Genomic DNA, 50274 nt, shown 5'->3' with positions numbered 1-50274 from the left:
CACCCCGAACTCGCGGTAGAGCGCCCGGCCCGGGTCGGCGACTACGTCCAGGGGCAGATCGGCGGTGTACTTGCGCAATTCGGTGGCGGTGGAGTGGAAGACGATCACCTCCCGGATTCCGGCGGCCCGGATATCGGACAGCCGGGTCACGATCGAACGCAGGTGCAGATTGCAGACCGGGCAGCCGGCGAAACGCCGGAACTGTAGGTGGACCAGGTCATCGGAGTGGGGGACGGGGGCGTCCGCGCCGGTGACGGTGGTGAGTGTGCGGGCGGGTACCGGATCGGGCGGGTGCATGATCTCTCCTTTGGAGTACAACGTACGCTTATCTCCAGTATGCGCGTATCCAGTACGCTGTCAATCCGTGCCCAGGCCGCGTTCGCTCACCGACGACCAATTGGTCGGCGCCGCCCTGGCGGTGATCGACCGGGAGGGATTGGCCGCGCTGACCATGCGCGCGGTCGCCAAGGAACTCGGGATGGCCACCATGGGCCTGTACCGGTATGTCAGTGACCGCCGGGCCCTGGAGATACTCGTCGTCGACCACGTTTTCGAGTCCGTCGATCTCGTGCTTCCCGAGGCGCACTGGACCGACCGGGTTCGCGTGCTGATGAACCGGCTGCGCGTCGCGGTCGCGAAGCATCCTGCCGCGGTACCGCTGGTGCTGCGCCATCGTCAGGCGGCGACAGGGTCCTTGCGGTTGATCGATGCCATGCTCGCGGTACTCACCGACGGCGGATTCACCGGGGTGGACCGGGTCGTGGCGCAGCGTACGCTGATCGGCTTCCTGCTCGGGTTCCTGCAGAACGAGTACTACGCGGGGCTGGCGGGGCCGGGCACGCTCACCATGTCGGAACTCTCGCCCGCGGAGTTCCCGTTCCTCGTCGATACCGCGCGGGACGCCCGATCGGTGGCGCCCGACGAGGAATTCGGGCGCGGGCTCGATATCGTGCTGCGCGGCCTGGCCGCCGGCTGATCCGCGGCAGTGCGCCCCGGGGGGCCGGTCACTCCTCGGGTTCGTCCCAGTCGCCTCCGGGGTGCTCCCCGGCCAGGACCTTCCCCAGGCGGACTCGCGCGGGAGCACGCGTGAGGACCTCCTCCAGAATGGCGAGGGCCTCTGCCTCGACGCTGCGGCCGTGATTGTCCGCGCGGATCCGCAGGGCGCGATACACCGCGTCCGGTACATGTCGAACAGATAGCGTCACCATGGTGGGCGTCTTTCGTCGACAGTGGTCGTGACCCGATTATATTTCGCGTTCCGGCAAACTCCCGGTGTCGGCGGCGTCTCGTTCTGATATATGCCCGGTGGTGTACTCGGCGTGGGCCGGACCGGGCCCATTCGCTACCCCGACGTAAAGTATTCGGCCGAAAGCTGTTCCGGCACAGCGAATGTAGCGCAAAATCGGGAATCGTCTGTGCGAAGAAAAAAGTCCGGACCGGACGGTTCGGCACGGTGCGCGCTGTTTCGCGCGCATCCGGAAAGTGAGGCGGAAATGAACCACAAGCTCTGGTTGCTCGGCCGGCTCGCCGCGGTGGGCGGGCATATCCTCGGCGAGAAGATCACCCGGCACCGGGCCCGCGCCATCGATGATGTGCCCGCGTCCGGCGCCGCGCTCACCGCCGAATGGCTGACCGCGGTGCTCTGCCGGGACACCCCCGGCGCCGAAGTGGTGTCCTTCGACACCACGGGTGGCAGCAGTGGCACCTCCACGAGGGTGGCGATCCGGGTGGAGTACAACGAGGCGGGCCGGGCTGCCGGGCTACCGGAGGCGTTGTTCGCCAAGACCACGACCTCGCTCAGTCAGCGCATCCTGCTCGGCGGCGGCAAGATGATCGACGGCGAGACACGGTTCTTCCGCGATTTCCGGCCCAAGTTGGAGATCCAGGCCCCGCTGGGCTACTGGGGTGCCTCGGATCCGGCGTCGTGGCGGTCCATCGCGCTGATGGAGGACATCGCCGTGACCCGGGGTGCGGTGTTCAGTGAACCGACCGCCCCGATCGGGCGGACCGAAATGGAGGATCTGGTCCGCAATCTCGCGCGGTTGCACGGGACATTCTGGGAGGATCCGGCCATCGAGGTGCTCAAGACCACCAACGAGGCGCTCCAGGCCTATCTCGCGGCCATCGATATGAAGACCCGCTGCGCGGTGGGTCTGGAGCGGGCGGCCGAAGTGGTCCCGGAAAGTTTGCACGGGCAGGCGGACCGGCTGTGGGCGGGGGTCGAGCGTGCGGTGGATCTGGCCACGACCGAACTGCCGCACACCCTGCTGCACGGCGACCCGCATATCGGCCAGACCTACCGGACCGCCGAGGGCCGGATGGGTTATGTGGACTGGCAGGTCGTGATGCGCGGCGGCTGGGGGCACGATTTCGCCTATACGGTCAATTCCGGTTGCGAACCGGAGGATCGCCGGGCCTGGGCCGAGGATCTGCTGCGGGCGTATCTGGAGGAACTGGCCGAGGCCGGCGGTGTGGCCCCCGATTTCGAGACCGCGTGGCTGATCTACCGCCAGCAGTCGATGTTCGCCTACGCGGCGTGGGCGTTCACCATCGGCCGGGCCGCGTATCAGCCGGAGATGCAATCGAAGGAGACCTGCCTCACACTTTTGCGACGGATCACCTCGGCCATCGACGACAATCGATCCCTGGACGCGCTCGGCGTCTGAGAACTGTCGCGCCGGCCGGGCTTCGGATTCGCCGAGCCCGGCCGCGTCGCGGTGGCGGAAACGCCCGATGAATTCCTTCGGACCAGACCGGTCGAAAATATGCGGACTAGTCCAACGAATGATGAAAAGTACGGGCGTGCAACTTGTTTCACAATCGTTCGGAATTCGTGACCATGTCGTACCATCGCCTGGTTCCGGCTCGAGTCAGGAGATTTCCGCAGGAGGAGCCTCGAACCGGGATCGGCCGGTGGAAAACCATCGGCTCCGCAACCGGACGGTATGGAGTTCGTTCTTGACCACCTCGGATTACCGAAGACAAGCACAGGCCCACGTGCACGGTTCGCCGATCGATTCCGATGATCCGCGGATACCGCTGTACCTGCCGGAATTCGCCGCCGACCCGCACCGGTTCTACCGCGAGATGCGGGCCCGGTACGGCTCATTGGCGCCGGTGGAGCTCGCTCCCGGGGTACCCGCCACCCTGGTGATCGGTTACAACACCGCCCTGCGGGTGCTCAACGACCCCGATCGTTTCCCCGCCGACCCCCGGGTCTGGCAGAAGGATATTCCGGCCGAGTGCCCGATTCTGCCGCTGCTGGAATGGCGTCCGATGGCCAGCCGTTGCGCCGGGCAGGAATTCGTGCGCTATCGCCAGGCGATCACCGCGAGCATGGACGAAGTGGATATGTACGCGATCCACACGGTCGTCGAGAACATCGCGGGCCCGCTGATCAACTCGTTCTGCCAGGACGGCCGGGCCGAGCTGATCCAGCAGTACGTGTTCCCGCTGGCCTTCCAGGTGATCAACTATCTGCTCGGCTGCCCGCCGGAGATCGGGCAGCAGGTCGCGGCCGGGACGGCCGCGCTGCTGGAGGGGGTGGACGCCGAAGCGGGCAGCCGGATGCTGGGCGAGGCCCTGATGAACCTGGTGCTGCTCAAACGCGAGAATCCGGGCAGCGATATCACCTCCGTGCTGCTGCAGCATCCGGTCGAGCTGACCGAGGAGGAGGTCTCCCACCACGTCTCGCAGGTGTACGGCACCGGGATCGAATTCGAACTCAATCTCATCGTCAACACCCTGCTGCTGATCCTCACCGACGAACGTTTCGGCGGCAGCGTCCTCGGTGGCAATCTCACCTCCCGGGACGCCCTGGACGAGGTGCTGTTCAACGACCCGCCGCTGGCGAACCTGCTCATCACCTATCCGCGGATGCCGATCCTGCTCGACGATGTGTGGCTGCCCGCGCACCAGCCGGTGGTGATCAGCATGGCGGCCTGCAACAACGACCCCGCCATCCGCACCTCGGAGCTGACCGGTAACCGCGCCCATCTGGCGTGGGGGCTGGGCCCGCACGCCTGCCCCGCCCAATCGCTGGCCTATATGGTCGCCGAGGGCGCCATCGATCAGCTGCTGGACGCGGTACCGGAGATGCGCGCGGACTTCCCCGACGGCGAGCCGGTCTGGCGCCCGGGCCCGTTCCATCGATCGCTGGCGGGCCTGCCGGTGACCTTCCCGCCGCAGGCCCCGCTGCCGGGATACGAGGACACCTCCGTCCGTCCCGCGGTCCGCGCCTGAGCGCCGCGCCCGGCCATCTCACGACAGGGTCCGAACTCGACCGGAGTTCGGGCCCTGTTTCGTGCGCGTCGTCGAGGGGCCGGGCCGCGGGCGGCGAGGTACTTGAATCCGGATTCAAGTTTGGGCTACCGTCGGGTGGGCATCGAGCCGCGCCCCGACGATCGGAGTTCTCGTGGAACTGTTCACCTCGACCGAGCGTGCCCGGGAGTATCGGCGCACGCTGCTCGCGTTCATGGACGACAGCGTGTATCCGGCCGAGCCGGTCTATGCCGAGCAGATGGCCGCGGCGGGCGATCCGCATCACCACCCGCAGATCCTGGAGGACCTCAAGGCCGAGGCCAAGCGCCGGGGATTGTGGAATCTCTTCCATCCGCATCCGGAGTGGGGCCCGGGCCTGTCGAACCTGGAGTACGCGCCGCTGGCCGAGATCATGGGCCGCAGTCCGGCGCTGGCGCCCGAGGCGTGTAACTGTTCGGCGCCCGATACCGGCAATATGGAGGTCTTCACCCTCTTCGGTACCGAGGAGCACAAGCAGCGCTGGCTCGAACCGCTGCTCGCCGGCACCATCCGGTCGGCCTTCGCGATGACCGAGCCGGGGGTCGCCAGTTCCGATGCCACCAATGTGGAGATGCGGATGGAACGCGACGGCGACGAGTACGTGCTCAACGGCCGTAAATGGTTCGCCTCCAACGCCATGCACGCGAACTGCAAGGTGCTCATCGTGATGGGCAAAACCGACCCCGACGCGCCCAAGCACCGGCAGCAGTCGATGATGGTGGTACCGATCGACGCGCCGGGGGTCACCGTCGTCCGCAATCTGCCGGTATTCGGTTATGTCGATCGGGAGGGGCACGCCGAGATCGAATTCACCGATGTGCGGGTCCCGGTCACCGACGTGCTCAAGGGTGAGGGTGAGGGTTTCGCGATCAGCCAGGCGCGGCTGGGGCCCGGCCGCATCCACCACGCCATGCGCGCGATCGGGATGGCCGAACGCGCGCTGGAACTCATGTGCGCCCGGGCGGATTCCCGGACGACCTTCGGACGCAAGGTCAGCGAACGGGCCAATATCCGGGACTGGATCGCCGAGGCGCGTATCGATATCGAACAGGCGCGGCTGCTCACTCTGAAAACCGCCTGGATGATGGATACGGTCGGCAACAAGGAGGCCCGCACCGAGATCGCCGCGATCAAGATCGCCGCGCCGGTGATGGCATTGCGGATCGTCGACCGCGCCATCCAGGTGTACGGCGCGGCGGGCGTGACCGAGGATTTCCCGCTGGCGAGTATGTACGCCCATCTGCGCACGCTGCGGATCGCCGACGGCCCCGACGAGGTGCACAAGCTGACGATCGCCCGGGCCGAACTCGGCAAGGCCCGCGCCGCGGCCGAAGCCGCCGGCAGCTAGTGGTTCCGGCCCGGGCCCGGGAACGTAGCCCGGGCGTTCCGGCTCCTCGCCCGATACGTTGGAAATGTCCGGTCGGTGCCCGGCTGTTGCCCCGGCACGGCCCGGGCGGGCAGGAGGAGGCAACCCATGACGGTCGACACCGGAACCGCGCCGCGGCGGCGGCACATTCTGCTGGAGCTGGGCTTCGCGACCACGCGGGCCGGCGACGAACTGCACGGGGCGGCGACGATCACCCCGCAGATGTACGTCCCCGGTACCGAGCGGCTGCGTACCTCGGTGCTCGCCACCTGGACCGATACGGTGACCGGACTACTCGCCGCGCTCACCCTGGGACCGCGGGTACCCGTCACCCTCGAACTCGATGTGCACCTGTACCGGCCGGCGCCGGGGTCCGGCGAGGTCCGGGCGGTGGGACGCAAGATCAAAGCGGGGCGGTCGGTGTTCGTGGCGGAGGTCGAATGGACCGTCGACGGCGAACCGTTCGCCTTCGGCGGCGGCTCGTTCATGGTCTCGCCCGACGCGGATCTGCGGTTGCCCGCGGGGCTGAGCGTCGATATGCCGGTATCGGACCGGCTGCTCGAGGTGCCGCTCGCCGAACGGGCGGGGTGTGTGCGCCGCGCCCCCGGGACCGCGGTGCTGCCGCGCACCGACGACGGCCTGAATGCTTCCCGGACCGTGAACGGCGGTCTGATCGCGCTCGCGGCGGAGGAGGCCATCCTGTCGTTGGCGCCCGGGGCCACCCTGAGCACACTCGGGCTGCGGTACCTGCAACCCGCGCGGGTGGGGCCGGTGGTGGCCGACGCGACACTGCGGGCCGAGGTCGGCCGGGCGACGCTGCGCGATACCGGCAACTCCGACCGCATCACCACGCTGGCAACGGGCCGCCTGTTCCCGGCGTGAGTGCGATATCCGAGCCTGCCCGCGGCCGCCGCTTCGCCCGGCCCGCGATGCCCGAGTTCGTTCGTGCCCGCCGCCGGCGACTTCCGTATTCCAGCCGGCCCGCGATGTCGGAGTTCGTTCGTGTCCGCCGCCTTCTGCGTTCCAGCCGACCCGCTATGACGGTGAGCGACCGGTGAACGCCCGGCAGGAGAACACATCCGCGGACCGTAGGACCGACGGGCGAGCCGGGAACGTGTTCGCGGGTAGGGAGCCGGGTGGGGGTGACGGGGGTGTATCGGCGGAGGGGGAGCCCGGTAGGGGTGACGGGGGCGTATCTGCGGAGGGGCAGCCCGGTAGGGGCGACCGGGGTGTATCGGCGGGTGGGGAGCCCGGTGGGAGTGACCGGGGTGCATCGGTGGAGGGGGAGCCCGGTGGGGATGACAGGGGTGTATCGGCGAGTGGGGAGCCCGGTGGAGGTGCCGCCGGCGTATCCGGGGGTGGGGGGACCGGCGGCGCGGCTGCGCCCGAGCCCGCGCCGGCCGGCCGTCCGGCCCGGCCCGTCCCGAAGAGCCGCCGCGGGATCCGCACCCGTGCGGCGCTCCTCGCCGCGGCCCGTACGGTCTTCGAAGCGGACGGGTTCGTGGACGCGCGGATCAGCGATATCACCCGGACCGCCGGGGTGGCGTCGGGGTCGTTCTACACCCATTTCGACAGCAAGGAAGAAATCTTCGCCGCGGTCGTCGAGCAGGTCCGGGAGGAGATGCTGCATCCACACGTCCGGGCGCGGGCCGGTAGCGACGATCCGCGCGACTGGATCGCCGCGGCCAACCGGGAGTACCTGAGGTCCTATCGACGCAACGCGCGGCTGATGGCCGTGCTCGAGCAGGTGTCCCGGGTGGACCCGCATTTCGCCGCGCTGCGGGCCGAGCGGGCCTCGGCGTTCATCGATCGCAATGCGGCATTGATCCGCGACCTGCAGGAGCGCGGTCTGGTGCCGGCCCGGTTGGACGCGCGGGTGACGGCGCTGGCGTTGTCGAGCATGGTGAGCAAGGTGGCGTATCTGGTGTTCGTTGAGGGTGAGCGGATCGAATTCGACACGCTGCTCGAAACACTCGACCGGATCTGGTGCAACTCCCTGCAATTGCCCGAAACGCACGGCGGTGCAACGGATTCCGGCACTCTATGAGTTGGCGGCTCTCGGCGCCGGTCCCGCGCAGCCGCACCTCGGTCGCTGCGAAACGCGCACCGCGGCTCCCGGGTTCTCGTCTCCTGACCGGCACTACCACGGGGTGGGCTGCCGGCAGGGAAGTCCGTGGTTACTCCGCTCGCGGGGTCGCGGAGAAACCGCGGAACCGGCGCAGGTATCCGACGACGCGGCGCAGCGGCACCGCGCGCGGCCAATCGTCCGGGCGGAAATAGGCGTCGGTGCCGCCGTCGACGAAAATAACGCTACCGCAAAGGAATTCGGCCGACGGTGACAGCATCATGGCGACCCAGTCGGCGATGTGTTCCGGGCTGCCGAAGCCACCGGTGGGGACCGGGAACGCGTTGACCGCCTTGGCCTCGGTGGGGGAGGCCAGCTGGCGTTCGAGCAGCGGGGTGAGGATCGCGCCGGGCGCGATGACATTGAGCCGGATGCCCGCCCCGGCCCATTCCGGCCGCACGGCGTGGCGGCGGACCCAGCGGCTGACCGCGATCTTGGAGGCCGCGTACACGAACGGCGCTGCCCGCTTGCCGAAGATCCGCACCGTCCGGACGGCGCGTTCGGTATCACCGGCCAGGAACGCCGCCACCGTCCGGCGCGGCACCGCCGGAACGGTGGTGGTCGAATTGCTGCCGAAGGCGACGACCCGTGCGGATCCGGTCGCCGCGAGGGCGGGGCGCCAGCCCTCCAGGAGTTCGACCGTGCCGAGATAGTTCACCGCGGCGATCACCGGCAACCGGGCGGGATCCGGTACCGGGCCCAGCCCGGCCGCCAGTACGGCGCCGTCGAGCCGGCCGTCCGCGGCACGCAGTACCGCGGCTGTCGCGTCGCGCCGGCCCGCCGCGGTGGCGAGGTCGGCGACGATATCGGTCTCCTGGATGTCCACCCCGATCACGCGGTGGCCCTCGGCGGTCAGTTTGTCGGCGACCGCCCTGCCCATCCCCGACGCCGCTCCCGTGACCGCGTAGACACCCATCCGAAATCCCTTCGTCCGGCCCGGGACTGCCGTCGCGGAGCCATTCGACGGAGTCTGTCAAAAGTACGGAGTCTGTCAAGCGGTCTGGAGTGATCCGGGTGGCGAGGACGATCGATCGCCCGGCTCGCGACGGCCGGTCAGCCGGGCAGGTGCAGGTACTCGGGGAGGGTGAGGCAGACGAGGCCGAAATCGTGACCCTTCTGCACGTTCACCTCGGTGGCCGCGCCATCGGCCGACACCACATGCCGCCCGGAGACCGTCGGGGCCCAATCGGCGGTGAACGTGCCTGGTCCCGCCTGCTCGATCGGCCCGAAGGTGCCGCCGCCGGGCTGCCCGTCCACCCGGTCCTCCAGTGCGTCCACGCCGTCCCCGCGGACCGTGACGGTGTAGGTACAGCCGGTCCCGTACTGGAGGAAGCCGAGACCGAAACCTCCGGAGAGGCTCACGTTCGACACCGCGGCCGAGGCGCCGGGCGCGGGTCCGAACACGGTCGCGGCGGCGAGGGCGCAGGTGGCGAGAAGCGGGTATGCGGCGGTCGTCATGGTGTGCCTCCGGTCGTATCGACGGTGGGGTACACGGTGGAGCGTCCTGTGAGTAGTGCAGCACTCCGGGGCCACGCGGCACAGTCCCCGGCGGTCACGAAGTAGTTCCGGTTGAGCTTGTGGACGCTCGCCGGGCCCGGCCATCCACCCCGGCGACCGGCACATTCCGGCGGCCGTGTAACGCCCGGAGGACCTCCGCTGAATAACGGAGCGTAGAAGTTGTGGCCTTCGGGCGATTGCCATCGGAATGCTGACGGGACCGGCGCTGGTGTCACGGTGATATCGCGAAGTCGCATAACCGTTGTACGAGGCGAGTATTGCGGAATTCCCGCCGAACCTTCCGGTTATTGCACGGCAATTTAAAGGATGAATATTCCATTTTATTCCTGATATGCACTCCACCTCCGAATATCGGTATGGTCCTGTGCGCGAATGAAATCGCAGCCGCCCGGCCCAGGGTCGGTTCACGTGAGAAGGAATTGAACGTAATGAAGTTCGGCACTTTCGCCGCAACCGCACTTCTGTCCGTTGCCGCTGTAGGGATTTCCGCCGGCGTGGTGCACGCCGAACCCGCGGCACCGGCTCCGGAGATCAAGAGCGAGGGCGTCGACCAGGGCGTCGCCTACGAGACCAGCGTCGACCAGAAGACCCAGACGATCACCACCGAAGTCCAGGACGGGCGGTTCGAACTGACGCCGGACGGCGCCAAGGCGGTACTCAAGGCAGGCAGCGGTGCGGTGGTGGCCGAAGTGCCGCTGCAGTACGAGATCTCCGGTAGCGAGATGGCGGTGGCCCACGAGATCAGTGCCGACGGGACCACCCTCGAGCTGACCCCGACGGTCACCGCCGAGAACATCGGCGAGATGCGGCCGGTCAGCTCGATGGCCCGGCTGACCACCGAACTGCAGGAGAACGTCGTCGGCGTCGCGGTGGGCGCGGTGCTCGGCGGTCTGCTCGGCGCGCTCGTCGGGCTCGGGTTCCTCAGCATCATCACCGGTCCGATCGGCCTGGTCGTGGGTGCGGTGGCCGGCGGTTACATCACCGGCGGACAGCCGTTCGTCGACGCGGTGATGGCCGTGCTGCGCGGCGAACCGTGACCCAGCCGGGCCACGAGGAGGACGGCGGGAATCCGCCGCTCTCGCCGCAGGACAAACGCGCCCGGGTCGGTGCCACCGCCGCCGCGATCGCCATCGCGGCGGTGGTGACCTCGATCGTGCTGGGCATCGGCGTGGCCGCATTGCTGGCCACCGCCGGCGGCGACGATACGACCGAGGATCTCGCCGCCCCGACCGCCGCCGAGACGACGACCGCCACCGGCGCGACCGAGACCTCGCCCGCCCCGGTGGCCCCGCCGTCGGTGCTGGTGCCGACCACGGTCGCGCCGACCACCACCCCCTCCGCGGTCGGTATCGCCGGTTCGGCCAACAAAGAGGCCAAACAGGCCCCGCCGAAGGTCGAGGTGGCGGCCGGGGAGTGCCTGAGCGCACTCGGTGAGAAGGAGGTCACCAAGGCCTCCTGCGGTAGTCCGGAATCCCGTTACAAGGTGTCCGGTGCCGGCCCCGCGGGGACCGCGTGTCCCTCGGACGCCGACTCCAGTCACACCATCGGCGAGACGACCCTGTGCCTCGATATCGACTGGGTGGTCGGCAGCTGTGTGGATGTCTCGGGCGACCAGCCGCAGCGCACGGAATGCGGGCCGGGCGGGGTGCAGGTGATCAGCATCCTGCCGGACACGGTGAACGTGAACGCCTGCCCGTCGGCCGACCGCGGGTTCGTCTACGACGAACGCCGGTTCGTGGTCTGTATCGGCGATCGATAGACCGGTTCCGGCCGCCCGGAGCGGAGCGGGCGGCCGGACCACGCCGGGTCGAATCCGGCGGTCCGGACCGGGTTAAGCTGATTCATGGCTCTGTCCCGACGTCGGTTACTGCAGGCGGGCACCGCCGGAGTGGCCGCGCTGCTGGCCGGAGCGGGTCTCGCGAGCAGCGCGCCGTACCGGGCGCCGCGATGGCTCGGTGATCCCTTCACCCTGGGTGTCGCGTCCGGGGATCCGCTGCCCGACGGGGTCGTACTGTGGACTCGGCTGGCACCGGACCCGTTCGCGCCCGACGCGCTCGGTGGCACCGCCCGGGCGCCGGTCACCGTCGAGTACGAGGTCGCCGAGGACGAGCATTTCCGCCGTATCGCCGCGCGCGGTAGTGCGGTGGCCACCCGGGAACTGGCGCACAGTGTGCACCCCGAGGTCCGGGGGCTGGCACCGGATCGCTGGTACTACTACCGTTTCCGCGCCGGCGCGGTCATCTCCCCGGTGGGCCGCACCCGCACCGCGCCCGCCGCGGCTGCGCGGGTGGCGCGGCTGCGCTTCGCCTTCGCCTCCTGCCAGCACTGGAGTTCCGGCTACTACACCGCCTATCGGCATCTGTGCGACGAAGACCTCGATTTCGTGGTGCACCTGGGTGATTACATCTACGAGAAGGAATGGGCCCGCGGCCGCGCGGGCCTGTCGATCCCGGAGACATTGCGCGCCGAGGCCGTCGACCTCACCGGTTACCGGCTGCGGTACGCGCAGTACAAGGCCGAACCCGAACTGCGGGCCGCGCATGCCGCCTTCCCGTGGATCTGCACCTTCGACGATCACGAGATCGACAACAACTGGGCCGGTTCCGATCCGGGCGCCGGGATCGATATCCGTCTGCTGCCCGCGCTGTTCCGCCGGCGGCGCGCGGCCGCGTTCCGGGCCATGTACGAACACCTGCCGCTGCGTATCGATCAACTACCCGCCGGTCCCTACGTCCGGATGCACCGTCGTTACGCCTTCGGCGATCTCGCCGACCTCACCATGCTCGATACACGGCAGTACCGGACGTCGCTGGTCTGCGGTGACGGTGGAAACCTGGTGATCGACTGCCCGGAGCGCTTCGCGGCCCACCGCACGATCCTGGGTGCGTCGCAACGCGATTGGTTGCTCGACGGTCTCACGCGGTCCCCCGCTCGCTGGCAGATCCTCGGCAATCAGGTCGCGATGGCGCAATCCGACTACGACCCCGGTCCGGCGGTCGCGGTGGGCACCGACGCCTGGGACGGTTATGTCGCCGATCGTGACGCGGTGCTCGCCGCCGCGGCGGCACGCGGGCGGGGCAATCTGGTGGTGCTCACCGGTGATCGGCACGAGAACTACGTGGTCGATCTGCGCGGGAACTACCGCGACCCGCGATCCCCGGTCGTGGCCACCGAGTTCACCGGCACCTCGATCACCACCGGACGCGACGGCGCCGACCTGCCACCGCGGGGCCGGACGCTGCTGGCCGCCAATCCCGATATGAAATTCTTCAACGGTCAGCGTGGTTACGTCCGGGTGGAGGTCGACGAGCGGCTGTGGCGCAGCGACTATCGGGTGGTGCCCTATGTCGGCCGGCCGGGGGCACCGATCGGTACCCGGGCGACCTACGTCGTCGAGCACGGCAGGCCCGGTGCGCAGGCCGCCTGGGACCCCGGAACGGCCGTACCCGAGGCCGCGGTGTCCGCTCCGGCCCCCGCGGCCGAAGCGGGCCGTTGAGCGGGACGTGGCCACACGCGGACAGGTTGGCCGAAAGTACCGATTTCCTGTCCGCGGGTGTGTGCCCCCGACGGTGACCCAGGCCATAGTCTCGGAAAGATGTCCAGTACCGCAACGAGCACCGGCACCGGCGCCGGGCCCGGCCAGACCTTCGACTACGACGTCCTCGTCATCGGCTCCGGATTCGGGGGCAGCGTCAGCGCCCTGCGGTTGACCGAGAAGGGGTACCGGGTCGGCGTTCTCGAAGCCGGCCGCCGCTTCGCCGACGACGAATTCGCGAAAACCTCCTGGCGTGCCCGGCAGTACCTGTGGGCACCGTATCTCGGCTGCTTCGGTATCCAGCGGCTCGCGCTGCTGAAGAACACCCTGATCATGGCCGGGGCGGGCGTCGGCGGTGGCTCCCTCGTCTACGCCAATACCCTCTACGAACCGCCGGAGAAGTTCTTCCGCGACGGCCGGTGGGCGGGTATCACGGACTGGAAAGACGAGCTCACGCCCTACTACGACCAGGCCAAACGTATGTTGGGCGTGACCACCAATCCGGCGACCACGCCGACCGACCGGGTCTTCCTGGAGGTCGCCGAGGAGATGGGCGTCGCCGATTCCTATCAGCGCACGCCGGTCGGCGTCTTCTTCGGTGGTCCCGGGAGCCGGCCCGGCGAAGATGTGCCGGACCCGTATTTCGGGGGCGCCGGGCCCGCGCGCCGCACCTGCACCCACTGCGGCGAATGTATGACGGGTTGCCGGCACAACGCCAAGAACACCCTGGTCAAGAACTATCTGTACCTGGCCGAACAGGCCGGTGCCACGGTGCACGCCCTGCGCACCGTCACCGATGTGAAACCGCTGCCCGATGGCGGCTACACGGTGACGACGGTGACGACCGGGCGCTGGCTGCGCAAGAAACGCGCCACCTTCACCGCCGAACAGGTGATCTTCTCCGCGGCCTCCCTGGGCACGCAGCGGTTACTGCACAAACTGCGCGACTCCGGGTCACTGCCCGATATCTCCGGTCGGCTGGGCTTCCTGTCCCGGACCAATTCCGAGGAGCTGCTCGCGATCCGCAGCCGGGACAAGAACAGTGATTTCACCAAGGGGGTGGCGATCACCTCCTCGATCCACCCCGATCACGACACCCATATCGAACCGGTGCGCTACGGCAAGGGCAGCAATGTCATCTCGCTGATGGGCAGCGTCATGGTCGACGAGGAACCGGGTGTGTCCAAACGCCGGTTGTGGCTGCGCGAGATCTGGCGCAACCGCCGCGACCTGCCGCATCTGCACAACCCGCGCGGCTGGTCGGAACAGATGATCGGTCTGCTGGTGATGCAGTCGGTGGACAATTCGATCACCACCTACACCAAACGCGGGCTGTTCGGACGCAGGATGACCACCCGGCAGGGTGAGGGCGCCCCCAACCCGACCTGGATTCCGGCCGGCCACGAGGTGGGCCGCCGGGTCGCCGACAAGATCGACGGTATCGCCGGCGGTGCCACCAGCAGTGTGTTCAATATCCCGATGACCGGCCATTTCATCGGCGGCTGCGTGATCGGGGAGAGCCCGGAGACCGGTGTCGTGGATCCCTACCAGCGGCTTTTCGGTTATCCGGGACTGCATGTGATCGATGGGTCGACCATTTCGGCCAACCTCGGCGTCAACCCCTCTCTCACCATCACCGCGCAGTCCGAGCGCGCGGTGGCGATGTGGCCGAACAAGGGCGAGGCCGATCCGCGGCCGCCGCTCGGTGCGCCCTATCGGCGGGTCGCGCCGGTCGCGCCGGTGTCCCCGGTGGTGCCGGCGTCGGCGCCGGCGGCGCTGCGGTTGCCGCTGATCGAGGTGAATCACCGGCCCGATCCCGCCGCTGTCGGCGGCGAGGAGTCACGCTGAGCGACCGGGGAACGCCGGGCCGCGGGCGGGGCCTCGCGGGCGTGTCCGGGGCCGGTTTCGCCGCAGGTGTGAGCGCCTTCACATACGCTGGTAAGTAGCTGATGAGAGGTGCCCGGTGGTGCCGGTCCGGTGCTGTGAGCGTTTACCCAGGAAAAATCCCGGGTAACGGATTGAGGTCGATACTCGCCGGAACCCGGTCGCCGGCGAGCGCGACGTCATGGGTCGGCCGGGCCGACACGGACGCATGCGCCGGAGAGGACTGACCGTGACGGACCAGCAGTCGCAACCAGCACAGGTCGAACCACCACAACTGAAGAGGTCGGTGGCGGCCTCGGCAATGGGCAACGCCACCGAATGGTTCGACTACGGCGTCTACGCCGCCACCGCTACCTACCTCACCGACGCATTCTTTCCCGGGGAACTCGGCACCCTCGGCACCATGCTCGGTTTCGCCATCTCCTTCGTGCTGCGGCCGGTCGGCGGCATGGTCTGGGGTCCGCTGGGTGACCGGGTGGGCCGCAAGGTGGTGCTGGCCACCACCATCCTGCTGATGGCGGCCGCCACCGGCCTGATCGGGGTACTGCCGACCCACGGCCAGGTCGGAGTGCTCGCCCCCATCCTGCTGATCCTGCTCCGCGTGGTGCAGGGTTTCTCGACCGGCGGTGAGTACGGCGGGGCGGCCACCTACCTGGCCGAATGCGCGAGCGACAAGAAACGCGGGTTTTTCGGCAGCTTCCTCGAGTTCGGCACGCTCGGCGGTTTCGTCGGCGGTTCCGCGGTCGTGCTGCTGTGCCAGCTGATCCTCGGTTCGGACGCCATGCACGACTGGGGCTGGCGTATCCCGTTCCTGATCGCCATTCCGCTGGGCGCGATCGGCTGGTATCTGCGGACCAAGCTCGACGAGTCGCCGGTGTTCACCGAGGTCAACGAACAGGAGCATCCCGAAGGCGGACTGCGGGTGCTGATCACCACCTACAAGCGCGAGTTGCTCACCCTCTCCGGGCTGGTCATCGCGCTGAACGTGGCGAACTACACCCTGCTCACCTACCAGCCGACCTACCTGCAGAACACCATCGGCCTGGGCGAGTCCACCACCACCGCCATGATGCTCATCGGCCAGGTGGCGATGATGGCGTGCGTCCCGTTCTTCGGCCGGCTGTCCGACCGGACCGGCCGGCGGCCGCTGTGGTTGTTCTCGCTGGTCGGCCTGGCGGTGCTGGCCGTGCCGATGTACTGGCTGATGGGTGTGGGCACCGGCTGGGCGATCGTGGGCTTCGTCGTGCTCGGCCTGCTCTACGTCCCGCAGCTGTCCACGATCAGCGCGACCTTCCCGGCCATCTTCCCGACCCATGTGCGCTACGCCGGGTTCGCCCTGGCCTACAACGTGTCCACGGCCGCGTTCGGCGGTACCGCGCCGCTGGTGAACGAGGCGGTGATCGAGGCCACCGGATGGAGCCTGTTCCCCGCGATCTATATGGTGGCCGCCGCGCTGATCGGTCTGGTGGCATGGTATTTCCTGCGGGAGACCGCCGGAACGTCGCTGCGCGGCACCGAGGTGCCCGATGCCGCCGAACCCGAGCCGCCGGCCCCGGAAGAAAAAGAAATCGTCGCCTGACCCATCGAAAGGGCCGACCCTGTTATGAGTGATGTCCGCAACCCGCCCATCGCCGAAGTCGTGAACTCGGCGCTGGAACAAACCATCCCGGTGGCCCACCGGATGGGGGTGCACGCCGAAGAGGTGCGCCGCGGGTATGCCGCCGCCACGGTGCCCGTGGAGGGCAACGGCAATCATTTCGGTGTCATGTACGCCGGGGTGCTGTTCACGGTGGGTGAGATCCTGGGCGGGGCCATCGCGGTGGCCAGCTTCGACACCGTCCGGTTCTACCCGCTGGTGAAAGATCTGCGGATCGTGTTCCGGAAACCGGCGACCACGGCGGTCCGCGCCCAGGCGACCCTGGACGACGCCGAGATCGACCGGATCGCGGCCGAAGCCGCGGCCAACGGTAAAGCGGACTTCACGCTGCGGGCGGTGCTCAGCGATGCCGACGGTGTGATCGTCGCGGAAACCGAAGGGCTGTATCAGTTGCGCGCCCACCAGTGACGGGGTCGCGATAGCGACTCGGAGCAGTACCGGCCCGGCCTCCCTGCAGCGGGGGAGCCGGGCCGCGCGGCCGCTCCGGGGGTCAGCCGCCGGCCGAACCGGTCGGTGTCGGGGGGACCATCCGCCAGGGCCCGCAGTTCTCGGTCTTGAAACCCGCGTCGGTCGGTTTCACGGTGACCCGGATCGGGCCGAGTTTCGTGTAGTTGTTCTCGATGATGTAGCTCATATCCGTGTTGTCGCCCTCGATCAACCGCAGTCGCCGCCAGTCGCAGCTGCGGGCCGGATCGGCGGGGCCGGACGATTCCCACGTTCCGGGCCGGATATCCACGCCCACCCGGTAGACACCGTCGCGCGATATGTGATCCGCGGGCTCGGCCGCCGCGATACCGCCGCCCAGCACGGTCGCCGCCGACAACACCGCACCGGCGATCAGAAACGTGCCTGCACGCATTCGTTCTCCTCGGTATTTCGCTGTTTCTCGATTCGGTGAGATCCTCCCGATCTCCCCGGCACGTCTACCAGAGTCGCGCTACCAGTTTCGGAGAATCGCGATATTTCCGGAGAATCGCGGAAGTATCCGCGGGCTCGCAATTGCCGGCATTCCGCGGAGGGCCGATCGCACATTGCATGTGCGAAGCGCGAGTCCCGAGACCTGAACGACGGGACCGAGGGGGCCTCGGCCCCGCGCGCCGAAGGCACGCCAATACTATTGCCCGGTGGCTGAGCGTATACCCGTGGTGATCGTGGCCGGATTCCTCGGTGCCGGAAAGACCACCCTGCTCAATGATCTGTTGCGCAACAACCGGGGCACCCGGATCGGGGTGGTGGTCAATGATTTCGGCGCCGTGAACATCGACGCGATGCTGGTGGCGGGCCAGGTCGACGCCATGGTGTCGCTGGGCAACGGCTGTGTGTGCTGCGCGGTGGACGTCTCCGAGCTCGACGAGCTGTTCACCCGGCTGACCGATCCCCGCGCCGGTATCGATGTGATCGTCGTGGAGGCCAGCGGTCTGGCCGAACCGCGCAATCTGGTGCGCATGGTGGTGGGGAGCGAGAACTCCCGGATTCGCTACGGCGGTCTGCTCGAAGTGGTGGACGCGGGGGAGTTCGCCGGGAGCCGGGCGCGGCATCCGGAACTGGCGAGCCATCTGCGCCTGGCCGATCTGGTCGTACTCAACAAGGCCGACCGGATCGAGGCGGGGCAATTGGCCGAGCTACGGGCCGAGATCACGGAACTGACCGAGGGCGCACCGGTATACGCGACCACACACGGGCGAATCGATCCCGGGCTGCTGTTCGATCCGCGCCGCCGCGCTGAACCGCGCGTCGGCGAGCAACTGAGCCTCGACGAACTCCTGCGCGACGAACACGCGCACGACGAGTCCGACGGCGACCACAGGCATCTGCACGACGAGTACACCAGTGTGGTGTTCACCGAGACCGCGGCGCTGCATCCGCGCCGGCTCGTCGATTTCCTGGAGAAACCGCCCGCCGGGCTGTTCCGCGCGAAAGGTTTCGTCACCTTCGCCGCACCGGGCCCCGGCCGGTTCTTGCTGCACCTGGTCGGTCGCGCGATCACCCTGGAGACGGTCGACCGGGCCACCCGCGGCGCCGGGACCGAACTGGTGCTCATCGGCACCGATCTCGATACCGACGCGGTGCTGGAACAGCTGCGCGCGACCGTGCACCGCGGCCCCGGCGATGTGGACGATCAGGAGATGCTCGCGGTCTGGCGCTACGTCCCCGATATCGCGCGGGAGGCGGCCGAGGACGACTACCCGCAGGCGTTGACCCATTCGGAGAGCCCGTCGGCGAACAGCTGACGTTTCCAGATCGGCACTTCGTGTTTGATCCGGTCCACCAGCGTCGAGCAGGCCGCGAAGGCCTCGGCGCGATGCGGCGCGGCCACCGCCGTCACGATCGCCAGATCACCCACCACCAGGTCGCCGACACGGTGCACGGCCGCCACCGGCAGACCGCTCGATTCGGCCACCGCGGCGCAGCATTCGCGCAGGAAGCGGACCGCGTCCGGATGCGCCGAGTACTCCAGCGCCGAGACCGCCTGCCCGCCGTCGTGATCGCGGACGACGCCGGTGAACAGCACCACCGCCCCGTGGTGCGGTCCGCGGACGGCGACGTCGACCACCGCGGGATCCAAGGGCTGATCGCTGATCTCGGCGAGCCGCACTCCGCCGGCCGCGGCGAAGTGTTCGCGGCCGGCGGTTCCGGTGGACAGGTCAGGCATGTGCGCTCTCATTTCCGATATTCGTATCCTTCGGCGCGCTGTCGTTCTCGTGCGCGCCGCCGCCGGCCACCTGCGCGAGCAGATGCGTGAGCAGCGGTTCCAGTACTGCGATACCGTCTTTCACCCCACCCGGAGAACCGGGCAGGTTGACCACCACCGAGCGACCGGCCAGACCCGCGACGCCGCGGCTGAGCGCCGCGAGCGGGAATTTCGCCGTACCGCGCTGCCGGATCGCCTCGGCGACCCCGGGCAGCTCACGGTCCAGCAGGGCCGCGGTCGCCTCCGGGGTGTGGTCGGTGGGGGAGGCGCCGGTACCGCCGGTGGTCACCACCAGGTCGGGGGCGGTGCGCAGCGCGTCGGCCAGACCGTCGGCGATATCGGCGTCGGCGTAGACGAGAGGCCCGCGCACGGTGTAACCGAGATCGCGCAGCCAGGACACCAGCCGCGGCCCGGTGGTGTCGGTCCGGGTTCCGGCGGCCGCGCCGGTGGAGGCCACCAGCACCGCAGCGGTGCCGCTGATATCGCTGCGCGGGCCGGCCGCATGTGTTCGAGGTTCGGCGCGCGGCACCGGTCGCTGGGTGGCGCCGGTTTCGGCCGGTGGCCGCGGGCGAGTCCAGTGGCCGCGTTTGCCACCCTCTTTGCTGAGCAGGCGTACGCCGTTGAGCTCCGCGGCCGGGTCGACCGCTTTCACCATGTCGTGCAGGGTGAGTCCGGCCACCGCCACCGCCGTCAGCGCTTCCATCTCCACCCCGGTGGGGCCGGTGGTCTTGGCCGTGGCCTCGATGGTGATGGTGGAGTCGGTGAAGCCGAATTCGACCTTCACCGAGGACAACGCGAGCTGATGGCACAGCGGGATCAGTTCGGCGGTCTTCTTGGCGCCCGCGATCCCGGCCAGCCGGGCGGTCGCGAGGACATCGGCCTTCGGCATATCGTCGGCGCGGACCAGTGCCACCACCTCGGCGGTGGTGCGCAGCTCGCCGCCCGCGACGGCGATCCGCGCGGTATCGGCCTTGGCGCTCACATCCACCATGCGGGCGCGGCCTTCGGCATCCACATGTGACAACTCGCTCATAGCGTCCACACTCGCACAGTCGCGCCGGACGGGAGTTCGGTCACCGCGGCCGGAATATCGATCAGCACATCGGCCGCCGCCATACTGGCGACGAGATGGGAACCGGGGCCGGAGACCACCTCCACGGCGTGCGGCCGCGTCCCCTTGCGGACGAGCCGCCCGCGCAGGAACTGCCGGCGGCCCTCGGGTGACCGGCGCACCGCCCCCAGCAGCGGAAGTTCGTATTCCGGCACGGGTCCCAGTCCGGAGAGGTGCCGCAGGATCGGCCGGGCCAGCACCTCGAACGACACCACCGCGCTCACCGGGTTCCCCGGAAAGCTCAGCACCGGCACCCCGTCGACGACGGTGAGACCCTGGGGGCCGCCCGGTTGCATGGCCACCGAGCCGAACTCGCCCCCGAGCGGGATGAGGACCTCCCGGACGACTTCGAAGTCCCCCTTGGAAACCCCGCCCGTGGTGATCACCAGATCGGCGGCGGTGGTCGCGGCGTGCAGCAGTTGCCGGAACTCCGCCGGTTCGTCGCCGCTGTGCTCGACACCGGCCACCGCGACACCGTTGGCGGTGAGCGCGGCCGCCAGCGCGATGCCGTTGGAGTTGTAGATCTGTCCCGGTCGCAGTACGGCTCCGGCGGGCGCCAGTTCACTGCCGGTGCTGATGACGACCGCCCGCACCGGGGCGAACACCGGAACAGAGCCCACCCCCGCCGCGGCCAGCGCCGCGATATGACGCGGGGCGAGCAGGGTCGCGGCCGGGACCAGTTCGGCGCCGGCGCGGATATCGCTGCCCGGCTCCCGGACGAATTCGGTGGCCGAGCGGCCGCGGGTGATCTGTACCGAGTGCTCGTCGGCGGTCGTGTCCTCCACCGGGACCACGCAGTCGGCGCCGGCCGGAAGCGGCGCTCCGGTCATCACCTTGCGCGCGGTCCCCGGCGTCAGCGGCTCGTCGCCGGTATCGCCGGCGGCGATCACGCCGGTGAGCGGCAGGGTCACCGGGGTCACCGCCACATCCTGTGACCGGACGGCGTAGCCGTCCATGGCGGAGTTACGGAAAACGGGCAGATCGATCGGCGCGTGCTGATCGCGGGCCAGCAGGCGGCCGAGCGCCTCGGACACCGGGACGTACTCCACCGGCCGGGCGGCCAGCGGCCGCAACAGCTGTTCGATGGTGTCGCGGTAGTCGTCCGGCGACCGGACCGGACGGCTGGCGGGCCGAGAAATCATAGGCTCAGCCTAGTAGCGCACCGGCCGGTCGCGGCCCGTCACCGCCCGGGGTGACGGGCCGGGACGGGCGCTCGATATCGGCGGATACCGCCGAGGCTCGCTATCGAGGCGGGCCCGGCGTACATAATGGAGGCGTGACGCTGGTCGAAATGGGGATTCCCACCGTGCGGTCCGGGCGCCCCTCTCTCGATGGACGTCCGGATACGCCGCTGCTACTGGATCGGTTCGGCCGGATCGCACGGGACCTGAGGGTGTCCATCACGGAGAAGTGCTCGCTGCGCTGCACCTACTGCATGCCCGAGGAGGGACTGCCGGCCATTCCGCCCGCGGAATTGCTCACCGCGTCCGAGATCGTCCGCCTGGTCACACTCGCCGTCCGCGAACTGGGTGTGCGCGAGGTGCGGTTCACCGGCGGCGAACCCCTGATGCGCCGCGATCTGGAGGAGATCGTGGCCGGTTGTCATGCGGCGGTACCCGAGGTGCCGCTGGCCATGACCTCCAACGGGGTCGGGCTGCGGCATCGCGCCGCCGCACTGGCCGCCGCCGGGCTGAGCCGGGTCAATATCTCCCTCGATACCGTTGATCGGGCCGATTTCGCCCGGCTGACCCGCCGCGACCGGCTGGAATCGGCGACCTCGGGTATCCGTGCCGCCGTCGCGGCCGGACTGGCGCCGGTGAAGGTGAACGCGGTGCTCATGCGGCAGACCCTGCACGGCGCCACGGACCTGCTGCGCTGGTGCCTGGACGAAGGGTGTGAACTGCGGTTCATCGAGGAGATGCCGTTGGACGCCGACCATGAATGGGCGCGGGCCGAAATGGTGACCGCCGCCGAACTGCTGGAGGTGCTCGGCGCCCGCTTCCGGCTCACCGCCGTCGGCCGTGACGATCCGGCCGCCCCCGCGGAGACCTGGCTGGTCGACGGGGGGCCCGCGACCGTCGGCATCATCGCCTCGGTGACCCGCAAGTTCTGCGATACCTGTGACCGCACCCGGCTGACCGCCGACGGTATGCTGCGGTCCTGCCTGTTCAGTGATCAGGAGTTCGATTTGCGCGCGAGTCTGCGCGCCGGGGCGAGCGATGCGGAACTGGCGCAGCTGTGGCGCGGCGCGATGTGGCAGAAATGGGCCGGCCACGGTATCGATGCCGAGGATTTCATCCCCCCGGAACGCACGATGGGAGCAATAGGTGGTTGAGGTCCGCTACTTCGCCGCCGTGGCCGACGCGGTCGGCAAGGACACCGAGACCCTGGACCTGCCCGCCGGCGCCACGATCGCAGACCTGCGTTCCCGGCTCACCGAGACCTACGGCGCGGACCTGGACAAGATGCTGGGCGTCTGCGCGTATCTGATCGGCGACGAACTCACCCGCGACGGCACCGCGACACTGACAACCCGGGTCGATGTCATGCCGCCCTTCGCCGGCGGCTGATCCGCGCGGTTCGACGGCTCCGTTCCGGGGCGCCGCGGGTTCGCGCGACGGCCGGTCGCCTGGTCCCGGACGAGAACGCGGGATCACCGGCTCGGGGCGTCTTGCTGGCTGCCCCGGAGATCACCCGCTCGCATCCGGACGGCGTCCGCGGTTTCGCTGTGGCCCGGCGCTCAGCGCCACCAGTCGTCGAGCGGAGTGACCGGAACCGTGCGCTTGTGCCGGGTGGTGCGGAAGATCGTCTCGATGCGCTCGGCGACCTCGTCGGTGACGTCCTTGCCCTCGAGGTAGTCGTCGATCTCGCTGTAGCGCAGGCCGAGTGCTTCCTCGTCGGGCAGCGCCGGGCGGTCGTCCTCCAGATCCGCGGTCGGCACCTTGGACGACAGGCGGGCGGGCGCGCCCAGTTCCTCGAGCAGCGCGGCACCCTGACGTTTGGTCAGACCGGTCAGCGGGGTCACGTCCACGCCGCCGTCACCGTATTTGGTGAAGAACCCGGTGACCGCTTCGGCGGCATGATCGGTGCCGATCACCAGCAGGTTCTCCTGACCGGCGATGGCGTACTGGATCACCATCCGCTCGCGGGCCTTGATATTGCCGCGCACGAAATCCCGTAGTTTGCCGACCTCGAGGGCCGAAGCCACCTCCGCCGCCACGGCGTTGGCACCCGGCCGGACATTGACCACCACCGATTCGTCGGGGTCGACGAAGGTCATGGCGACACGGGCGTCGGCCTCGTCGGATTGGACGCCGTAGGGTAGCCGCACGGCGACGAATCGGACCTCGTGGCCTTCGGCGCGCAGCTCCTCGACGGCCAGCTGGCACAGCCGTCCGGCGAGGGCGCTGTCCTGCCCTCCGCTGATACCGAGCACGAAACCTTTTGCCGGTGTGGCGCGCAGATAGTCCTTCAGGAAATCGATGCGGCGCCGAACCTCGTCCTTCGGTTCGATGTTCGGCAGCACACCCAGTTCGGAGATGATCTGTTCACGCAGGTTTCCCATGCCGGATCACTCTACTGCTCGGCCCGTCCGGCTACGCGACGAACAAGGGCTTCCCAGCTGTCGCCGATCTGCTCACGCGTGTAACCGAGCGTGCGCAGCTGGTGCAGGACCAGCGCGGCGCCGAGCCCGGCCAGCAGGGAGTCGGCCAGCAGCCCGAGGTCGCCCGGGGTGCCCGCCTCGCGCAGCAGCATCGTCACATGGGTTTTCAGCACGAGGTAGGGCCGGCTGCCGAAATGGTCGTCGGAGGAACCGAGTTCGGCAGCCCGGTGCAGTTCGCCCGCCACTTCGAGATCGAGCAGCCGGGCCCGCCCGAACGCGACGAGTCGCTCCACCGGCGGCGCGCCCGGCCCCAGCGGCGGCGGCCCGAAGATGAACGCCTCCTGGGCCTGGGTTTCGGAGTGGTCCAGCAGCGCGTACATCAGGCCGGTCCGATTGCCGAAGCGCCGGAACACCGTGCCCTTGCCGACCCCGGCCCGTTTGGCCAGCTCGTCCATGGTGAGCGCGTCCACGCCGTGGTCGCGGACGAGTTCCTGTGCGGCGTCGAGCAGCCGGCGCCGGTTGCGCGCGGCGTCGGCGCGTTCGGCGGGTTCGGCCGTCCCGGGCAGTTCGGGACCCACCCGTTCTGGCGGCCGCACCCGTATTGCGAGCGGCTCGGCGGGCACCGGAGCCGGGGCTCGTCGCGGTTCACCCCGGGGTCCGGATTCCGCGGAATCCGGACTGAGTGTGTCGTAGTTCACGGCGCTGGGTGTCCCTCCGGAGGAATGTAGCGGACCGTGGTCCGGTTAACCTGGGCAGTGCGATCGTCACACAACTAGTACCGCAGGAGTGAACATGAGCCAGACCCGTATCGTCGCCCTCGTAGGCAGCCTTCGCGGCGCCTCGGTCAGTCGGCTGATCGCCGAGGCGGCGGCCTCCACCGCGCCCGCGGGCGCCGAGGTCTCCATCTACGAAGGTATCGGCGATATCCCGTTCTACAACGAAGATATCGATATCGCGGGTTCGGTACCGGCCGCCGCCCAAGCGCTGCGCGACGCGGTCGCGGCGAGCGACGGTCTGCTGTTGGTCACCCCGGAATATAACGGCACCCTGCCGGCGGTACTGAAGAATGCGATCGATTGGCTGTCGCGGCCCTACGGCGCGGGCGCGATCAGTGGTAAGCCGGTTGCCGTGCTCAGCGGTTCGATCAGCCCCAACGCCGCCCGGTGGGCGCACGCCGACGCGGTCAAGTCGGTGGGTATCGCGGGCGGGAAGATCGTCGAGGAAGCCCACCTGCACTACGCCACCTGGGGTGAGCGTTTCGCCGCCGGTCATCCGCGCGAGGACGCCGAGGCGCAGCGCGAGCTGACCGAGTCGGTCAAGGTTCTGGTCGCCGCGGCCAGTGGGGAGCTCGTCCCCGCCTGATTCCCCGGCGCATCGCGAGGGCCGCCCCGTCGTCCGACGGGGCGGCCCTCGCGTTTCCGATCGGTCGGTTTTCTCCGGGACTCGAGGGCCTGCTGGGCCCGGAGCGACTGGTGTGACAGGCGTAATCTCCTGCGTTTGCTGAAAGAGAACTGGCCCGGCCGATTTGTGATCTGGACCACGGTGAATACGGCGTGTCGAGTTGCTGTCCTGCGGCTTACAGCGGTGAAATCACATGGTTGTGACTCGCAACATCTCGTGTTGTTTCTTTCTGTCGGCCACTAGGTGTAGTGTCATCGATGCCTGGAGGCGGCGGCGCTATCGGCCCGCTGACACCGGGTGGAACCGGCCCGGACGTGGCGTTTCAGGGTCGGTCCTCGGAGTTTGCGCAGATCATCCGATCGTGCCGACACACCGCGCAGCACAGACGGGTCACCGGCTGGGATCAGGCATGCGGTGAGCTCGGCCCGGAGGGCGGCGGACCGTCACCACGAAGGACCGCGAACACCGCACATAGGCACAGGAGAGAGGGACTCGAATGATCACCGTGTACACCAAGCCCGCGTGCGTGCAGTGCAACGCCACCTACAAGGCCCTCGACAAGGCCGGGGTGGAATACGAGGTCGTCGATATCTCCACCGATGCCGATGCGCGCGACTACGTGATGGCCCTCGGTTACCTGCAGGCCCCCGTCGTCGTCTCCGGTGACGAGCACTGGTCCGGTTTCCGGCCCGACCGGATCAAGGCGCTGGCCACCGTCGCCGCCTGAGTGTGTCGGGCCCGCGCTCGGGCCCGATGGACACAGCCCGAGTGTGTCAGGCCCGCAGGCGGCAGCGCAGCGTAACCGCGAAGGGCCCGCGCTCTGGCTCGATGGACACAGTCCGAGCGGATATCGCGCCCGACCGGGTCGGGGAGCAGGGGAGGTGAGATGTTCGAATCGCATACGCTGGTCTACTTCTCCAGCGCGTCGGAGAACACCCACCGATTCGTCGAGAAGCTGGATATCCCGGCACTCCGGATCCCCCTGCACACCACCGACTCGCTGCGGGTCGACGAACCCTACGTGCTGATCGTCCCCACCTACGGGGGCGGTCGGCACGTCCTGGGTTCGACACGTTCCGACAAGGAATTCGTCCCGCGCCAGGTCGCCAAGTTCCTCAACGATCCGCACAACCGCGCTCTGTTACGCGGGGTCATCGCGGCGGGGAATACGAACTTCGGCGACACCTTCTGCTTCGCAGGTGATGTCATCTCGCGTAAATGCGGGGTGCCCTACCTGTACCGCTTCGAACTCATGGGAACCGCCGAGGACGTCGCCCGCGTCCGTGAGGGATTGGGATTGTTTTGGCAGCAACAACGACAGCACCAGCAGGTATGACCGCCCGCCTGGAGCAGCCCCCGCAGCGTGCCGGCGAACCCGGTGAGGTCCTGGACTACCACGCCCTCAATGCGATGCTGAACCTGTACGGTCCGAACGGCGAGATCCAGTTCGACAAGGATCGCGAGGCCGCGCACCAGTACTTCCTGCAGCACGTCAATCAGAACACCGTCTTCTTCCACAACCTGGACGAGAAGCTCGACTACCTCGTCGAGGAGAACTACTACGAGTCCGAGGTACTCGACCAGTACAGCCGGGCCTTCGTGAAGAAGCTGTTCCAGCAGGCCTACGCCAAGAAGTTCCGGTTCCCCACCTTTCTCGGCGCGTTCAAGTACTACACCTCCTACACCCTCAAGACCTTCGACGGGAAGCGCTACCTGGAGCGTTTCGAGGACCGGGTGTGCATGGTCGCGCTCACACTGGCCGCCGGTGACGAGGTGCTCGCGGGCATGCTGGTCGAGGAGATCATCGACGGCCGTTTCCAGCCGGCCACCCCGACCTTCCTCAATTCCGGCAAGAAGCAGCGCGGCGAGCCGGTGTCCTGCTTCCTGCTGCGTATCGAGGACAATATGGAGTCCATCGGGCGCTCCATCAACTCGGCGCTGCAGCTGTCCAAGCGCGGTGGCGGGGTCGCGCTGCTGCTCAGCAATATCCGTGAGCACGGCGCCCCGATCAAGAAGATCGAGAACCAGTCCTCGGGTGTCATCCCGATCATGAAACTGCTCGAGGATTCCTTCTCCTACGCCAACCAGCTCGGTGCGCGGCAGGGCGCGGGCGCGGTGTATCTGCACGCCCACCATCCCGATATCTATCGTTTCCTCGACACCAAGCGGGAGAACGCGGACGAGAAGATCCGCATCAAAACGCTGTCGCTGGGCGTGGTAATCCCTGATATCACCTTCGAACTGGCCAAGAAGAACGAGGACATGTACCTGTTCTCGCCGTACGACGTGGAACGGATCTACGGCAAGCCGTTCGCCGATATCGACGTCACCGAGAAGTACTACGAGATGGTCGACGACAAGCGGATCCGCAAGTCCAAGATCAAGGCGCGCGAGTTCTTCCAGACCATCGCCGAGTTGCAGTTCGAATCCGGCTACCCCTACATCATGTTCGAGGATACGGTGAACCGGGCCAACCCGATCGCCGGCAAGATCACCCATTCGAACCTCTGCTCGGAGATCCTGCAGGTCTCCACCCCGTCGACCTACAACGACGACCTCACCTACTCCCACGTGGGCAAGGACATCTCCTGCAACCTGGGTTCGCTGAACATCGCCAAGGCCATGGACTCCCCGGATTTCGCCCGCACCATCGAGGTGGCGATCCGGGCGCTCACCGCCGTCTCCGACCAGACCCATATCAACTCGGTGCCCTCGATCGAACAGGGCAACAACTCTTCGCACGCCATCGGCCTCGGCCAGATGAACCTGCACGGCTACCTGGCGCGCGAGCACATCCACTACGGGTCCGAAGAGGGGCTCGACTTCACCAACATCTACTTCTACACCGTGGTCTATCACGCCCTGCGGGCCTCGAACACGCTTGCGCGGGAACGTGGTACGTACTTCGGCGGCTTCCCCGAATCGAAGTACGCCTCGGGTGAGTACTTCGACAAGTACACCGACCAGGTGTGGGAACCGAAGACCGAACGGGTTGCGCGGTTGTTCGCCGACGCCGGTATCCACATCCCCACCCAGGACGACTGGCGGGAGCTGAAGGCCGCGGTCGTGGAACACGGCCTCTACAACCAGAACCTGCAGGCCGTCCCGCCGACCGGGTCGATCTCCTACATCAACCACTCCACCAGCTCCATCCATCCGGTGGCGTCGAAGATCGAGATCCGCAAGGAAGGCAAGATCGGACGCGTCTACTACCCGGCCCCGTACATGACCAACGAGAACCTGGACTACTACCAGGACGCGTACGAGATCGGCTACGAGAAGATCATCGATACCTACGCCGCGGCCACCCAGCACGTGGACCAGGGCCTGTCGCTGACCCTCTTCTTCAAGGACACCGCCACCACCCGCGACCTGAACAAGGCCCAGATCTACGCCTGGCGCAAGGGCATCAAAACCCTCTACTACATCCGCCTGCGGCAGATGGCGCTGGAGGGCACCGAGGTCGAGGGCTGCGTGAGCTGCATGCTCTGAAGGCCCGAACAGTATTTCCATCGCGGTTGCCGGCGTCCATGTGTCCCTGTTGTGGCGGGCATATGGCGCCGGTTTTCGTCTCCGGCGAGAAGCGATAGCATCGGATAGCACCGGTCGCTATGCTGGAAGTATGACCAGGACGATCAGCCAAGCCGAGTTACGCAACGGCAGCGCGGGTGTGATGGACGCGTTGGAAGCGGGTGAGGATTTCGTCATCACCCGCAACGGGCGGCCTGTCGGGGAGTTGCGTCCTATCACTCCCCGGCACAGTCTGACCACTGCTGAACTGAAACGTCGACTCGCCAGATTCGCGGACACTGCGAACGCTGTGGACGAGCGCGCGGAAATCGACGCCGCCTTCGGGGAAGACCGACTGGATGACTGAACTCGGCCCGAAGTTCCGCTATCCAGTCGGTCTGTTGGACACCTGTGTGCTCATCGACTTGGCGGCTATCGAGGACGCGGATCTTCCGATTCAGCCGAAAATCTGCGCGGTAACGCTCGCGGAACTGGGCTTGGGTGTAGCTCTTGCATGGGATCCGAAAACGCTCGCGCTCCGTACCGAACGACTTCTGGAGATCGAGCACGCCTTCGATGCGCTGCCGTTCTCTCCCACCGCAGCACGACGGTTCACCTCGATGGCAAAACTGGTTACCGCGGCGGGCCGAAGCCCCAAACCGCGCAGAATGGATTTGATGATCGCTGCAATCGCTTCGGCGAATGATCTGCCGTTGTTCACCCGCAATGTGGATGATTTCAAAGGTCTGGAGCCGTTGCTGACGGTGGTCGCGCTCTGAAGTGCGGGGCCGGCGGGGCGCAGCTTCCCGGTGCGGCCGCCGCCTATCGGTGCACCGGGAACCCCACTGTCCGGAATCAGGACAGCGCCGGGAGTACTTCCCGTTCGAAGAGTTCGATACCGCTGGTGTCGTAGGCCGCTTCGGGGAAGTTGAAGATGGCGTAGCTCAGCCCGCGATCGCGGACGGCGGACAGTTTCTCCACGATCTGCTCCGGGGTGCCGACCGCCGCGCTGCCGTTGTTCAGGTTGTCGACGTAGGCGCGGGCCTTCTCCGCGCCCAGGACCGGGGTGATCCGGGCGGCGTGCTCGGACTTGCGCTGTTCGACCTCGGCCTCGGTGGCGCCGATGGCGACATTGAAGTTGGCGCTGCGCACGATGGCATCGAAATCGGTGCCGACATCGGCGCAGTGCGCGCGCAGGATCTCCGATTTGTGGGTGAACTCGTCGGGGCTGTTCCCGGCGAAGTTCGTGTAGTTCGCGTACTTCGCGGCGATACGCAGGGTTTTCTTCTCGCCGCCGCCCGCGATCCACAGCGGCAGGCCGCCCTCCTGGGCGGGTAGCGGGCGCACGATCGCGCCGTCCACCTGGTAGTAGCGGCCGTCGAGGGTGGCGGTACCGGTCTGCCAGGCCTGACGGAAGATCTGGACCCCTTCGTCGAGCCGGCCGAGGCGTTCGCCGGCGGTGGGGAAACCGTATCCGTAGGCACGCCACTCGTGTTCGTACCAGCCGCCGCCGATACCCATCTCGGTGCGGCCGCCGGAGATGAGGTCCACCGTCGCCGCGACCTTGGCCAGATAGGCCGGGTTGCGGTAGCTGATCGCGGTACACATCTGGCCCAGTCGCACCCGGGTGGTGGTGGCGGCGAAGGCGGACATGAGGGCCCAGGCCTCGTGGGTGGCTTCCTCGCTGGGCTCCGGGACGGTGTGGAAATGGTCGTACACCCACAGCGACTCCCACACCGGGTTCGCATCGGCGTGGGCCGCCAGACCCCGCATCACCTCCCAGTGGGTGGCGGGATCGAGACCTACCAGGTCGAGACGCCACCCCTGCGGGATGAAGATTCCGAAGCGCACAGCACTCTCCTCAGATGTCGGGCCCGGGGGCCGCTGCGAGATCTCTCCACTTCCACTCTGTCGAGATCCCGCCGGGCGGGCAACGGTTGTACGCTGCCCGCGCCCAATTGCGGGCGATGTCACCGTGCCGATCGGAGTGTTCGCCCGGCTGTTCCGGACCCAGGCATGGCGCGGGTCGTATGCCTCGGACAACCACCCGGGGCTGCGCCCGATGGTCGGCTCGGTTCGCCGGATCGGCCCGCACAATGGCCCGAGGAACCGCTGTGACAACCCGGCGTGCTGCCACAGCTGCCGGTCGGGTCGCGCCCTGTACACCTCGGCCACCGCGCGCAGGTCGGAGTTCGAGCCGAACACCAGGTCGTAGCGGCTACTCGACCTCGCCGGTCGCGGTATCGCGGGCCTCGGCTCATCGCAATCGGATCTCCGGGCGGATCTGTCGTGCCCGCTGGGTGCCCGAGGCCGGTCGGCGGAATACACCATGGAGCCACCGGCGGGAAAATCGTTCGCCGGGGCGAGTGTGTACCGGTCACACTGGGTGCCATATGAACAAAGAACAACCGACACTGGGTGTGGACTTCGGCCGGGTGATCCAGGGGGCCGCCCTCCCCGACGGTGCCGGCGATACCGTCTTCCTCTCGGGCGGCGCGGAAGAAGCGATGCGGACCCCGCCCAGTGACCATGCCTTCGAGGTGCTGCCCCGGCTGGTGGACCGGTTCGGCGGCCGGGCCTGGGTGATCTCCAAATGCGGGCCGCGCGTGCAGGAACGCACCACGCGATGGCTCGACCACCAGGATTTCTACCGGCGGACGGGTATCGCGCGCGGCAATGTCCGGTTCTGCCGTAAACGCGCCGACAAGGCGGTGCACTGCGCGGAGCTCGGCGTCACCCATATGATCGACGACCGCCTCGAGGTCCACCAGGCGCTACGCGGCCTGGTGCCGCATCTGTACCTCTTCGGTGTACAACCCGGACCGGTCCCGGAGTGGGTCCGGCACACCCGGACCTGGCCGGAAGTCGAGGACGCGATCCTCCTGTGATTGCCGCGCCGGTCGGCGCCGCATCGTTCACGCGGGGAAATCGCGCGGAGGGTGCGTCCGGTCCTCATTTCCGGTGCTTGACTACGACGTAGCGTCACACCGGAAGCTGGTGCCATGAGGATCAGCGAAATAGCCACGGCCGCCGGAACGACTCCCCGCGCTATCCGCCACTATCACCGACTGGGCCTGCTTCCCGAACCTATCCGTCCCGGCAACGGCTTCCGCGACTACGGACTGGCGGAGCTGGCGCGGCTCATGCGTATCCGCTGGCTCGCCGACAACGGGTTGCCGCTGGGTGCGGTGGCCGCCGTGTTCGAAACCGAGCACGGGGAATCGGATACCGGTGACCTCCGCGCCGACCTGGCGGCCCTACACGATGAGATCTCCCATCGGGTGACGCAGCTCGTCCGCAAGAAGGAGGGCCTCGGCCGGATGCTGGCCGCCGTCGACGCGGGCCGGACGCTCACCGCGTTACCCCCGGAGCTCGCCGATGCGCTCGACATCGCCCGTGAGCAGGCCGACGAGCCGGAACGCGCCGCCCTCGACCGGGAGCGCGATCTGCTGGAGATCATCGCCATCTCCGGTGACACCCCGGACGAGATGTTCACGTGGTTCGCGAGCGCGTTCTCCGATACCTCGGCCCGGGAGAACTATCGGCGGATGCTGCGCGGCTGGGAGCAGTTGAGCGGCCGGGCCGTGGAACAGTCCGGGGAACTGATCGAACGGGTGGCACACGAGCTCGCCGCCGGGCTGCGCGCTGCCGATTTCGAATCACTGACCGCTTCCACCGCTGCGAGCGACGCGACCGGGCTCGATCTCTCGCCCGCGGTACTCGTGCCCGACCCGGCCCAGCGCCGGGCAGTACTGCGGACGATCGAACTGCTCACCGGCGCGGACGATCGACCATGACCCGGCGAGCGACCGGATTGCCGCGGCACCAGCGCCGGGCCTACCACGGGGTCTGGTTGTGGTTGCGTCGCCGAACCGATTGCGACGGCCGGGAGCGGCAGCCGTTGCCCGGCACCCGAGGCGTGCTGGCGCTGCCACTGGCCTTCCTGGCGGCGACCCTGCTGGAGATGGCGGTGCTCCACATTCTGATCCCGTGGGCGTGGCTGAGTATTTCGCTGGGCGTGCTGTCGCTCTGGTCGTTGCTGCTGCTGTTCGCGGTGTTCGTCGCGGATATCGCCTATCCGCACTACGCCACCGATCGGGCGCTGGTGCTGCGCCGCGGCGGCCGTGAGATCGCGGTCATCGCGTTCGACCGGATCGCGGCCGTCACCGAACATCGCCGCTACAACCACACCGGGACCGCGCTCGACAGCGGCCGCCTGTTCCTCGCCGGCCCGGACGGCACCACTGTCGATGTGACGCTCCACGAACCGGTCGATGTCCGGGTGCGGTCACCGCTGCCCAGCGGCCGGATCGCCGCCGCGGTGACGCGGATCAGCCTGTTTCTCGATCATCCCGAGCAACTTCGGGGCATTCGGACACGCCCGGGAGTGTGAAACGCCGTGTGACGAACCTTTCGATGCGGACTTCCCGTGGTCAGGATGTATTCTGATCAAGAATGCGTTCGCATTCACAGACAGTTATCCGGATCGGGCGTGCACCCACGCGCGTAGCGGCGACCTAAGAGGAGGTGGTGTTGCAATGCGCAGCGAACCTCCCAGTCGAAGGCCGCGCGGCGTCGTCCGCCCGCGTTTCCGCTTGCAGTAACTGTCGGCGGAGCGGCCCGGCTCGGCGCCTCGCGGTGTGACTTTCCTTCGAAATCACTCGCAACTCACTGCTGTGCCGAGGACTTCTCATGTCGCAGATCGATCTCATCGAAGTGCCGACGACGCTGTCGGAATCCCTCCAGGACGTGGTCGAGAGCCACCGCGTCGATGCCGCGCTGCACTGGCTGGACAATCACCCGCCGCACGTCATCGCCGACGAACTCGCGCGGATGAACGCCGTCGAGGCCGGTGTCGCGTTCCGATTGCTGGACAAGGACCTGGCGCTCGCGGTGTTCGAGGAACTCGAGCCCGTCGATCAGCAGCAGATCCTGCAGGGTCTACGCGACCAGAGTTTCCGCGAACTCGTCGAGGGCATGGCACCCGACGACCGCGCCCGCATGCTGCGCGAAGCGCCGGCCAAGGTGGCGAAGAAAGCCCTCGCCGGGCTGAGCCCCCGCGAACGCCGGATGACCGCCGCACTGCTCGGCTACCCCGAGGGCTCGGTCGGCCGGTACATGTCGCCCGAGGTCGTCGCGATTCCCGGCACCCTCACCGTCGCCGACGCCCTGCGCACGGTCCGGCTCAAGGGCGGTAACGCCGAAACGGTCTACACCCTCCCCGTGGTCGACGCCGGCCGCCGCCTCCAGGGCATCGTGGAGCTGCGCGAGCTCGTCCTCACCGGCCCCGACACCATGGTCGCCGACCTCGTCGTCACCGAACCCGCGTTCGTCCGCGCCACCGATTCGGCGGAGAAGGCCGCGCGCCTCATGCGCGAGACCAACGACATCAACCTGCCCGTGGTCGACAGCGAGGATCGGCTGGTCGGGCTGCTCACCATCGACGACGCCGTCGAGGTCATCGAGGCCGCCGACAGCGAGGACGTCGCCAAACAGGCCGGTTCGGCGCCCTGGGAAGGGCACTACATGGCGGCCGGGGTGTTCCAGCTCGCCCGCTACCGCGCTCTGTGGCTGATGCTGCTGCTGGTGGCGGCCACACTGACGGTCAGCGTGACCGGATTCTTCGAAGCCACCCTCGAACAGGCCGCGCAACTGGCGCTGTTCATTCCGCTGCTCATCGGCGCGGGCGGCAACGCCGGCGCTCAGGCCGCCACGGCCTGTGTGCGCGCGGTCGCGGTCGGTGAGGTGCGCGGCGGCGACCTGTTCAAGGTCATCTGGCGTGAGTGTCGGGTGGGGTTGGTTCTCGGGACCATGCTCGCTGTGGTCGGTGTGATCATCGGCGGGTTGTTCGTCGGCCCCCGGGTCGCGGTGGTAGTCGGGGTCACCCTGGTGCTCATCTGTGCCTGGGCCGCCACCATCGGCGGCACCATGCCGCTGCTGGCCAAGCGGCTGCGCATCGACCCGGCGGTGGTGTCGGCGCCCATGGTCACGACGCTGGTCGACGCGACCGGGCTGATCATCTACTTCACCACCGCGAAACTGGTTCTGGGGCTCTGAGCGGGGCTGCGCCGGGTCGAGTTCGGCGCTGGGTGCGGCCCGGCCTGTGCCATGGGAGTGATGATTCGGGGGTGCTTGTTCGGCGGCGGCGCGGACAAGGCTCATGCGGAGAATCGAAGGCCTATTCGCCGCAGAATCCGCGGTGAATAAGCGTTGTAATCGCTGCACTCGCAAGGGGGCCATCATCACCAAATACTCTCGGGACACCGCGCTGCGGGATTCAACGAACGTGCGAAGCCCTCAAACCAACTCGGCGACCGGCCGGATGAGCAATTCGGTGACGTACCGGTCCTCGGAGTCGAGCCATGCCCCGAAATCTTTGTCACGGTAAGCGGTCGCCAGTGTGAGCCACCCCAGGAAGAACCCGGTGCCGCCGCACGTGGCGCTGCCCCCGTCACCACCACAGACGACGGCTCGCTCGGTGGTGAACTCGTGCCGGTACGGATCTTGGCCGATCATGAGACCCCACAGGTTCGCCTCCCGGTGTGGCCCTGCCGAATGATCGAACGGATAGCCGCCGTCCAAGCTGTCGTCACCCCAGCGGAACAGGGTGGAGGCTCCGGCGCCGCAGGCATACTCCCATTCGTCCGGGGTGCTCGCCCGCACTCCCAGCGCGGCCGTCGCGTGCAACGCCTGCTCGTAGGAAACCTGTTCGACCACTTGGGCGTGACGCACCTGCCCCAGCTCGTCGAACTCGACCTTCAGACCTCCGTCCGCGCCCGACAGCATAATTGTGGCGCCGGGCCGAGCACCGGATTCCGCGATCAACTCGAGGACCCGCGGATCATCGGCCGGCACACTCACCAGGCATGGATCCAGCGCCTCCACCCCGACGAGCATCGCGGGAAGGTCCACCATCCGCTCCGGGGAGGTCATGGTGTCGACGAAAGCTGTGATCACCGGCAGGCCGTACTCCTCGGCGCTCTCGGCGAAATCGGCCGCCTGGTGTGGCGACGGGACGAACCGGCCCCCGTCGTAGCCGAGTCGCACCCGACCTCCCGGGACCAGCGAGAACCGCGTACCGGCCCGGGCGAACAAGGCAATACGCTGGTGCCGACCCGCGTACTCGTGGCGGTGGACACCGATAAGCTCCGCGTTGTTCTCGCGGGCTATGGCACGCGCAACCCGCGTCGCCGATTCATCGGACAGTTCCCGCCACCGGGCGGCGGTCAGATCGGCATGGGTCACCCCGGCATTCTCGCGAGAACCGTCGGACGGTGCCAAGCCGGTACTGTAGGCCCGGCGGGTGGGGCATTCGACGTATGCCACACCGCAGGTACGCGGCCCTGCTACGAGCGAAAAGCGTTCGAGGGAAACGAGTTTCCGCAGGTGTTCAGGGGATTTGGTTCGGCAACCGCCGTGGGTTGGTGAGCAGGGTGGCGAATTCGCTGGCGTAGCGACTATGCGTGCAGGTGAGGGAACTGGGCGGTTGCGTCGAGTTTTTAGCGCCGGTAACGTCTGGACGAGCCGGCAGCAGGGGGCGGAGACGCCGGTCCTCCCCATACCGGACCAGTGGTGTCATCGGCGGTGGAGGATGAGGCATGGTGGCCACAGCGGGTCGGGGGCGGTTGATTGTTGCGCTGGTGTGCGGGGCGGTGCTGACGCTGACAGGGTGTGAATCGTCGACAGACAGTGCGACTCCCACTGAGACTTCAGAGTCGCCAAGTCTCGCAGCCAATGTTCCGGCAGGGTTCGACCCATGTACTGACATCCCGCAAAGCGTCCTCGATTCTGAGGGGCTCGAGCAGAAGATCCCAGATAGTTCTGATTTGTCGAGCGGGGTAAAGCGCCAAGGATGCATGTGGGTGCAGACCGACGGTTACGCTGCCAGCATCGTGACGACGAACGTCACGCTGGACATGGTGCGAGGTAAAAACTTCCCTGAGGCAACGGAATTCACGATCGGTAGTCGCCGGGCGCTCTCCACGCGACAGTTGGAGGCTCATGCGGAAGAATCCTGCTATGTCAATGTGGAGATGACCGGGGGCAGTCTGGAGTTCGGATTGACGAATTCGTCTTCGAATCGCAAGACCGGCCATCTCAATACTTGTGACCTTGCGCGGACGCTGGCCGAGAAAGTTGCACCTACTATCCCGGTAGGAGCGTGATCCAGTTGGTATCCAGATTGTTGCTATGGGAGGGATGGCAGTATGAGTGATGAAGCAGCGCCGCGGCCGATGACCAACATGATCAATGCGGCGAATGAGGGACAGATTACTGTCCGGATGGCTCCGGAAGAGTTCATCAACTTGGATCGCGACTGTAGCCTGTTTCTAGGGGTGATCGAGCAAATTAAGCGTATCGCAGGTGAAATATCTCGCCAGGACCACTGGGGGCTGGGTGAGGCCGACGACGATCTTAGTTCCGCTCGTGCCATGGTCGGTCGCTATAAGGTGAAGGCGCAGGGTGCGCCCGACGGCAACGGTGTTTACGAGATCATGGATCAGCACGTCCGGATAGTTCAGGACATCCAAGACGTATATCGGATCATGCGTGATCGGATGATGCAGGCGGACAGTGAATGGGCTGCCGCCTACCATTCGCTCGAGGCCACGCTTCCCCAGCGAGCTCTGGCCGCGCCGACCTCCGGCCCGTACATACTTCCCGATGGAAGCACCAGATGAGTAACATGCCGGACTACGAGAATCCGACTATTCAGAATGGTGGGGAGAACCCGGATAGCTGGGAGCATCCCAAGATCAAGAATGCATTCAATCCACTGCTCGTAAAGGACGCAGTGGACCAGGCTGATAAGTACTGGCAGATACGTCAGCTGTGGGAACAGGGTGTAGAGACTTTCATCCGTTCCATGCAGGCCTCGCTGGCCCAAGCCTGGTCTGGGCCGGCCGCTGATCAGTCCAAACAGGCCATTCAGGACTACATCGATAATTACGCCCGCCCCGTGACCCCCGCTCTGGAGGCATTGTCTGCTGGTGTTCGTAGTGCGGCCGAGGCCATTGTCAACACCAAAAACAGCATCGGCGAGCCGATGGACACCGACGGGATCTTCGATAGTTGGTGGAACCCGTTGGTCCACGACGACGAGATCTCGCGGCGGACCCAGGAGGCTCGGGTGGCCATGACCACCCACTACGTCACCCCGTTCGGTCAGCTCGACACCAAGGTCCCGGTGATCCCGGTTCCTGTCGGCCCGACCAGCACCACCGATATCCCCGCACCCCCGCCCGGCGGGTATCCCGGTACGTCGAACCCCACCACCTCGGATACCGGCGGCCCTACGGCGACCGCACCTGGTGAAACCCCCACCGGTGAGACTCCCGGCGAGTCGGAGGAGGAGCCCCAGAGCCAACCCGAGACTCCCGGCGACGAGCAGACGAGTCAGCCGACCACCGCCGATCCCGGTGAAACCACCACTGTGCCGGCGGGTACGGACCTGCCGACTTCCACCACACCCACGGTCCCGGCGAGCACCACTCCGTCCGGCCTGACCACGAGCCCGGGTTCGCCGGGAACCCCCACAGGTTCTCCCGAAACCCAGGCACCGGGACGGACTGTTTCCGGCGCCCCGAACACGACTCAGGGCACACCGGCCGGTGCCACCACCGCCGCGTCCACCGCATCCGGAAACCGTGGTATGACAGGTATGCCGATGGGCGCCGGGGCCGGGGGGCGTGGTGGCGGCAAGGACGAGGAATCCAACCGTTCGACACCCGATTACCTGATCAACCAGGAGAACACCGACGAGCTGCTGGGCGAGACGCCGCGGACCATCCCCGGCGGAGTGATCGGCTCCAACCCCGAATAACCACTCCGGTTTTCGCCGTGTCCGGTGAACGGCCGGACCCTGGGTGGTTCCGCTCCACAGCGGAACCACCCGAATACTTCTGTCCTGCCGAAACTGCTGTATCGCATACGACAAGGGGAATGATCGATGTCCGAGTGGACGTGGGAGCCGGACGATTTCGCGGCGCTGTGGTACAGCGACGCCTACGACCGGTTCCCCAGCCCACTGCGCTACACCAGCCGTTTCGCTTTCAACGACGAAGCCCGGGCGCATCGCCTCGCGGTGCGGGAGCGGTATACGCGGGAGGAACGCGCCACTATTCAGGTGGCCCTGGATACGCTGGGCACCTCGAAAATGCATATCGCGATCTTCGGTGGCACGGTCGCGCACAAACGCAGCACCGGACGTGGCGATATGCGCAACTACCGGATCGTGGGCGCGCGCAACGAGAGTCATGCGGTGACGATGAGTCAGGCCGGTAATGCCGACGACTTCGGGTCGATCCAGGTGCGACTGTTGCGGCCGGAGCAGCTGGCGGCCCGGCTGGTGGCCGCGTTGCCCGGGTGTGCGCCCGGGACGGCGGGACCCGAAACCTTCCATCCTGACGATGTGGATTCCCGGCCGGAGCAGTTCGAGAATCCGCAGCGCACCCGCGCCCGGGAGCGGTATCGGCGGCTGGTCCGGAGACAGGCCGACGGTGGCGGTTGCGCGGTGTTGCGGATGGGGCGATTCGACGCGAATGCCGACCCGCTCCGGTCGCTGGAATGGCACGACATCACCGGCGACGGCCGCTACACCGAACAGCGCGGCACTCATGTCACCGTGCGCCCGGCCACCCCGGCCGAGTTGACCCGCCATTTCGGCAGTTGGCTGGATCTGGCCTGGCGCCGGTTGGCAGAGGAGCGCGCCGACGCCTGGTGAGCGCCGGCTTCGGGGGCATAGCGGGCCGGCCTGCCGTCGAGTGCCGACGATTGCCCTCCCGATCCGGGGGCGCCGCAGGCGGACACGGGGACCACTCACAGTCCGGCCCGTTCGCGCGGGTTCGTGATCCGAAGCCTCAGTAGATGCGGATGGTTGGCGTCGTCGAGAGCCAACGCGGCCGTCCACAGGAACGCGTCGATGGATTCGGGTAGGCACCAATCCCGCGGCGCGACGGCGGGGAGCCGCAGGAGTATCGGGTCGGCGCCGCAGTGGTGGGGGCGGACCGCCCACCACTGACGACCGGTGGCATCGATGGTGGCGGCCGCGAGGACATCCGATCCGGCGGGCAGCCGCGCCGCGGCGGTACGGACGGGTGCCGGGATATGCCGGGCGGTGCCGCGGGATTCCAGTTGATCGGCGAAAACGAGGAAGACGAAACCGAGTCCGAACATGCCGGGGCCGAGGACGGCGCGCACCCGGGCGGCCGCCGCATGGATCGGATTCGGATCCGTGACGCCCCGGCTCGGATCGACCTCGGCGCATTCGGCGTGGATCGTTTCGCCGTCGAAGCGGAATCCGAACAGTACGGGCAGCGACTCGTCGGGTACGACCGGCAGGAAATGCGCGGTGATCTCAGCGACCGACTCGTCGTCGGGGTAGCGGATTGCGGTCATCCGAGCAATCCCCGCGCGACGGTATGCGCCCAGAACTCGTGGCGGATCGCATCCCACAGACGGGCGTATTCGGGGAACCGCTCGCGCATATCCGCGAGGTCGGTGCAGGTGCGGTCGGGCAGGGGCACGCCCACACCCGAAGTATCGCGCACCTCCAAGATCCGGATCGCCCCGCCATCGAGTCGCCAGGCCGCCAGCCGGCCTTCGCATTCGGTGTGGCGCGTCGGCGCGGGTGTGCCGGTGGCGTCGGCGGGGGCCGGGAAAGCGTCTTTGCGACAACGACTTCCGTATCTCTCGGGCATGCGGCTATGTTGCTGCAGGTCACAGACTCGGCGTGGGTCGGCGGGAGGCCGTCACGGGATCGATCGGAAGTCGCAGCACGTTTCCCGGTACCTGCCTACGATTGTTCTCGAACTGAGAAACGCCGGGCGATTCGTTGAGAAACAGGGGAGGCACGATGCCGAGCAAGGCGGATCTCAGCGGCACCACACTGCCGCGGCGGCAACTGGGGAGAGCGTTGCGCGATGCGCGCCACGCACGCGGTTCGACGCTGGAACAGGTGGCCCGGGAGACCGAGTTCAGCCGGGCGACATTGAGCCGGATCGAACTGGGGCAGTATGAGCGGATCAAGGTCCGGGAAGTCGAATACCTCTGCCGCTATTTCGATCTGCCGGAAGATCGCACCCAGTATCTGATGACCATCGCGGCGGAATCGAACACCAAGGTCTGGTGGCAGAACTATCGGCATTTTATGCACGAGGGATTCAGTTCCTATCTCGAGCTGGAGGCGTATGCCACCGATTTCCGGTTCTTCCAACCGCTTGTGATTCCCGGCCTTCTTCAAACGGCCGACTATGCCAGAGCGATCTACCGCGCCTACGCGCCGGACGACCCCGAGCAGCAGATCGACAGCCGGGTAGAAATGCGGATGCAGCGCCAGCGACGGCTCGTGCAGCGCCGCTCGAAAGCTCGGATGGAGTACTTGCTGCACGAGAATGCGCTGCACACGGTGGTTGGTTCGAAGCGGATCATGGCGGATCAGTGCCGGGTAATCGCCGATACGAGCACACACGACAACATCGCTCTTCGGGTGCTGCCCTTCGCTGCCGGGCTACCGACCGGTGATGTAGTGCAGCCTTTCATCGTGCTCGACTTCCCGGATAACGAGCCGACTGTGGTCCACTCGGAGGGCGCAATCGGATCTATGACCTTCGAGGACGCCGATGATGTGACGCGCTTTCGCTCACTGTACGAAACACTTCGGTTCGCGGCGCTCGATGAGGTGACCTCGCGGGATCGAATACGAAGAATCGCAAGGAGATACGACCAGTGATGGGCGAGTTATCGGGTATGCAGTGGTTCAAGTCGTCTTACAGCGGGGGTGGCGGCGACTGTGTCGAAGTCGCGTGGCTGGGCTCGGGGCGGGTAGGCGTGCGGGATTCCAAGAATCCGGCCGGCCCCGCACTGGACTTCACACCAGCGGACTGGGATGCCTTCATCGGCCGGATGCGTGGGGACCGAAAATGATTACGCCGATTCTCCCGAACATGAACTGTGTGCGCATTTGACCAGCTCAGACAACCTATCGGACATTCTTGCAGTAGACATCGAATCGACCGCGAGCGACTTCACCTCAGCCCCGGAGGACGGGCACCTTCCAGCACGGCCGTGATCGTCCGTACCGACGTGGATATGGAACCCGTCAGCCCACCCGCTGTTCGGGCAGCTCACGCTATCCGAACAGCGAAACAGCCACCCTCCGGCCCAGACCGAGGCCATCCGCCCGAGTCATGAAGGAGCGAACCTAGTTCGGTGCGCCCTGGGCGGTCGCCACGGTGGCCGCGGCGGCCCGCTCGGCCTCCTCAACGGTGCACCGACCGAGACCGCATGCCGTCGCCACACCGTACGCGGTCCGTCCCGAGGCTGCTTCGAACAAGGCCAGGCTCCGGATACTGTCTTGTGCTCCCGCCGACGACACGACCCCGGCGATGACGCGCCAGTCCGGGTCCAGCCGGCGCAGCGGCCGGTAGAACGCCGGGTCCACCGGAGCAGGGTGAGCACCGTAAGCACAGGGTATGTGTGCGGGTGGTAACGGCACCGCGCGAGCACGCAGGTTTCGTGCGACGGCGTTCAACAGATTTACCGCCGGGGCGAGACTACGGGGAGCGAGAAGCTCTTTGTGCTGGTAATCGCCGTAGCAAAGGTGCAGGAGGGTCTGTGCACCGATATCGTGCGCCCGCGCGAGGAAATCGGCCAGCTGTCGCGCGACCAGACGACCGACCGGAGCCTGGGCACCGAATCGCGCCGCCTTCACCGCCGCGAGCTGAGCGATCGGCGATTCCACCTGCCAGGTGATCAGATCGCCGTGATCGGCCAGTACCTGGGCCATTTCGGCCAGCGAGGCCTCGACGAAAACCGGTAGGTTGCGTAGGGCCGGGGTCACCGTCCGAAGGTGGCGCAGTGCACGCCCGAGCGGAAGTCCATCGGCCACCGCCGCGCCGCCGAACACGAACAACGCCAGGTCCAGTGGATTCGGTTGACTGATCTGCAATCGTGTATCGGCGAGTTCGGGGTGTCGATCCCGCAGGGCCCGGAAGGCGGCGGCGGCCGCGCCGATACGGTCGATGCGGTCCATCGCCACATGCTGTGGTTCGAGTGTGGCACCCCGGCGGATACCATAGACGCGCATATCGGCGTAGTCGGCGAAGTCACCACTGCGCACCAATTCGAAGACGTCGCCGTGTTTCTCCCGATCGCGCAGATACTCCACGACCCAGCGGGGATCCATATCCCGCGGTACACCGGTGAGCCGGTGGCCTCGGCTGCGCTGGACGAACCATTCCAGCACGGCACTGTCCTCGGTTACCAATGGGGCAGGCAAGCTGCCCACAAAATGTACGAATCGCGTCATCACTTGTCCCGCATGTAGTTCTCACAACGGATCAGGCGCTCGCCCCCTTCGGGACCACGATCCGACGACTGCCAAGCAGAATAGGTCGATCAATAGCCAGAAGTTCGCCACTGCTGGGAATGCTGCGACGGCGAACGCGTCTGCTGCCTCCAGGCCGACTTCAACTCGCGAGCCAGGACCGACAATCAACGTCTCCCTCAGCTCTGGCCTCGCCCATTCATGCGGGACCGGGAATTCAACCTCAGGATTGGCGAAAGAGCGCTCCGACCTGTGATAATTCGATTTTTTCAGGTAGGCACCGGCGCACAGATCCGGGCCACGACCTCCTCGGGCCTGACCGTGATGCCCGGCGCGCTGATCTTCGTGATTCTCGCGACCGTGTCCGGCGTCCGTCCAGGTCATGCGCAGCGGTGGGCTCGACCGGACGCTGAGTGCGCTTCCGCACAGCTATCCGAATCGGGAAGTAGGGGTACTGAAGGTTCGGTCAGACAGTGCGGGTGCTCAGACCGCCGGAGATCGTCAGTGCCTCGCCGTTGTAGCGGCCGCCGGAGTCCGAGACCAGTAGCAGGATCAATTCCGAGACCTCTTCCGGCTGGATCAGCCCGCCCCCGGCCTCGAACATGGCCATCGCGTCCTGGCGGGTCGGATTCTCGTGGTCGGGCATCAGTTCGCGGTAGGTGGCGGGATTCATGATCATGTCGGTTTGTACGCCCGAGGGGAGGACCGCGTTCACGGTGATGCCGTGTTCGGCGACCTCCTCGGCCAGTGATTTCACCAGGCCGACCACACCCCATTTCGCGGCGGCGTAGTGGCCGGACCTGCGGCCGCCCATGCGGGCGACGATGGAGGCAGTGGCGACGATGCGGCCCGAGCCGCGCTCGATCATATGCGGGACGACGGCGCGGAAGCTGTGGTAGACGCCGGTCAGATTGACGTCGATCATGTCCTGCCAGGTCTGTTCGGGCATTTCGGCGATCAGGGCGTTGGAGGCGATGCCCGCGTTGGCCAGGAGGATGTCGATACGGCCGAATTCGTCGATGGCGCGGTCGGCGACGGCGTAGAGCTGTTCCTGGTCACGGACGTCGGCGGTGACCGGGATACAGTGGCGACCGATGTCGCCGACCAGTTTCACCGTCTCGGCGAGGTCGTCTTCCGAACCCAGCGCGTAGGGCACACTCGCGATGGGTGCGGCGATATCGCACAGCACGATATCGGCACCCGCCGCGGCCAGGGTCACGGCATGTGATCGGCCCTGTCCTCGCGCGCCGCCGGTGATGACAGCGACTTTTCCGTCCAGCTTCCCCATACTTCCTCCCGCGTCGGTTCGTCGCACCCATCCTCACACTCCCGGTATGCGTCATGTGCCGGTTCGGGCCGCCGCGATCATGTCCAGCGCTTCCGATATCGCCTGGTGACCGAGCTGATCTCCCGGATACCCGAGGGTCTTCTCGGCCGCTTCGGGTTGTGCACGGTGGGCGTGGGGCCGCGACGGACGATGTCACCCGAACCTTGCTGCCGGTGCCGTTCAGTCGCCGACCCACCGGTATCGGCGCTCTGGGCGGCCGGTGCCGCCATAACGCAACCGCACCTGTGCACGCTCGGTGTCCACGAAATGCTCGAGGTATCGGCGGGCGCTCACCCGTGAGAGTGCGGTCGCCTCGGCGCACTCCTGCGCCGACAGATCGGGATCGGCCGCCCGTAATACCTGTTGCACCAGTTCCGTGGTTTGCGCGGTCAATCCCTTTGGCATCGTGGCCGACCCGCGCGGACGGCTGCCGAAGACTTCGTCCACATCCGACTGCGCGGCCCGCGACAGCACCCCGAGCTTGGCGTGCAGCGCGGCGAAATGGCGCAGTTGATCGTAGAGCGCGCTGTAGGTGAACGGCTTGATCAAGTAGTGCAGCACGCCACCGCGCACGGCGGCGCGGATGGTGTTCACATCGTCGGCGGCGCTGATCACCACGACATCGGTCGCTTCGGCCGACTCCCGGATACCACGTAGTACGGTCAGGCCATCGATATCGGGCAGATAGATATCGAGCAGGACGAGGTCGGGGCGAAGTTCACCGATCATGCGCAGCGCGTCCGAGCCGGTATGCGCTACACCCACGACGGTGAAACCCGGTGTCTTGGCGACATATCCGGAGTGCACCCGGGCGATCATGAAGTCGTCGTCGACGACCAGCACCCGGATCACGGCCGCACCGTCGCCACGATCGGTAGCGTCGCGGTGAAGACGGCGCCCTCCGCGTTGTGCACCGAGACCGAACCGCCCCGCCGGACACACGCCTGCCTGGTGATGGCCAGTCCGAGACCGCGCTGCCCGCCTTCTTCGGCGGCCTTCGTGGTGAAGCCGTGCCGGAACACCTCCCGCGCGATGTCCGGCGCGATGCCGGGGCCCGAGTCGCGGACCACCACATGCACCTCGGTATCGCCCTGCCGCAGGTCGACCTCGATCCACCCCGTACTCGGACCCCGCAGGGCATCCAGCGCGTTGTCCACCAGATTGCCGAGCACCGTGACGATATCCGCGGACAGCGCCTCGTCCACCTCGCGCAGCTCGCTCGTCTTCGACATACGTAGTCCGACACCCTGTTCCGCGGCGAGGCTGGCCTTGGCGATCAGCAGCGCCGCGACGGCGGGATCGCCGATCCGCCCGGTCACCTCGGCGTGCCATTGATCGCGGCTGGCGCTCACCCGGCTGACGAATCGGCGGACCTCGTCGTACTCGCCGAGTTCGATCAGCCCGGCGATGGTGTGCAGCCGATTGCTGAACTCGTGCGCTTGTGCACGCAGGGTGTCGGTGGTGTTGCGGTGCTCGGTCAATTGATCTTGCAGCCGGACCAGTTCGGTGCGGTCGCGCAAGGTGACGACGGCGCCGAGGGTGCGCTGCTCGCGTCTGATCGGGGTCCGGTTCATCACCAGCACCCTGCCCCGGCGCAGGCCGATGAGGTCGGTGCCGGCGGCCTTGCCGGTGAACACGTCGAGCACACGCTCATTGAGTCCGAGCTCGTAGACGGGGCGCCCGACCGCCGTCGCCGGCAAGGAGAGCAGCGCCCTGGCCTGATCGTTGACCAGCGTGATCCGCTGCTGCTGGTCCAACCCCACCACGCCCTCGTGGATGCCGTGCAGCATCGCTTCCCGGTGTTCGACCAACCCGGTGATCTCGGCCGGCTCCAGGCCGAAGGTCTGCCGCTTCACCCACCAGGCGACCGACAGCGACCCGACGATCCCGAGTGCGCTCGCGATGCCGAGTAGGCCGAGCAGTCCAGGGAACGAATCGGTGAGTATCTGCCAGACCGCGGGTCGCTGTTTGCGCGCGGCGACGGTGCCGATGGGTCGATGGGTGTCCTGGGCGATCACCGGGGCGTACGCCACGACCGAACCGTCCAGCTCGCCCACCCAGGCCCGGCCCTCGGTCACCGGCGAATCGGCCGGCCGCAGCGGCTCACCGATCTCGTCGGGATGCTGTGAGGTGAGCACCTTCCCGTCGGCCCGCGCGATCACCACCACGTCCGCGCCGGAGGCTACCTGCGCGGATGTGGCAAACGGCGCGAGCCGCAGATGTTGCTTCGGATCGGCGAGCAGCACACGCAGGCTCGGATTGGCCGCGACATCTTCGGCAATCCCGAGCATCCGCCGCGATTCGGTGGCCCGGAACGTCTCGCTCGCTTGTGCGACCACGACCGCGGCTACCGCTGCGAGCAGGACGAGCACGATCAGCAGCTGTAGGGCCAGCAGCCGACGTGCCAGCGAGCCCTTCTTGCCCACAGTTCCGGTACCTCCTGGTCGATCGCCCCTGGTCAGTGTGACCCCGATCGTGCCGGTTCATGCCCGGCTTCGCTGTGAACACTACGAACAGAAGGATCGTTGCGCACGCAAGGCTGACATAGAACAGAGACCGGGCTCACAATTTCGGCCAGCTCGATGTAGAGATGAGGATCGACAATGCGAACCCCGAAATTGCTTACGGCCATCGTCGGTGTGCTGGCGGCCGTGTCCATGACGGCATGCACCGATACGGGCGGGTCCGCCGACAAGATCACCGGCCTGCGGATCATGGTGCCGAATTCCCCGGGCGGCGGGTACGACATCACCGCCCGCACTTCGGCCAAGGCCATGGAAGACGCGAATATCGCCAGGTCGGTCGAGGTGTTCAACCTGCCGGGCGCGGGAGGCACGGTCGGGCTCGGCCGGTTGGTCGGCGAGAACGGCAACGGCAAGTTGGTGATGCAGATGGGCCTCGGAGTGGTGGGCAGCGTCTACACCAACAAGTCCCCGTCCACACTGACCGAGACCACACCCATCGCCCGGCTGGTCGAGGAACCGGACATCATCGTGGTCGCGAAGAACTCCGAGTACACCGATATCGCGCAGCTCATGGCGGACTGGAAAGCAGACCCGGGCTCGGTCCCGGTCGGCGGCGGTTCCTCGCCGGGCGGACCCGACCATCTGGCGCCGATGCTGATGGCCAAGGCGATCGGGATCCAACCGCGGCAGGTCAACTTCGTGCCATTCGACGGCGGTGGCGAGCTGCTCGCATCCATCCTGGGCAACAAGCTCGGCTTCGGCGTCTCGGGCGTAGGAGAGTACCTCGACCAGATCCAGGCCGGTGAGCTGCGGGTGCTCGCCGTGACCGGTCCGCGGCGGATCGACGGTGTGGACGCGCCGACCCTGAAGGAGGCGGGCATCGACGTCGAATTCACGAACTGGCGCGGTGTGGTCGCGCCGCCCGGCATCAGCGACAGCGATCGCCAGGCCCTCGTCGCCGTCTACACGAGAATGCACGACTCGGCGCAGTGGAAGGATGCTGTGGCGAAGAACGGCTGGGACGACGCGTTTCTCCCCGGGGACGAGTTCGGGGGCTTCATCCAGCAGCAGACCGACCAGGTGGAGTCGGTGCTGAACGAACTGGGACTGGCGTGAGCGGCAGCGGACCCGAGCTCAGCGATCCGGGGGTCGGCCTCGGCGAGCCGGCAAGCGGCACACCCGGTGGATCGGAGGACAGCGACTCCGGCATCGCCGCTCAGCGGCACGGCGACGGCGCCGTCCGGTCCATCGCCGGCTGGTTGCGGGACCATTCCGAACTGGGGGTAGCGGCGCTGCTGGCCGGCTCGGGCGCACTGGTGATGATCGATGCGCTGACGATGACGGCCGACTTCACCCAGCGCGGCCCGGTCGGGCCCAAGGCGGTTCCGCTGGCTGTCGCTACGCTGCTGCTGGTGGTCGCCGCCGTGCTTGCCGTCGACGTGCTGCGCGGCGGCCGGGGCGAGCCGGAAGGGGGCGAGGACATCGACCTCGCCATGCCGCCCGAATGGCGGACCGTCCTGCTGCTCGTCGGGGTGTTCGTCGCCAATATCGCACTGATCGAGGTCGTCGGCTTCCCGGTGTCGGGCGCGCTGCTGTTCTGGGGTGTGGCATTCGCGCTCGGGAGCAGGCATTGGCTGCGTGACCCGTTGGTCGCTGTTTCGCTTGCGCTGGTCACCTATGTGGTCTTCGTACGGCTCCTCGATGTGCCGCTGCCCGGTGGCCCGCTGGACGGGGTGATCTGAGATGGACAGCTTTGCCAACCTGGTCGATGGATTCGGTGCCGCGCTGACCCCTACCCATCTCTTGCTCGCGGCGATCGGTGTGCTGCTCGGCACCGCCATCGGGGTGCTGCCCGGTATCGGACCGGCGATGGCGGTGGCACTGTTGCTGCCGATCACCTACAGCGTGGAGCCGACCGGCGCGTTCATCATGTTCGCCGGAATCTATTACGGCGGCATGTTCGGCGGTTCGACCACATCGATTCTGCTGAACACACCCGGCGAGACCGCGGCAGTGGTCACCGCGATCGAGGGCCATCCGATGGCGAAGAAGGGTCGCGGCGCGCAGGCGCTGGCTGCCGCGGCGGTCGGCCACTTCATCGGCGGTATCGCGGGTACGACGCTGTTGGTACTGCTGGCACCCATGGTCGCCGATCTCGCGGTGAACATCGGTGCGCCGGACTATTTCGCCGTTATGCTGCTGGCGTTCATCGCGGTCACCTCTGTGCTGGGCAGCTCGCGAGTGCGCGGATTCGCCTCGCTCGGTATCGGTTTGATGCTCGGCCTGGTCGGACTCGATCCGATTACCGGACAGCAGCGACTGACCTTCGGCTCACTCCACCTGGCCGATGGCGTCGACGCGGTCGTGGTGGCGGTCGGCCTGTTCGCGGTCGGCGAGGCACTGTGGGTCGCCGCCCATCTGCGGCACCGTCCCGCAACGCCCATTCCGGTCGGCAGGGCCTGGCTGAGCAAGGACGATATAGCGCGATCGTGGAAACCGTGGCTACGCGGACCACTCATCGGGTTCCCTTTCGGTTCGGTTCCGGCGGGCGGCGCGGAGATTCCGACGTTCCTGTCGTATACGACCGAGAAGCGGTTGTCCGCACACCGTGCCGAATTCGGGAAGGGCGCCATCGAGGGTGTCGCCGGACCGGAGTCCACCGCAAGCGCGTCGGCCGCAGGCACGATGACCACGATGCTCACGCTGGGCCTGCCGACGACGGCGGTCGCGGCCGTCATGCTCGCGGCCTTCCAGCAATACGGCATCCAGCCGGGGCCGCTGTTGTTCCAGCGGGAATCGGAACTGGTGTGGACCCTCATTGCCAGCCTGTTCATCGGAACGACGCTGCTGCTTGTGCTGAATCTGCCGTTGGCGCCGGTGTGGGCCAAGCTGCTGCAGATTCCGCGCCCATACCTCTACGCGGGCATTCTGTTCTTCGCCTCGGTCGGCGCGTACGCGGTAAGCGGTGATGTGGCCGATCTGGTGCTGCTGCTCGTGATCGGCATCATCGGTTTCATCATGCGGCGATTCGGGCTGCCGCTGCTGCCCGCGATCATCGGGGTGATCCTCGGACCGAATGCGGAACAGCAGCTGCGGCGGGCACTGCAGATCAGCGACGGCGACCTCGGCGGACTGGTGAATACCTGGTTCTCGGTGGCCGTGTACGCCGTGATCGCGACGATTCTGCTGTGGCCGCTGATTGCGAAGACGATCCGCTTCGTTCGCGACCGACGCGATTCCGGCGAAGGCACGAGCGGGGGCGGGAAATCTTCGGAGAGGGAATCGGTGGCTGTGGACGGGTAACCGTATCGGTCCACGTCCAGGCACACACCCGTGCCGGTCGGGGATCCGCCGGGGCGCCGCAATGAGGGGGCGCCCCGGCGAATCCGTGTCGGGATCTTGCCGGACCGAAGCGCGTGCCGAGGATTCACAGCAGACGTCGGTGACGGTGCTG

The 50274-nt window shown here is 67.3% G+C and carries 52 protein-coding genes; 34 read left to right on the top strand and 18 right to left on the bottom strand.

Translation table 11 applies throughout. The features are described from left to right. Nucleotides 1-297, bottom strand: a 297-nt coding sequence (locus tag ON38_RS18460; RefSeq protein WP_039826086.1) for an AhpC/TSA family protein, incomplete at its 3' end; no start/stop codon positions are given. A gap of 67 nt (nucleotides 298-364) precedes the next feature. Here ON38_RS18460 and ON38_RS18455 point away from each other — a divergent pair. Next, on the top strand, nucleotides 365-976 hold the full coding sequence (locus ON38_RS18455; RefSeq protein WP_039826085.1) for a TetR/AcrR family transcriptional regulator: 612 nt from the start codon (nucleotides 365-367) through the stop codon (nucleotides 974-976). A 28-nt stretch (nucleotides 977-1004) separates the two neighbouring features. Here the strand turns inward: ON38_RS18455 and ON38_RS18450 are convergent, their stop codons facing one another. Beyond that, nucleotides 1005-1208 carry a FitA-like ribbon-helix-helix domain-containing protein gene (locus ON38_RS18450; protein WP_039826084.1) on the bottom strand — a complete coding sequence of 68 codons (204 nt, stop codon included), beginning with the start codon at nucleotides 1206-1208 and terminating at the stop codon, nucleotides 1005-1007. Nucleotides 1209-1493: 285 nt separating this feature from the next. Between ON38_RS18450 and ON38_RS18445 the strand changes: the two genes are divergently transcribed. The 5 genes from ON38_RS18445 (at nucleotide 1494) to ON38_RS18425 (ending at nucleotide 7712) form a co-directional block, all read left to right on the top strand. After that, complete coding sequence (locus tag ON38_RS18445) at nucleotides 1494-2666, top strand: aminoglycoside phosphotransferase family protein (protein WP_039826083.1); 1173 nt, start codon at nucleotides 1494-1496, stop codon at nucleotides 2664-2666. Nucleotides 2667-2958: 292 nt separating this feature from the next. After that, nucleotides 2959-4242 carry a cytochrome P450 family protein gene (locus tag ON38_RS18440; RefSeq protein ID WP_051164943.1) on the top strand — a complete coding sequence of 428 codons (1284 nt, stop codon included), beginning with the start codon at nucleotides 2959-2961 and terminating at the stop codon, nucleotides 4240-4242. Between the two features lie 178 nt (nucleotides 4243-4420). Further along, nucleotides 4421-5647: an acyl-CoA dehydrogenase family protein gene (locus tag ON38_RS18435; RefSeq protein WP_373281232.1), complete on the top strand. Its 1227-nt coding sequence runs from the start codon at nucleotides 4421-4423 to the stop codon at nucleotides 5645-5647. 126 nt (nucleotides 5648-5773) lie between these two features. Further along, nucleotides 5774-6547, top strand: coding sequence for a PaaI family thioesterase (locus ON38_RS18430; protein WP_039826080.1), 774 nt, complete (start codon nucleotides 5774-5776; stop codon nucleotides 6545-6547). A gap of 559 nt (nucleotides 6548-7106) precedes the next feature. After that, entirely contained in the window at nucleotides 7107-7712 is a 606-nt protein-coding gene (locus ON38_RS18425) for a TetR/AcrR family transcriptional regulator (RefSeq protein ID WP_039826100.1), read from the top strand. Between the two features lie 130 nt (nucleotides 7713-7842). On the opposite strand, the gene ON38_RS18420 is transcribed toward ON38_RS18425, so the two are convergent. Beyond that, the gene (locus ON38_RS18420; RefSeq protein ID WP_039826079.1) at nucleotides 7843-8706 is read right to left on the bottom strand and encodes an SDR family oxidoreductase; all 864 of its coding nucleotides are present in this window, start codon (nucleotides 8704-8706) and stop codon (nucleotides 7843-7845) included. Nucleotides 8707-8843: 137 nt separating this feature from the next. After that, complete coding sequence (locus ON38_RS18415; protein WP_039826078.1) at nucleotides 8844-9248, bottom strand: hypothetical protein; 405 nt, start codon at nucleotides 9246-9248, stop codon at nucleotides 8844-8846. Nucleotides 9249-9736: 488 nt separating this feature from the next. Between ON38_RS18415 and ON38_RS18410 the strand changes: the two genes are divergently transcribed. The 6 genes from ON38_RS18410 to ON38_RS18385 all read left to right on the top strand — a co-directional run bounded on the left by ON38_RS18410 (nucleotide 9737) and on the right by ON38_RS18385 (nucleotide 16792). After that, on the top strand, nucleotides 9737-10345 hold the full coding sequence (locus ON38_RS18410; RefSeq protein ID WP_039826077.1) for a DUF8020 domain-containing protein: 609 nt from the start codon (nucleotides 9737-9739) through the stop codon (nucleotides 10343-10345). Next, on the top strand, nucleotides 10342-11067 hold the full coding sequence (locus ON38_RS36120; protein WP_051164937.1) for an LppU/SCO3897 family protein: 726 nt from the start codon (nucleotides 10342-10344) through the stop codon (nucleotides 11065-11067). Before ON38_RS18410 ends, ON38_RS36120 begins: the two co-directional genes overlap by 4 nt. An 84-nt stretch (nucleotides 11068-11151) precedes the next feature. Next, complete coding sequence (locus ON38_RS18400) at nucleotides 11152-12804, top strand: alkaline phosphatase D family protein (protein WP_039826076.1); 1653 nt, start codon at nucleotides 11152-11154, stop codon at nucleotides 12802-12804. A gap of 99 nt (nucleotides 12805-12903) precedes the next feature. Further along, entirely contained in the window at nucleotides 12904-14691 is a 1788-nt protein-coding gene (locus tag ON38_RS18395) for a GMC family oxidoreductase N-terminal domain-containing protein (RefSeq protein WP_051164936.1), read from the top strand. Nucleotides 14692-15028: 337 nt separating this feature from the next. Further along, on the top strand, nucleotides 15029-16306 hold the full coding sequence (locus ON38_RS18390; RefSeq protein WP_085995442.1) for an MFS transporter: 1278 nt from the start codon (nucleotides 15029-15031) through the stop codon (nucleotides 16304-16306). 24 nt (nucleotides 16307-16330) lie between these two features. Beyond that, nucleotides 16331-16792 carry a PaaI family thioesterase gene (locus tag ON38_RS18385; protein ID WP_083872784.1) on the top strand — a complete coding sequence of 154 codons (462 nt, stop codon included), beginning with the start codon at nucleotides 16331-16333 and terminating at the stop codon, nucleotides 16790-16792. An 82-nt stretch (nucleotides 16793-16874) separates the two neighbouring features. Here the strand turns inward: ON38_RS18385 and ON38_RS18380 are convergent, their stop codons facing one another. Further along, the gene (locus tag ON38_RS18380; RefSeq protein ID WP_039826075.1) at nucleotides 16875-17243 is read right to left on the bottom strand and encodes an Rv1352/Rv1906c domain-containing protein; all 369 of its coding nucleotides are present in this window, start codon (nucleotides 17241-17243) and stop codon (nucleotides 16875-16877) included. Between the two features lie 265 nt (nucleotides 17244-17508). Here ON38_RS18380 and ON38_RS18375 point away from each other — a divergent pair, with 265 nt between their 5' ends. Further along, nucleotides 17509-18615, top strand: a complete 1107-nt coding sequence (locus ON38_RS18375; protein WP_085995441.1) for a CobW family GTP-binding protein — start codon at nucleotides 17509-17511, stop codon at nucleotides 18613-18615. Here ON38_RS18375 and ON38_RS18370 read toward each other — a convergent pair. Genes ON38_RS18370 through ON38_RS18360 form a run of 3 tightly spaced genes read right to left on the bottom strand, consistent with a single transcriptional unit; the run spans nucleotide 18567 to nucleotide 21329 of the window. Continuing rightward, a complete protein-coding gene (locus ON38_RS18370; protein WP_083872782.1) occupies nucleotides 18567-19037 on the bottom strand; it encodes a molybdenum cofactor biosynthesis protein MoaE in 471 nt (156 codons plus the stop codon). The genes ON38_RS18375 and ON38_RS18370 overlap by 49 nt on opposite strands. After that, nucleotides 19030-20109 carry a bifunctional molybdenum cofactor biosynthesis protein MoaC/MoaB gene (gene moaCB / locus ON38_RS18365; protein ID WP_051164934.1) on the bottom strand — a complete coding sequence of 360 codons (1080 nt, stop codon included), beginning with the start codon at nucleotides 20107-20109 and terminating at the stop codon, nucleotides 19030-19032. The genes ON38_RS18370 and moaCB overlap by 8 nt, the downstream gene beginning before the upstream one ends. Continuing rightward, nucleotides 20106-21329, bottom strand: a complete 1224-nt coding sequence (locus tag ON38_RS18360) for a molybdopterin molybdotransferase MoeA (protein ID WP_039826074.1) — start codon at nucleotides 21327-21329, stop codon at nucleotides 20106-20108. The genes moaCB and ON38_RS18360 overlap by 4 nt, the downstream gene beginning before the upstream one ends. Before the next feature lie 134 nt (nucleotides 21330-21463). On the opposite strand from ON38_RS18360, the gene moaA reads away from it, so the two are divergent. Together moaA and ON38_RS18350 are read left to right on the top strand one after the other, a co-directional pair. Continuing rightward, nucleotides 21464-22522 carry a GTP 3',8-cyclase MoaA gene (moaA, locus tag ON38_RS18355; RefSeq protein ID WP_039826072.1) on the top strand — a complete coding sequence of 353 codons (1059 nt, stop codon included), beginning with the start codon at nucleotides 21464-21466 and terminating at the stop codon, nucleotides 22520-22522. Continuing rightward, nucleotides 22515-22757 (top strand): MoaD/ThiS family protein, encoded by a 243-nt coding sequence (locus ON38_RS18350; protein ID WP_039826071.1) that lies wholly within the window; start codon nucleotides 22515-22517, stop codon nucleotides 22755-22757. Before moaA ends, ON38_RS18350 begins: the two co-directional genes overlap by 8 nt. 170 nt (nucleotides 22758-22927) lie before the next feature. Here ON38_RS18350 and nadE read toward each other — a convergent pair whose 3' ends face one another. Both nadE and ON38_RS18340 read right to left on the bottom strand, forming a co-directional pair. Further along, nucleotides 22928-23752 (bottom strand): NAD(+) synthase, encoded by an 825-nt coding sequence (nadE, locus tag ON38_RS18345; RefSeq protein ID WP_039826070.1) that lies wholly within the window; start codon nucleotides 23750-23752, stop codon nucleotides 22928-22930. 11 nt (nucleotides 23753-23763) lie between these two features. Continuing rightward, complete coding sequence (locus ON38_RS18340; RefSeq protein ID WP_373281231.1) at nucleotides 23764-24387, bottom strand: TetR/AcrR family transcriptional regulator; 624 nt, start codon at nucleotides 24385-24387, stop codon at nucleotides 23764-23766. Nucleotides 24388-24583: 196 nt separating this feature from the next. Here ON38_RS18340 and ON38_RS18335 point away from each other — a divergent pair, with 196 nt between their 5' ends. The 6 genes from ON38_RS18335 to ON38_RS18310 all read left to right on the top strand — a co-directional run bounded on the left by ON38_RS18335 (nucleotide 24584) and on the right by ON38_RS18310 (nucleotide 29481). Continuing rightward, a complete protein-coding gene (locus ON38_RS18335; RefSeq protein ID WP_039826069.1) occupies nucleotides 24584-25153 on the top strand; it encodes an NAD(P)H-dependent oxidoreductase in 570 nt (189 codons plus the stop codon). A gap of 535 nt (nucleotides 25154-25688) precedes the next feature. Further along, nucleotides 25689-25919, top strand: coding sequence for a glutaredoxin-like protein NrdH (gene nrdH, locus ON38_RS18330; protein WP_039826068.1), 231 nt, complete (start codon nucleotides 25689-25691; stop codon nucleotides 25917-25919). Nucleotides 25920-26078: 159 nt separating this feature from the next. Next, the gene (nrdI, locus tag ON38_RS18325) at nucleotides 26079-26528 is read left to right on the top strand and encodes a class Ib ribonucleoside-diphosphate reductase assembly flavoprotein NrdI (RefSeq protein WP_039826067.1); all 450 of its coding nucleotides are present in this window, start codon (nucleotides 26079-26081) and stop codon (nucleotides 26526-26528) included. Further along, a complete protein-coding gene (gene nrdE, locus ON38_RS18320; RefSeq protein WP_039826066.1) occupies nucleotides 26525-28684 on the top strand; it encodes a class 1b ribonucleoside-diphosphate reductase subunit alpha in 2160 nt (719 codons plus the stop codon). Before nrdI ends, nrdE begins: the two co-directional genes overlap by 4 nt. Before the next feature lie 130 nt (nucleotides 28685-28814). After that, nucleotides 28815-29069 (top strand): type II toxin-antitoxin system Phd/YefM family antitoxin, encoded by a 255-nt coding sequence (locus ON38_RS18315; protein ID WP_039826065.1) that lies wholly within the window; start codon nucleotides 28815-28817, stop codon nucleotides 29067-29069. After that, nucleotides 29062-29481, top strand: a complete 420-nt coding sequence (locus ON38_RS18310) for a type II toxin-antitoxin system VapC family toxin (protein WP_039826063.1) — start codon at nucleotides 29062-29064, stop codon at nucleotides 29479-29481. The genes ON38_RS18315 and ON38_RS18310 overlap by 8 nt, the downstream gene beginning before the upstream one ends. A gap of 76 nt (nucleotides 29482-29557) precedes the next feature. Here the strand turns inward: ON38_RS18310 and ON38_RS18305 are convergent, their stop codons facing one another. After that, a complete protein-coding gene (locus ON38_RS18305) occupies nucleotides 29558-30553 on the bottom strand; it encodes an LLM class F420-dependent oxidoreductase (RefSeq protein WP_039826062.1) in 996 nt (331 codons plus the stop codon). Between the two features lie 542 nt (nucleotides 30554-31095). Between ON38_RS18305 and ON38_RS18300 the strand changes: the two genes are divergently transcribed. From ON38_RS18300 to mgtE, 4 genes are all read left to right on the top strand, one after another. Continuing rightward, nucleotides 31096-31590 carry a hypothetical protein gene (locus tag ON38_RS18300; protein ID WP_039826061.1) on the top strand — a complete coding sequence of 165 codons (495 nt, stop codon included), beginning with the start codon at nucleotides 31096-31098 and terminating at the stop codon, nucleotides 31588-31590. Nucleotides 31591-31704: 114 nt separating this feature from the next. Further along, nucleotides 31705-32499, top strand: a complete 795-nt coding sequence (locus ON38_RS18295; RefSeq protein WP_039826060.1) for a MerR family transcriptional regulator — start codon at nucleotides 31705-31707, stop codon at nucleotides 32497-32499. Then, on the top strand, nucleotides 32496-33095 hold the full coding sequence (locus ON38_RS18290) for a hypothetical protein (protein ID WP_039826059.1): 600 nt from the start codon (nucleotides 32496-32498) through the stop codon (nucleotides 33093-33095). The genes ON38_RS18295 and ON38_RS18290 overlap by 4 nt, the downstream gene beginning before the upstream one ends. A 299-nt stretch (nucleotides 33096-33394) precedes the next feature. Further along, entirely contained in the window at nucleotides 33395-34759 is a 1365-nt protein-coding gene (gene mgtE / locus ON38_RS18285; protein WP_039826057.1) for a magnesium transporter, read from the top strand. A 240-nt stretch (nucleotides 34760-34999) separates the two neighbouring features. On the opposite strand, the gene ON38_RS18280 is transcribed toward mgtE, so the two are convergent. Next, the gene (locus tag ON38_RS18280; RefSeq protein WP_218000795.1) at nucleotides 35000-35983 is read right to left on the bottom strand and encodes a hypothetical protein; all 984 of its coding nucleotides are present in this window, start codon (nucleotides 35981-35983) and stop codon (nucleotides 35000-35002) included. Nucleotides 35984-36300: 317 nt separating this feature from the next. On the opposite strand from ON38_RS18280, the gene ON38_RS34990 reads away from it, so the two are divergent. From ON38_RS34990 to ON38_RS18265, 4 genes are all read left to right on the top strand, one after another. After that, complete coding sequence (locus ON38_RS34990) at nucleotides 36301-36867, top strand: DUF3558 domain-containing protein (protein ID WP_083872781.1); 567 nt, start codon at nucleotides 36301-36303, stop codon at nucleotides 36865-36867. A 42-nt stretch (nucleotides 36868-36909) separates the two neighbouring features. Next, the gene (locus ON38_RS18275) at nucleotides 36910-37383 is read left to right on the top strand and encodes a hypothetical protein (RefSeq protein WP_039826056.1); all 474 of its coding nucleotides are present in this window, start codon (nucleotides 36910-36912) and stop codon (nucleotides 37381-37383) included. Next, a complete protein-coding gene (locus tag ON38_RS18270; protein ID WP_245564096.1) occupies nucleotides 37380-38525 on the top strand; it encodes a hypothetical protein in 1146 nt (381 codons plus the stop codon). The genes ON38_RS18275 and ON38_RS18270 overlap by 4 nt, the downstream gene beginning before the upstream one ends. A gap of 126 nt (nucleotides 38526-38651) precedes the next feature. Beyond that, entirely contained in the window at nucleotides 38652-39425 is a 774-nt protein-coding gene (locus ON38_RS18265) for an ESX secretion-associated protein EspG (RefSeq protein ID WP_039826053.1), read from the top strand. 95 nt (nucleotides 39426-39520) lie between these two features. Here ON38_RS18265 and ON38_RS18260 read toward each other — a convergent pair whose 3' ends face one another. Both ON38_RS18260 and ON38_RS18255 read right to left on the bottom strand, forming a co-directional pair. Then, complete coding sequence (locus ON38_RS18260; protein ID WP_039826052.1) at nucleotides 39521-40099, bottom strand: hypothetical protein; 579 nt, start codon at nucleotides 40097-40099, stop codon at nucleotides 39521-39523. Next, nucleotides 40096-40401: a hypothetical protein gene (locus ON38_RS18255; RefSeq protein WP_039826051.1), complete on the bottom strand. Its 306-nt coding sequence runs from the start codon at nucleotides 40399-40401 to the stop codon at nucleotides 40096-40098. The genes ON38_RS18260 and ON38_RS18255 overlap by 4 nt, the downstream gene beginning before the upstream one ends. Nucleotides 40402-40556: 155 nt before the next feature. Here ON38_RS18255 and ON38_RS18250 point away from each other — a divergent pair, with 155 nt between their 5' ends. Together ON38_RS18250 and ON38_RS18245 are read left to right on the top strand one after the other, a co-directional pair. After that, complete coding sequence (locus ON38_RS18250) at nucleotides 40557-41432, top strand: helix-turn-helix domain-containing protein (RefSeq protein WP_039826050.1); 876 nt, start codon at nucleotides 40557-40559, stop codon at nucleotides 41430-41432. Then, on the top strand, nucleotides 41432-41626 hold the full coding sequence (locus ON38_RS18245; protein ID WP_039826048.1) for a DUF397 domain-containing protein: 195 nt from the start codon (nucleotides 41432-41434) through the stop codon (nucleotides 41624-41626). Before ON38_RS18250 ends, ON38_RS18245 begins: the two co-directional genes overlap by 1 nt. A 277-nt stretch (nucleotides 41627-41903) precedes the next feature. Here ON38_RS18245 and ON38_RS18240 read toward each other — a convergent pair whose 3' ends face one another. The 4 genes from ON38_RS18240 to ON38_RS18225 form a co-directional block, all read right to left on the bottom strand. Next, nucleotides 41904-42980, bottom strand: coding sequence for a hypothetical protein (locus ON38_RS18240; RefSeq protein ID WP_157181806.1), 1077 nt, complete (start codon nucleotides 42978-42980; stop codon nucleotides 41904-41906). A 514-nt stretch (nucleotides 42981-43494) separates the two neighbouring features. Continuing rightward, the gene (locus ON38_RS18235; protein WP_039826046.1) at nucleotides 43495-44316 is read right to left on the bottom strand and encodes a mycofactocin-coupled SDR family oxidoreductase; all 822 of its coding nucleotides are present in this window, start codon (nucleotides 44314-44316) and stop codon (nucleotides 43495-43497) included. Between the two features lie 219 nt (nucleotides 44317-44535). Continuing rightward, on the bottom strand, nucleotides 44536-45207 hold the full coding sequence (locus tag ON38_RS18230) for a response regulator (protein WP_039826045.1): 672 nt from the start codon (nucleotides 45205-45207) through the stop codon (nucleotides 44536-44538). Next, on the bottom strand, nucleotides 45204-46781 hold the full coding sequence (locus ON38_RS18225) for a sensor histidine kinase (protein WP_039826044.1): 1578 nt from the start codon (nucleotides 46779-46781) through the stop codon (nucleotides 45204-45206). The genes ON38_RS18230 and ON38_RS18225 overlap by 4 nt, the downstream gene beginning before the upstream one ends. A gap of 177 nt (nucleotides 46782-46958) precedes the next feature. Between ON38_RS18225 and ON38_RS18220 the strand changes: the two genes are divergently transcribed. The 3 genes from ON38_RS18220 to ON38_RS18210 are packed head-to-tail and all read left to right on the top strand — an operon-like array spanning nucleotide 46959 to nucleotide 50123. Continuing rightward, nucleotides 46959-47936 (top strand): Bug family tripartite tricarboxylate transporter substrate binding protein, encoded by a 978-nt coding sequence (locus tag ON38_RS18220; protein WP_039826043.1) that lies wholly within the window; start codon nucleotides 46959-46961, stop codon nucleotides 47934-47936. Next, nucleotides 47933-48562 (top strand): tripartite tricarboxylate transporter TctB family protein, encoded by a 630-nt coding sequence (locus ON38_RS18215; protein ID WP_083872780.1) that lies wholly within the window; start codon nucleotides 47933-47935, stop codon nucleotides 48560-48562. Before ON38_RS18220 ends, ON38_RS18215 begins: the two co-directional genes overlap by 4 nt. 1 nt (nucleotide 48563) lies before the next feature. Further along, on the top strand, nucleotides 48564-50123 hold the full coding sequence (locus tag ON38_RS18210; protein WP_051164932.1) for a tripartite tricarboxylate transporter permease: 1560 nt from the start codon (nucleotides 48564-48566) through the stop codon (nucleotides 50121-50123). The last annotated feature ends 151 nt before the right edge of the window (nucleotides 50124-50274 follow it).

Origin of the sequence: Nocardia testacea NBRC 100365 (assembly GCF_000308775.1) — a bacterium.
GTDB classification, from domain to species: Bacteria; Actinomycetota; Actinomycetes; order Mycobacteriales; family Mycobacteriaceae; genus Nocardia; species Nocardia testacea.
Note: the sequence above shows the minus strand (reverse complement) of the source record. Positions and strands in the feature narration are given on the sequence as shown.

Bases quoted from the DNA above. Each gene is read 5' to 3' on its own strand.
- ON38_RS18255 (WP_039826051.1), bottom strand. From the start codon at position 40,401: ATGCCCGAGAGATACGGAAGTCGTTGTCGCAAAGACGCTTTCCCGGCC.
- ON38_RS18410 (WP_039826077.1), top strand. From the start codon at position 9,737: ATGAAGTTCGGCACTTTCGCCGCAACCGCACTTCTGTCCGTTGCCGCT.
- ON38_RS18370 (WP_083872782.1), bottom strand. From the start codon at position 19,037: ATGCCTGACCTGTCCACCGGAACCGCCGGCCGCGAACACTTCGCCGCG.
- ON38_RS18250 (WP_039826050.1), top strand. From the start codon at position 40,557: ATGCCGAGCAAGGCGGATCTCAGCGGCACCACACTGCCGCGGCGGCAA.
- ON38_RS18315 (WP_039826065.1), top strand. From the start codon at position 28,815: ATGACCAGGACGATCAGCCAAGCCGAGTTACGCAACGGCAGCGCGGGT.
- nadE (WP_039826070.1), bottom strand. From the start codon at position 23,752: ATGGGAAACCTGCGTGAACAGATCATCTCCGAACTGGGTGTGCTGCCG.
- ON38_RS18415 (WP_039826078.1), bottom strand. From the start codon at position 9,248: ATGACGACCGCCGCATACCCGCTTCTCGCCACCTGCGCCCTCGCCGCC.
- ON38_RS18445 (WP_039826083.1), top strand. From the start codon at position 1,494: ATGAACCACAAGCTCTGGTTGCTCGGCCGGCTCGCCGCGGTGGGCGGG.
- ON38_RS34990 (WP_083872781.1), top strand. From the start codon at position 36,301: ATGGTGGCCACAGCGGGTCGGGGGCGGTTGATTGTTGCGCTGGTGTGC.
- ON38_RS18265 (WP_039826053.1), top strand. From the start codon at position 38,652: ATGTCCGAGTGGACGTGGGAGCCGGACGATTTCGCGGCGCTGTGGTAC.
- ON38_RS18380 (WP_039826075.1), bottom strand. From the start codon at position 17,243: ATGCGTGCAGGCACGTTTCTGATCGCCGGTGCGGTGTTGTCGGCGGCG.
- ON38_RS18295 (WP_039826060.1), top strand. From the start codon at position 31,705: ATGAGGATCAGCGAAATAGCCACGGCCGCCGGAACGACTCCCCGCGCT.
- ON38_RS18390 (WP_085995442.1), top strand. From the start codon at position 15,029: ATGGGCAACGCCACCGAATGGTTCGACTACGGCGTCTACGCCGCCACC.
- moaCB (WP_051164934.1), bottom strand. From the start codon at position 20,109: ATGAGCGAGTTGTCACATGTGGATGCCGAAGGCCGCGCCCGCATGGTG.
- ON38_RS18235 (WP_039826046.1), bottom strand. From the start codon at position 44,316: ATGGGGAAGCTGGACGGAAAAGTCGCTGTCATCACCGGCGGCGCGCGA.
- ON38_RS18245 (WP_039826048.1), top strand. From the start codon at position 41,432: ATGGGCGAGTTATCGGGTATGCAGTGGTTCAAGTCGTCTTACAGCGGG.
- ON38_RS18360 (WP_039826074.1), bottom strand. From the start codon at position 21,329: ATGATTTCTCGGCCCGCCAGCCGTCCGGTCCGGTCGCCGGACGACTAC.
- nrdE (WP_039826066.1), top strand. From the start codon at position 26,525: ATGACCGCCCGCCTGGAGCAGCCCCCGCAGCGTGCCGGCGAACCCGGT.
- ON38_RS18335 (WP_039826069.1), top strand. From the start codon at position 24,584: ATGAGCCAGACCCGTATCGTCGCCCTCGTAGGCAGCCTTCGCGGCGCC.
- ON38_RS18275 (WP_039826056.1), top strand. From the start codon at position 36,910: ATGAGTGATGAAGCAGCGCCGCGGCCGATGACCAACATGATCAATGCG.
- ON38_RS18210 (WP_051164932.1), top strand. From the start codon at position 48,564: ATGGACAGCTTTGCCAACCTGGTCGATGGATTCGGTGCCGCGCTGACC.
- nrdH (WP_039826068.1), top strand. From the start codon at position 25,689: ATGATCACCGTGTACACCAAGCCCGCGTGCGTGCAGTGCAACGCCACC.
- ON38_RS18430 (WP_039826080.1), top strand. From the start codon at position 5,774: ATGACGGTCGACACCGGAACCGCGCCGCGGCGGCGGCACATTCTGCTG.
- mgtE (WP_039826057.1), top strand. From the start codon at position 33,395: ATGTCGCAGATCGATCTCATCGAAGTGCCGACGACGCTGTCGGAATCC.
- ON38_RS18310 (WP_039826063.1), top strand. From the start codon at position 29,062: ATGACTGAACTCGGCCCGAAGTTCCGCTATCCAGTCGGTCTGTTGGAC.
- ON38_RS18385 (WP_083872784.1), top strand. From the start codon at position 16,331: ATGAGTGATGTCCGCAACCCGCCCATCGCCGAAGTCGTGAACTCGGCG.
- ON38_RS18270 (WP_245564096.1), top strand. From the start codon at position 37,380: ATGAGTAACATGCCGGACTACGAGAATCCGACTATTCAGAATGGTGGG.
- ON38_RS18220 (WP_039826043.1), top strand. From the start codon at position 46,959: ATGCGAACCCCGAAATTGCTTACGGCCATCGTCGGTGTGCTGGCGGCC.
- ON38_RS18450 (WP_039826084.1), bottom strand. From the start codon at position 1,208: ATGGTGACGCTATCTGTTCGACATGTACCGGACGCGGTGTATCGCGCC.
- ON38_RS18395 (WP_051164936.1), top strand. From the start codon at position 12,904: ATGTCCAGTACCGCAACGAGCACCGGCACCGGCGCCGGGCCCGGCCAG.
- ON38_RS18420 (WP_039826079.1), bottom strand. From the start codon at position 8,706: ATGGGTGTCTACGCGGTCACGGGAGCGGCGTCGGGGATGGGCAGGGCG.
- nrdI (WP_039826067.1), top strand. From the start codon at position 26,079: ATGTTCGAATCGCATACGCTGGTCTACTTCTCCAGCGCGTCGGAGAAC.
- ON38_RS18300 (WP_039826061.1), top strand. From the start codon at position 31,096: ATGAACAAAGAACAACCGACACTGGGTGTGGACTTCGGCCGGGTGATC.
- ON38_RS18260 (WP_039826052.1), bottom strand. From the start codon at position 40,099: ATGACCGCAATCCGCTACCCCGACGACGAGTCGGTCGCTGAGATCACC.
- ON38_RS18400 (WP_039826076.1), top strand. From the start codon at position 11,152: ATGGCTCTGTCCCGACGTCGGTTACTGCAGGCGGGCACCGCCGGAGTG.
- ON38_RS18290 (WP_039826059.1), top strand. From the start codon at position 32,496: ATGACCCGGCGAGCGACCGGATTGCCGCGGCACCAGCGCCGGGCCTAC.